We start from the raw sequence: 57671 nt of genomic DNA, 5'->3' as shown, positions 1-57671 counted from the left end.
CTGCCGGGCTTGTCCATGCCTGCAGGTTTTGTCGATGGCCTGCCGGTCGGCGTGCAATTGCTCGCCCCGTATTTCCAGGAAGGCCGCCTGTTGAACGTTGCCCATCAGTATCAGCAGAACACTGACTGGCACACCCGCACCCCAACCGGCTTCTGAGGAGAAACACATGCAATGGGAAGTCGTGATCGGGCTGGAGATTCATACCCAGCTCACCACCCGGTCGAAAATCTTTTCCGGTAGTTCCACCACCTTCGGTTCCGAGCCGAACACCCAGGCCAGCCTGGTAGACCTCGGCATGCCCGGCGTACTGCCGGTGCTGAACCAGGAAGCGGTGCGCATGGCGGTGATGTTCGGCCTGGCCATCGATGCCGAGATCGGTCAGCACAACGTGTTCGCCCGTAAAAACTATTTCTACCCGGACTTGCCCAAGGGCTACCAGATCAGCCAGATGGAATTGCCGATCGTCGGCAAGGGCCATCTGGACATCGCTCTGGAAGACGGCACAGTCAAACGCGTCGGCATTACCCGCGCGCACCTGGAAGAAGACGCCGGTAAAAGCCTGCACGAAGAGTTCAACGGTGCCACCGGCATCGACCTGAACCGCGCCGGCACGCCGTTGCTGGAAATCGTTTCCGAGCCGGACATGCGCAGCGCCAAGGAAGCCGTGGCTTACGTCAAGGCTGTCCACGCGCTGGTGCGTTACCTGGGCATCTGCGACGGCAACATGGCCGAAGGCTCGCTGCGTTGCGACTGCAACGTGTCGATCCGTCCGAAAGGCCAGGCTGAATTCGGCACCCGCTGCGAGATCAAGAACGTCAACTCGTTCCGCTTCATCGAGAAGGCGATCAATACCGAAGTCCAACGTCAGATCGAGTTGATCGAAGACGGCGGCAAGGTGATCCAGCAGACCCGTCTGTACGATCCGAACAAAGACGAAACCCGTCCGATGCGCAGCAAAGAGGAAGCCAACGACTACCGTTACTTCCCCGACCCGGACCTGCTGCCGGTGGTCATCGAAGACTCGTTCCTCAACGACGTGCGCGCCACCCTGCCGGAACTGCCACCGCAGAAACGCGAGCGCTTCCAGGAACAGTTTGGTCTGTCGGTCTACGACGCCAGCGTCCTGGCCACCAGCCGCGAGCAAGCCGATTACTTCGAGAAAGTTGCGAGCATCGGCGGCGACGCCAAACTGGCGGCCAACTGGGTGATGGTTGAACTGGGCAGCCTGTTGAACAAGCAAGGCCTGGACATCGACCAGTCGCCGGTCTCGGCCGAGCAACTGGGCGGCATGCTGCTGCGCATCAAGGACAACACCATCTCCGGCAAGATTGCCAAAGTGGTGTTTGAAGCGATGGCCAACGGCGAAGGCAGCGCAGACGAGATCATCGACAAGCGCGGCCTCAAGCAAGTGACCGACACCGGCGCAATCTCGGCGGTGCTGGACGAAATGCTCGCGGCCAACGCCGAGCAGGTCGAACAATACCGCGCGGCAGACGAAGCCAAACGCGGCAAGATGTTCGGCTTCTTCGTCGGCCAGGCCATGAAAGCCTCCAAAGGCAAGGCCAACCCGCAACAGGTCAACGAACTGCTTAAAAGCAAGCTCGAAGGCTGACCGGAATGGAGCCAGATCTTAAGCCTGGCTCCATTCCCTTGTGGGAGCGGGCTTGCTCGCGAACGCGGTCCGGCACTCAACACAAGGTTGACTGTCAGAATGCATTCGCGAGCAAGCCCGCTCCCACATTTGTTTCCGGGATACCTTTTATGAAGCGTCTGCTCAGTGCCTGCGCCCTGCTCTCTCTGCTGGCCGGTTGCGCCAGCACGGATATTGTTGAGCCACACGGCTACGACAAGACCGGCGTAGCTTCGTATTACGGCGCCAAACACCATGGCAAACGCACCGCCAGTGGCGAGCGTTTCAACCAGCACGGCCTGACCGCCGCCCATCGCCAGTTGCCGTTCGGCACCCGAGTGAAGATTACCAACCTGAATAATGACAGGTCCTGCGTGGTGCGCGTCAACGACCGCGGGCCATACTCTCGTGGGCGCCTGATCGACGTGTCACGCGAAGCGGCCGAACAGTTGGGCATGCTGCGCAGTGGCACCGCGAAAGTTCGCGTGCAAGCCCTCGACGACTGATAGACGGAGCGCTGACTATTTTCGGACTTGCCGATTTACCCCTGATCAGCGTGATTGAATTGTTCAGCGGTCTGTTTTTACTGATCGCCGGTGCCGAACTGATGGTGCGCGCCGCTGTGCGCCTGGCCGCGCGACTGCATGTGCGGCCGCTGATCATCGGCCTGACCATCGTGGCCCTCGGCAGCAGCGCACCGCAGATGGCGGTCAGCCTGCAAGCCACCCTGGCGCAAAACGCCGACATCGCCGTCGGCAGCGTGATCGGCAGCAGCATCTTCAACATCCTCGTCACCCTCGGGCTCTCGGCGCTGATTATTCCGCTGCGGGTTTCGCGGCAATTGGTGCGCCTGGATATTCCGCTGATGATCGGCGCCAGCCTGCTGGTGTTCGTACTGGCTTGGAATGAAGAACTGAACCGCACAGACGGCATTATTCTGTTAGGCGCGCTGGTGCTGTATCTGGGCTTGCTGCTGCGCCAGTCGCGGCACTCGGCCCGTCCGTCATCGAGCGCTCATGACGCACCGCAGGCACCATGGTTCAGCAGTTTGCTGATGATCGTCGCCGGGCTGGCGATGCTGGTGTTCGCCGGGCACTTGCTGCTCGGCGCCGCAGTGGCGGTCGCGACCGACCTGGGGTTATCAGAGCGGATCATCGGCCTGACCATCGTCGCCGTCAGCACCTCCCTGCCGGAGCTGGCCACTTCGTTGATCGCCGCGTTGCGCGGTCAGCGGGACATCGCGGTGGGCAACGTGATCGGCAGCAACCTGCTCAACCTTTTGGGCGTGCTCGGGCTCACGGCATTGATCGCGCCGTCGCCGCTGTCGGTCTCGCCCAACGCCCTGGATTTCGACCTGCCGGTGATGCTCGGTGTCGCGGTGCTGTGCCTGCCGGTGTTCTATTCCGGCTACCGGGTGACGCGCGCCGAAGGCCTGCTGTTCTTGGGTTTGTACCTGGCCTATGGGCTGCACGTGGTGTCGTTCACCACTGGAATGCCACTGGCCGGCAAGCTTGAACACCTGATGCTGTTTTTCGTCCTGCCGGCGCTGGGGGCGTTTTTGCTGTTCACGTCGCTGCGCGCCTGGCGTCGCCAACACCACAAGAGGGAATTGCCGTGAGCACTGATAAAAAGCCTGGGGTTGAAGTCCGCCGCCAAGTGATGGGCGACGTCTTCGTCGACCGCGCCTTGGGCAACGCCACCGAGTTCACTCAGCCGCTGCAGGACTTCGTCAATGAACACGCTTGGGGCGGTGTGTGGAACCGTGAAGGTCTGCCACTGAAAACCCGCAGCCTGATCACCCTCGCCGCGCTGACCGCATTGAAGTGCCCGCAAGAATTGAAAGGTCACGTGCGCGGCGCGCTGAACAACGGCTGCACCGTGGAAGAAATTCGCGAGGCGCTGCTGCATTGCGCGGTGTATGCCGGCGTGCCGGCGGCGATCGATGCGTTTCGGGCGGCGCAGGAAGTGATTGATAGCTACCAGAAGCCTGAGTAAGTCGCTGACATTTCTGGTGGCTGTTCAGTCGTCTTCGCGAGCAAGCCCGCTCCCACATTTGGAATGCATTCCCCTGTGGGAGTGGGCTTGCTCGCGAATGGATCTAAAAAACACCACAAATCCTGAAGCTAAATCCACCCACCCCACTGCAACAAAAAGATCCCGACGTTGGTGGTGACCGCCGCCATCAGCGTGGTAATCACGATGATCGCCGCCGCCAGTTCATGATTGCCATTGGCCTGCCGAGCCATGACGAAACTGGCCGCAGCGGTCGGGCTGCCGAAGTAAAGAAACAGAATCCCCAACTCCGCCCCGCGAAAACCCCAGAGCCAGGCACCAAGCGTCGCCAGCACCGGCAGACCGATCATCTTCACCAGGCTTGAACTCAGCGCCATCGTGCCGCTTTTGCGCATCGCCGCCAGCGACAACGTGCCACCGATGCAGATCAACGCCAACGGCAAAGTGGTTTGTGCCAGGTACTGGCCGGACTTTTCCAGCCACCCCGGCAAACCGATTTCGAAATAGGCAAATGGCGCCGCCGCAAACACGCTGATGATCAACGGGTTGACCATCACGCTTTTGCAGATACTCCACGGGTCAGACTTGATCACCGGGCTGTAGACCGCCAGCACGATGGTCGAAAGCGTGTTGTAGAAAAGGATCACCAGCGCCGCGAGAATCGCCCCGAGGGAAATCCCGTAGTCGCCGTACATGCTCGCCGCCAGTGCCAGGCCGATAACGCCGTTGTTACCGCGAAACGCGCCTTGGGTGTAAATGCCCCGGTCTTCCCGCGGGCATTTCCAGATCGCCCAGCCCCAGGCAATCGCAAAACACAGCAGCGTCGCGACCGAGAAATAGATCAGCAACGCCGGTTGCAACGCCGCGTGCAGGTCGGCATGCAAGATGCCCAGAAACAGCAACGCCGGCATGGTGACGTTGAACACCAGGGCCGACGCGGTATGAATGAAATTGTCGTTGATCCAGTCGATGCGCTTGAGCAGCGCCCCCAGAAACAGCATGGCAAACACCGGCGCGGTGATGTTCAGGGTTTCGAGGAAAATAGCCAGCATGCCGGGAGAACCTTGGGTGGGCGTCGTTAGGGGGCTAATGATAAGCCACTGGGGACGTTGGCGTCTGGTAGAACGCCTTCGCGAGCAAGCCCGCTCCCACATTTGATCAATGTCGAACACAAAATTTGTGCACGGCGAAAATCCACTGTGGGAGCGGGCTTGCTCGCGAAGCAGGCGACTCGGTCTCAGGTAATAGGCGCAGGGTTGAACAAGGTAATGTCGTTATGCAGCTTATGCTGCTCCGCCCACGTCTGTTTCTTGCCGCTGGCCACGTCCAGGTAGTAGTGGAACAACTCCCAGCCAAGCTCCTCAATCGACGCCCGCCCGGTGGCAATCCGCCCGGCATCGATGTCAATCAGGTCCGGCCAGCGCTGCGCCAGTTCTGTGCGGGTCGACACCTTCACCACCGGTGCCATCGCCAACCCATAAGGCGTACCCCGCCCGGTGGTGAACACATGCAGGTTCATCCCCGCCGCCAACTGCAACGTTCCGCAGACAAAATCACTGGCCGGGGTCGCGCAGAAAATCAGACCTTTGCGCTTGAAGCGCTCGCCAGGGCCAAGCACCCCGTTGATCGCGCTGCTGCCGGATTTGACGATTGAGCCCAGGGACTTCTCGACAATGTTCGACAACCCGCCCTTCTTGTTCCCCGGCGTGGTGTTGGCACTGCGATCCGCTTCGCCCTTGGCCAGGTAACGGTCGTACCAGTCCATTTCCCGCACCAGTTCCTGAGCGACATCCTCGGTTTCGGCGCGGGACGTCAGCAGGTAAATCGCGTCGCGCACTTCAGTGACTTCGGAAAACATCACCGTCGCACCGGCCCGCAGCAACAGGTCCGAGGCATAACCGAGCGCCGGGTTGGCGGTGATGCCAGAGAACGCATCGCTGCCGCCGCACTGCATACCAAGGATCAGCTCGGACGCCGGCACGGTTTCCCGACGACGCAGGTCGAGCTTCTTCAAACGAGTCTCGGCCAGCGCCATGATCTGCTCGATCATCTCGGTAAAACCGTGACTGGAATCTTGCAAACGGTATAACCACGGCTCGCTGAGATCGACCGAACTGTCGTTCTCGTGCATCACCTGCCCGGCCTGCAATTTCTCGCAGCCCAGGCTGATCACCAGCGCTTCACCACCCAGGTTCGGATTGCGCGCCAAGTTGCGCACAGTGCGAATCGGGATGTACGCGTCGGTGGCGGTGATCGCCACGCCGCAGCCGTAACTGTGGGTCAGCGCCACCACGTCGTCGACGTTAGGGTACTTGGGCAGCAACTCGTCCTTGATGCGCTTCACCGCATGATCCAGCACGCCGGTAACGCACTGCACGGTGGTGGTGATGCCGAGAATGTTGCGCGTGCCGACGGTGCCGTCGGCGTTGCGATAACCCTCGAAGGTGAAGCCTTCCAGCGGTGCCTGCGCGGCCGGCACCTCGGTGGACAGCGGCAAGCTGTCCAGCGGTGGCGCGGTCGGCATGCGCAGTTGATCTTCCTTGACCCAGCTGCCGCGAGAAATCGGCTGCAACGCGTAGCCGATCGTCTGGCCGTAACGAATCACCTGGCCGCCCTCGGGAATGTCCTCGAGCGTGACCTTGTGGCTCTGCGGCACAAAATCCACGGTGACCAGGCCATCGGGGAATTCAGTGCCGGCCGGCACGCCCTGATCGTTGACCACGATCACCACATTGTCCCGCTCGTGCAGGCGGATGTAGCGCGGCGAGTCGGAATGTTCAATCAACTGCATGACGCCGCTCCTCAGGAATGCGCTTCAGATAACTTATTGTTGGTTTCAGGACCGCTGACTGGCGGCTCTTTGAGCACCACACGTTTGATCGGGCCAACGATCACCAGATAGCTGAACACCGCCACCAGCGCGTTGCAACCAACGAACACCAACGCCCATTTGAACGAGCCGGTGGAGCTGATGATGTAACCAATAACGATCGGCGTGGTGATCGACGCGATGTTGCCGAAGGTGTTGAACAGGCCACCGCTGAGACCGGCGATCTGTTTCGGCGAAGTGTCAGACACCACCGCCCAGCCCAACGCACCGACGCCTTTGCCGAAGAATGCCAAGGCCATGAAGCCAACGACCATCCATTCAACGTCTACATAGTTGCAGGCCACGATGCTACTGGAAACCAGCAGGCCGGCGATGATCGGCGCCTTGCGGGCGAAGGTCAGCGAGTGGCCTTTACGCAGCAGGTAATCGGAAATCACCCCGCCGAGCACACCACCGATAAACCCGCAGATCGCTGGCAACGAAGCAATGAAACCGGCCTTGAGGATGGTCATGCCGCGTTCCTGCACCAGGTACACCGGGAACCAGGTCAGGAAGAAGTAGGTGATGCCGTTGATGCAGTACTGGCCCAGATACACGCCGAGCATCATGCGGTTGGTCAGCAGCTGGCGGATGTAGTCCCACTTCGGACCGTCGCCCTTTTTGCCTTTGCCTTTGTCCTGGTCCATGTCGACCATGCCGCCGTTGTCGGCGATGTGCTTGAACTCGGCGTCGTTGATCATCGGGTGTTGGCGCGGGCTGTAGATCACCTTCAGCCAGATCCCCGAGAAGACAATGCCGATCACGCCCATGACGATGAACACATGCTGCCAGCCGAAGGAATAAACGATCCAGCCCATCAGCGGCGCGAACAACACGGTGGCAAAGTATTGCGCCGAGTTGAAGATCGCCGAGGCGGTACCGCGTTCTGCTGTCGGAAACCAGGCCGCCACGATGCGTGCGTTGCCGGGGAAGGATGGCGCTTCGGCCAGGCCCACCAAAAAGCGCAGCATGAACAGCGCAACCACCGCCGTGGACATGCCGAACTCACCGACATAGCCCTGCAGCACGGTGAACAGCGACCAGGTGAAAATGCTCAGCGCGTAGATTTTTTTCGAACCGAAACGGTCCAGCAGCCAGCCACCGGGAATTTGCCCGGCCACGTAGGCCCAACCGAATGCGGAGAAGATATAACCGAGGGTGACCGCGTCGATGCCGAGGTCTTTTTGCAGGCTGGAGCCGGCGATTGCGATGGTGGCCCGGTCGGCATAGTTGATCGTGGTCACCAGAAACAGCATGAGCAGGATCAAATAGCGGACGTGAGTCGGCTTGGTCGATTGCATTGTAGATGTACTCCCACTGATTATTTTTATGCGCGGGTGAATCTGTTGTGTTGCGGTATCGATACCGATACCGCGGTGTTTCCTGTCAGGAGCCGATGTAGCTGGTTTTTACGACCGTATAAAACTCTTGCGCATAGCGACCTTGCTCACGTGATCCATAGGATGAACCTTTACGCCCACCAAACGGAACGTGGTAATCCACGCCGGCGGTCGGCAGGTTGACCATCACCATCCCGGCCTGGGAGTGGCGTTTGAAGTGGTTGGCGTACTTCAGCGACGTGGTAGCGATGCCCGCCGACAGACCGAACTCGGTGTCGTTGGCCATGGCCAGCGCCGCCTCGTAATCGGCGACGCGAACGATATTGGCTACCGGGCCGAAGATCTCTTCGCGGCTGATACGCATCGCCGCTGTGCTGTCGGCAAACAGCGTCGGGGCGAGGAAGTAGCCTTCGGTGTCGCAGGTCACCAAGCCACCGCCGCTGACCAGACGCGCACCTTCGGACTGGCCGATGTCGATGTACTTCATGTCTTGTTCAAGCTGAGCCTGCGAGACGACCGGACCGATATCAGTGCCGGTTTTCAGCGCGTGGCCAACCTTGATCGACTTCATGCGCTCGGCCATGGTTTCAACGAATTTGTCGTGAATCCCGGCGGTGACGATGAAGCGGCTCGACGCGGTGCAACGCTGGCCGGTGGAATAGAATGCGCTCTGTACCGACAGCTCGACCGCTTGTTTGAGGTCGGCGTCATCCAGAATGATCTGCGGGTTCTTGCCGCCCATTTCCAGCTGAACCTTGGCCTGACGCGAGACGCAGCTGACGGCGATCTGACGACCCACGCCCACGGAACCGGTGAAGCTGATGCCGTCGACTTTCGGGCTCTGCACCAGCGCATCGCCAACCACGCGACCGCTGCCCATCACCAGGTTGAACACGCCGGCCGGGAAGCCTGCGCGGGAGATGATTTCCGCCAGCGCCCAGGCACAGCCCGGAACCAGATCAGCAGGTTTCAGCACGACGCAGTTGCCGTAAGCCAGGGCCGGAGCGATTTTCCACGCCGGGATCGCAATCGGGAAATTCCACGGGGTGATCAGGCCGACCACACCCAACGCTTCACGGGTCACTTCAACGTTGACGCCCGGACGCACCGACGGCAAATAGTCGCCGGACAGGCGCAGGCATTCACCGGCGAAGAACTTGAAGATGTTGCCGGCGCGAGTCACTTCGCCGATGGCTTCGGGCAGAGTCTTGCCCTCTTCCCGGGCCAGCAAAGTGCCGAGCTCTTCGCGGCGGGCGAGGATCTCGCTGCCGACTTTATCCAGTGAATCGTGGCGAGCCTGAATACCCGAAGTGGACCAGGCCGGGAACGCGGCGCGAGCAGCGTCGATAGCGGCGTGGACCTGAGCCAGATCGGCCTTGGCATAGTCGCCGATGGTATCGGTCAGCTCGGACGGGTTGATGTTGGCGCAGTAATCACTGCCCGCCACCCATTCGCCGTTGATGTAGTTATCGAAACGCATTGAATCAGCCACTGAAATCTCTCCTCACGCAAAAAGCCGCTGATCGCTCAGCGGCCTTGGTTTTATCGAGTGTTATTGCGCACCCTGCTTGTCGATCAGCGCGGCGAGCATTTCGTACTCTTCGCCCGTCAGATCGGTCAGCGGCGCACGCACAGGACCTGCGTCGAAGCCTGCGATTTTTGCCCCGGCCTTGACGATGCTCACCGCGTAACCGGCCTTGCGGTTACGGATGTCCAGGTACGGCAGGAAGAAGTCGTCGATGATCTTGCCGACGGTGGCGTGATCTTCGCGAGCAATGGCGTGGTAGAAATCCATCGCGGTTTTCGGGATGAAGTTGAACACCGCCGAGGAGTAAACCGGCACGCCCAGCGCCTTGTAGGCCGCGGCGTAGACTTCAGCGGTCGGCAAACCGCCCAGGTAGCTGAAACGATCACCGAGGCGGCGACGGATCGACACCATCAACTCGATATCGCCCAGGCCATCCTTGTAACCGATCAGGTTCGGGCAGCGCTCGGCCAGACGTTCCAGCAAAGGAGCGGTCAGGCGGCAGACGTTGCGGTTGTAAACCACCACGCCGATTTTTACTGATTTGCAGACCGCTTCAACGTGGTCGGCAACACCGTCCTGGCTGGCTTCGGTCAGGTAGTGCGGCAGCAGCAACAGGCCTTTGGCGCCCAGACGCTCGGCTTCCTGAGCGTATTCGATGGCTTGACGAGTCGAACCGCCGACACCGGCCAGGATCGGTACGCTGGTCGCGCAGGTGTCGACGGCTGTCTTGATGATTTCCGAATATTCGCTGGCCGCCAGAGAGAAGAACTCACCGGTGCCGCCCGCGGCGAACAATGCCGAGGCGCCGTATGGGGCCAGCCATTCGAGACGTTTGATATAGCCCGCGCGATGGAAATCGCCCTGAGCATTGAAGTCGGTGACCGGGAACGACAGCAGGCCGGAAGAAAGGATGGACTTCAGTTCTTGTGGATTCATTATTCGAACACCCTGGGTAGCAACGTTGTGTGAGAAAACCGTTCAGCCTTCGCCGAAGTTGTAGGTCATCGTACAACTTAAAATACAACCGTCAACTGCATTTCATCGCGAGCCGCAAAATTCGCGTCGGAAAAAGTAATTCCTTGACGTAGGAAAGTTCTCATCTATGATCCAGATAGCTGTATATACATACAGCTAAATTTGATTCTACCTACGACATATCAAGGAGCTAGAAATGTCAGGTCTACACGCACAACCGAAGGAAAATACCCGACAGGTCATTGCCGATCTGGATGATCTTTTTACCGAGCACGGCATCGCCCTTTCTGGCAATGGCGACACCCTTAAACTCACCGCCGGCAGCCATCACGGCCTCAAACATCAGCGCCAGGGCCTGCTGTCGACGCCACCAAAAAATGCGCTGAAAGGCGCGCCCCAGTTGAGGTTTGAGGGTGCAGAACATACCGCGATCGGCGACAGCACCCTGCTGCGCTTCGTCAAGGATGCACCTGCCATACCGGCCTCGCAGGTGGAGTTGCACCTGCCCAATGGCCTGGCATTGACCTATGGACAAGTGATTGCGCTGGGGGGTGATTTTTATGGAATTCCCGATCAACCGATCTGCGAAGGCACAACAGCCGCAGACCGAATCCAGCGCTTTACCAACGCCTTCAACTCCCTGGCGGTACTGCCGGCCTCAAACGCCGAGGCGAAGCTGATCCTCAGTGTCATGCAGAAGGAAATCGCCGCCATCAATCAAGCGATCAGGGACGGCAAACAGCCTCACGAGGCTTATGACGCCCTCGGTGATACGTTGTCGGAAGAGTGGAACAAGATCACCGGCGGCGGCAGCTTCGTCTCCGCGCTGTTCCCTTTGGGGCGTTATCTGAAGCTGGCCGCCAACAATGCCGACCACTTTGCCGAATGGGCGTTGCTGGCCTACATCGCCGGGCACACGTCAGCGCTGCAACAAGCAGTGCTGGCCCACAACAGCGGCGATGAAAAGCAGTTGGAGCTGGCCTATGCGATGAACGCTTTTGCCGATCACTACCTGACCGACCTGTATTCCGCCGGCCACCTGCGAGTACCGCGCAAACAGTTGGCGGCGGTGGTCACGCCCAGTGATCTCGGCTCGCTGATTACCCGCTTCATGCACGATGAAGACAGCAAGTTCGGCCTCAACGTGAGCAATGGCAACGGCGATCGCTGGCACGCCTACGGCGACAAGCGCTACTTCGATGCCATCGACAGCGCCAATCGCGCCCAGGTGAATCAAGCGGTTCAGGTGTCTGCGGATGAAGTGTTCGCGGCGTACCTCAGTGGCACTGCCCTGTCGGCCGGCAGCTTTGCAGCGTTGAAAAGGCTGCCCGACCTGCAAGCGGTACGGAACCCGGCAGGCAATTTCTCGCCACTGTTCAAAGTCGAGGGCAACAAGGTGTTGCGGCGCAAGGACGTCAACAACCTCAACGATACCGCCACCGTTGACGACTGGTGGGGCTGGAGTACCTATCTGCTGCTCAAGGACTACCAACCAACCGGCGTGCTGAACTCAGCGGCCAATGCCTGATAAGGAGATCACTGATGACTATCAAACTGAAACTGGAACTGGTTTCTGGCCAATCGCTGAAAGGTGCGCCGCTGGAGTTGCTGTCCAAAGGCGTGCCGATTGCCCGGACGGTCGTGGATGAGCGCGGGCATGCGGTCTTCGATGCCAAACCTGGGGCTGCTGAGTTGGCGGTGAGGGTGGATCGTTCGATTTTGAGGACTGGCTGAAGTTACTGCGAGATGGCCGCCGGCCCTTTCGCGAGCAAGCCCGCTCCCACATTGGATCTTCGGTGAACGCATTTTTTGTGAACAACCGAGATCAAGTGTGGGAGCGGGCTTGCTCGCGAAAGCGATCTGTCAGGCAGCAAATCACCCAACCTGCAAACCTATCCCCGCTGTGCCTGCGCCTCTTCATGCGCCTGGCGCAACCGCTCGCGGCTATTCGTCAGGTGCAAACGCATGGCCGCCCGCGCCGCATCGGAATCCTGGCGGGCAATTGCGTCATAAATCTCTTCATGCTCGCGACTCAGGCGACTCATGTAGTGCTGCTGATCGTCGTGGGCCAGGCGCGCAGAGTTGAGGCGCGTGCGCGGAATGATGCTGGTGCCCAAGTGGGTCATGATATCGGTGAAGTAGCGATTGCCGGTGGCCAAGGCAATTTGCAGATGGAACTGGAAGTCCGAAGCCACCGCATCGCTGGCGTGGGAGGCGCTTTCATTCAGCGCGTCCAGCGCCGCTCGCATCAACGCCAACTGCTCAGCGCTGCGACGTTGCGCGGCAAGGCCGGCGGATTCCACTTCCAGGCTGATACGCAGCTCCAGAATTGCCAGCACATCCCGCAGCGTTACCACAGTGGCCGGGTCGATACGAAAACCGCTCGGGCTTGGAGTGTCGAGCACGAAGGTGCCGATGCCGTGACGGGTTTCAACTTGCCCTGCTGCCTGCAAACGGGAAATCGCTTCGCGCACCACGGTGCGGCTGACGCCATGGGCATCCATGATCGCCGACTCGGTGGGCAATTTGTCGCCACGTTTGAGGTGACCGTCGCGGATCTGCTCGGACAGCACCGTCACCAGTTCCTGAGCGAGGCTGCGGCGCTTGCGAGGGAGGCGAGGTGCGTCGATCGGGTTTTCCATGGTGAACGTCTGTCTCGAAAAAAGCGGCTGAAACCGCATCATAGCTCAACACGGTTGTACGATCACCACCACTCCCTGTGGGAGCGTGGCTTGCCCGCGATGAACGATAACGCGGTTCTGCAGGTGAACCGCGTCGAGGCCATCGCGGGCAAGCCCGCTCCCACAGGTCAAGTGGTGTTTATGCGGTCACCGTCTGATCCACCAAATGGCCATTCTCGATACGCACATGCCGTGGATGGAAACGCTTCAGGCTGCTGCGATGCCCGACGCTGACGATGCTCAGCCCCGGTAATTCATCGATCAACGCCTGATACAGCGACGCTTCATCCTCTTCATCCATCGCCGAAGTCGCTTCGTCCATGTACAGCCATTGCGGCGCATAAAGCAGCGCACGAGCGAAGGCCAGTCGTTGCTGCTCGCCCGGCGAAAGCATGCGCTGCCAGTGGTTGGCTTCATCCAGACGCGAAACCAGGTGTGGCAAGCGGCAGGTTTCCAGCACGTGGACGTAGCGCTCGTGCGGGTAGGTGTCGCCGGGCTGTGGATAACTCAGCGCCTCGCGCAAAGTGCCAATCGGCAGATACGGTTTTTGCGGCAGGAACAGATAACGCCCCGTCGGCAGGCGGATGCTGCCGTGGCCGGCCGGCCAAAGGTGCCCCATCGCCCGCAGCAACGTCGATTTGCCGCTGCCGGAACGACCGCTGAGCATGACGCGCTCGCCCTCCTCCACCGTCATGTCGGCGTTGGTCAGCAGGTGACGACCGTCAGCGAGGTCGAGACCAAGGTTATGCACCTTCAACGCCGAGCCATGATTCTGCACGTCGATGGCCGGTGCGCGTTCTTCGTTGTCGGTCATGGCCTGACGGAAACTCAGCAGACGATCACACGTGGCGCGCCACGCAGCGAGATTCTGATACGCACTGATAAACCAGCTGAAACTCTCCTGCACGTTACCGAACGCCGAACTGATTTGCATCAGATCGCCGAGTTCGATCTTGCCAGCGAAGTAACGCGGTGCAGCGACCATGAACGGAAAGATGATGGCGGCCTGGCTATAACCGGAGGTGAAGAACGTCAGACGCTTGGACACCTTCATGATGTCCCAGAAATTGCGCCAGACCATGCCGAAACGGCTGCTCAAACGACGGTTTTCATTGGGCTCACCGTTGTACAACGCAATGCTTTCGGCATTTTCGCGAACCCGGACCATGGAAAAACGCAGGTCGGCTTCGAAACGTTGTTGCTGGTTGTTCAGGCCGATCAAACGGCGGCCGATCAAATGCGTCAGCCAGCTGCCGATCACGGCATAGACCAGCACACACCAGAACATGTAGCCGGGAATGGTGAAACCGAACACTTCGATACTGCCCGACACGCCCCACAGAATGATCGAGAACGACACCAGGCTGACAATGTTGCGAAGCAAACCAATGCCCAGTTCCAGGGTGTTCGAGGTGAAGTTGTTGAGGTCTTCGGAAATCCGCTGGTCCGGGTTATCGGTGTAACCGCCCTGTTCCAGCTGGTAGTAATTCTTGTTGCCGAGCCAGCGGGCAAAATGCTTTTCGGTGAGCCAGGCTCGCCAGCGGATGGTCAGCATCTGGGTCAGATAGAGCCGGTAGACGGCAGCGATGATTGCCACCGCGGCGATCCCGCAGAAATACAGGATCAGCCGCCAGAAGGCCGCCTCGTCCTTTTGTTGCAGGGCGTTGTAAAAATCCTTGTACCAGGTGTTGAACCACACCGAGAGCCCCACGCTGACCAGCGACAATGCGATCACCGCGATCAGCAACGTCCAGGCCTTGCCCTTCTCTTCGCTGCGCCAGTAAGGCGTGGTCATCGCCCAGACTTTGCGAAAAAACTGCCCGCGCACAGCATCGTTGACCGCGGAATATTCAGCGTTCTGATTCATGGATAAGGCTCGATAAAGAAAAGAACACACACGAGCCGATCATAAATGATCGACCCGGCTTGTAACGAGGTGTGACAACAATTGTTCAGCGCCGGTTCAGCGACGGACCGGACGCTTCTGCAGTTTGCGTTGCAGCGTGCGGCGGTGCATGCCCAAGGCGCGGGCAGTAGCGGAGATGTTGCCTTCGTGCTCGGTCAGTACGCGCTGGATGTGCTCCCACTGCAGGCGGTCCACGGACATCGGGTTTTCCGGCACCAGCGTGTCGAGGTCGGCGTGCTCGGAGAGCAACGCGGCCAGCACGTCATCGGCGTCCGCCGGTTTGCACAGGTAATTGCAGGCGCCGCGCTTGATCGCCTCGACGGCGGTGGCAATGCTCGAGTAACCGGTGAGGATCACTACGCGCATTTCCGGGTCCAGTTCGAGCAGTTTCGGCAGCAACACCAGGCCCGAATCGCCGTCCATTTTCAGATCAAGGGCGGCGTAATCCGGGATGTCGGCCTGGGCGATGGTCAGGCCTTCTTCGGCGGAACCTGCTGTGCTGACGCGAAAACCGCGGCGGGCCATGGCGCGGGCCATCACGCGGGTAAAGGTTGCGTCGTCGTCTACCAGCAGCAAATGCGGCAGTTCTTCGCCTTCGACTTGGATCTCGTCACTCATGTTCGTCTCCTCGGGCGACACGGGGCAGGCGCAGCTCGGTAAGCGTGCCACCTTCCTCATGACTGTAGAGTTTCACTGAGCCGCCGGCGCGTGTCACGCTGGCCTTGCTCAAAAACAGGCCCAGGCCGAAACCTTTGCCCTTGGTGGTAAAAAACGGTTTGCCAATCTGCTCGGCAATGGCCAGTGGCACACCGGCGCCATGGTCGCGAATGCTGATGGTCAAATCCTCGGCATTCCAGTCCAGGGTCACTTGCAAGCCTTCGGGGCACGCATCGGCGGCGTTGTTCAGCAAATTTAGCAGGGCTTGGGTCAGATCCGGCGGCGGCGCCATGCGCGGCACGGTCCCCTGGCCCAGGCGCTGGAAGCGGTAACTGGCTTCCGGGCGCATCAGGTGCCAGCGGTTCAGGGCTTCGTCGAGCCAGTCGGTGACGTCCTGCATCTCCACCGCCAAGCGACGATTGGCTTCCGCCGCCCGAACTAACTGCTGCAAGGTCTCTTTGCAGAGTTTGACCTGATCCTGCAGCACGCTCAAATCGTCCTGCAATAGCGGGTCTGGATGGTCCTGACGCATTTCCTTGAGCAACACGCTCATGGTCGCCAGCGGCGTGCCCAGTTCATGGGCGGCGCCGGCAGCCTGGGTCGCGACGGCCAGCAATTGCTGATCGCGCAGGCCTTCTTCACGACGAATGGCGCGCAATTCTTCCTGACGACGCAGCTCCTCGGCCATGCGAGCGGCGAAGAACGTGATCACCGCTGCCGCCAGAGCAAAGCTCAGCCACATGCCGTAAATCTGCAAGTTCTCGCGGGCGATAGGGAATGTTTCCAGCGGGTAGAACCGCGCCAGCAGCAACGTATAAAGCGCCAGGGCGATTCCCGACAGAATCACCGAATAGCGCCACGGCAGCGTCACGGCGGCGATGGTCAGCGGCACCAGGTAATAAGAGACGAACGGATTGGTCGAACCGCCTGAGAAGTACAGCAAGGCACTGTGGATAAACAGGTCGCAGGCCAGTTGCACGGCGTATTCGAGCTCGGTCACCGGCCACGACGTGCGCAGGCGAATCGCGGTCAGCGCGCAGAGCACCATGGAAAAACCGAGGGTGATCGCCAATTGCAGCCAAGGCAACGGCAGCAGGTCAAACCAGTAGGCCAGGCCTACGGAACCGGCCTGAGCGGCCAGCACCAACGTGCGGATGAACGTGAGCCGCCAGAGGTTCTGGCGAGTGGCGGAAGTGATTTGAACGGGGGCGAGCATGAGCTCTCCTGATGAGCGCTCCAGGCGGATCGCACGGAGTATAACCAAGCCGCGGGCCTGAGAGGCGAAAGTGCGGCAAACGACCACAGCCACCAAGCAATGTATCTGTGACGAAATAACCCTGTGGCGAGGGGGCTTGCCCCCGTTCGGCTGCGAAGCAGACGCAGATCGGCTGACGCGGATTGACTGATAGAACACGGTGGCAGGATTTGGGACTGCTTCGCAGTCCAACGGGGGCAAGCCCCCTCGCCACAGGGTCACCTGCCTTCCATCTGTATAGAAGTTGTAACTGTGCGAACCGGGCCATTGAAGCTAGAGTCTGATGGTTTCACGCAGGTTCGGACCTCAACCCCTGCGCACCGTCCAAGGAGCTTTTCATGCACACATTGCGCCGCAGCGCCGCCCTTCTTGCCTTAAGCGTTGGCACCGTCGTCAGCCTCCCGGCCTTGGCCGTCGACGAACTGCATTACAACCAGATCTCCCTGCGCGCCGAAGTCAGCCAGGAAGTGGCCCGCGACCTGATGATCGTGACCCTCTACACCGAAGAGCAAAACACCGACCCGGCCAAACTCGCCGCCGACGTCAGTACCACCATGAACAAAGCACTGGCCCAGGCTAAAGAAGTCAAAGACATCACCCTGCGTCAGGGTAGCCGCAACAGCTACCCGATCTACGACACCAAAGGCCAGAAAATCACCGGCTGGCGTGAACGCGCCGAACTGCGCCTGGAAAGCTCGGACTTCGCTGCCCTCTCCAAACTCACCGGCGAACTGCTCACCGACCTGAAAATGGGCGGCATGGACTTCGCCATCGCCACCCCAACCCGCAAAGCCAGCGAAGACGCCCTGCTCAAAGAAGCCGTGACCGCCTTCAAGTCCCGCGCCCAACTGGCCACCGATGCCCTGGGCGGCAAAAGCTACAAAATCGTCAACCTGAACCTCAACAGCAACGGTTATCCACAACCGTACATGCGCGGGCCGATGATGATGAAAGCTGCCGGCATGGACTCTGCGCCGGTGACCCCGGAAGTTGAAGCTGGGACCAGCCAGGTCAGCATGACGGCGGATGGGGCGATTGAAGTGTTGATGCAGTGATTGGATAAGGGTTAAACGAAAACCGGCGATCAATAAGTGATCGCCGGTTTTTTTGTGCCCTGAAGAAATGGAGTTTGTCCGTCAGGCCTTGTGTTGATTGACCTGCCGTCAATCGCGGGCAAGTCGAATCGTCGCACCGCCGCTCCCACAAGGTCATGCGCCAATTTCAAATCAGCACAAATCCTGTGGGAGCGGGCTTGCTCGCGAAAGCGGTGTGTCAGTCACTGCGATGTTGGATGTGCCGCCGTCTTCGCGAGCAAGCCCGCTCCCACATTGTTTGCGGTATGTCTACGCCGGATCGACGTTATCCAACGCCCGGTTCACCGCCAATTCCGCCACCATGATGACCTGTTGAATCGCCAATGCCGTGTGGCGCTGCGGGCCAATCAGATTGTTGGCGAAATCACTGGCCAGGACACTCGCTGAGGCCAACGATTCGTAGGCGTGGGCCAGCAGGCTTTCGGTGCCGACATCCGGGGCGACCATGAACATGGTGCTGGGGCGACGGGGTTTTTCTGTGTATTGCGCGGGGGGATCAAGGTAGTAGTCGAGGGCGCGTTTTATGGCTTCGCGGTCTTTGAGTAATTCTTCGGTGCGCGATGCTTCTGCGTTGGGTGTGGTGGTATTGAAGGGTGGGTCGGGGATTAATTTGTCCATTGAAAAATTTCTCCAGCGTTGGAGCCTCCACTTGCCGCTTCTCACACGGCGAAGAGGTGGCAGCTATGTGCGAGGTGAGAAGACCGGTTATGGACACCCGGCCGGACCGAAGTCCGCCCGCACACAGCCGCCATAACGCATTTGCAGGCAGCAATAAGCTGGCAGCGATTATGCGTGTACAGACACTGGATGACCATAAGTTGCCGGGCTCTCACACCCGATCGCTGAGTTGTCAGCGACAGCCAAAGGTTATTGAGCCCGCGTCCGACCGACAACCTGAAAAATGCGTGGGAAAGGTCTGAGTTCTGACACACCCGTTAAACATTCAAAAGCGGAACGCAGAGCGTCCCTGGCGGCATTCCCACGCGGGAGCGTTGGAACGATCAATCTCACGTCTGACGCCGAATGCTCATCTGACACAGCTCCTACGTGGGATTGTGTACACCCGCCATAGACTGGTCGACTAAAAGGCCGCCAAGCCAACAACCAGCTTGAATATGCCGAGATAGAGGGGTCTCCCTTACAAACGGATATTTCCGTCAATCTCACCAACAACGCTACCCTCAGGAAAACACCGCCGCCAAGCCCTCGGGGACTCCATGGAAAGAACCACCGTCAAACCACTTCTACTCGCCCTTACCCTCGCCACAATCGCCTCCACCGCCCCACTCGCCCAAGCCGCCACCACCCTGGTCTACTGCTCCGAAGCCAGCCCCGCCGGCTTCGACCCCAGCCAATACACCAGCGGCACCGACTTCGACGCCTCCGCCGAAACCGTCTTCAACCGCCTCACCCAATTCAAACGCGGCGGCACCGAAGTCGAACCCGGTCTGGCCACTAGCTGGGAAGTGTCCAAGGACGGCCTCAGCTACACCTTTCACCTGCGCGACGGCGTGAAATTCCACACCACCGACTACTTCACCCCGACCCGCGACTTCAACGCCGACGACGTGTTGTTCACCTTCCAGCGCCTGCTCGACCCGCAGAATGCGTTCCGTAAAGCCTACCCCGCCGAGTCGCCGTACTTCACCGACATGGGCCTGAACACCACGATCAAAAGCATCGACAAGACCGACGACCACACCGTGCGCTTCAGCCTGAACAACATCGACGCCGCGTTCGTACAAAACCTCGCCATGAGCTTCGCCTCGGTGCAGTCCGCCGAATACGCCGCGCAATTGTTGAAAGAAGGCAAAGCTGCCGACCTCAACCAGAAACCGGTCGGCACCGGCCCCTTCGTGTTCAAGCGCTATCAAAAGGACTCGCAGATCCGCTACGCCGCCAACAAGGCCTACTGGAAACCCGAGGACGTGAAACTCGATAACCTGATTTTCTCGATCACACCCGACGCCGCCGTGCGCTTGCAGAAACTCAAGGCCGGCGAGTGCCAGGTCAGCGGCTACCCGCGCCCGGCAGACATTGAAGTGATGGAGAAAGATCCAAACTTGCGGGTACTCAAACAAGCCGGTTTCAACCTCGGCTTCCTCGCCTACAACGTGACCCATCCGCCACTGGACCAGCTCAAGGTCCGTCAAGCCCTGGACATGGCTATCGACAAACCGGCGATCATCAAAGCGGTCTACCAGAGTGCCGGGCAACTGGCGCAGAACGCTTTGCCGCCGGCGCAATGGTCCTATGACCCGAGTATCAAAGACGCACCGCACGACCCGACCAAAGCCCGCGCGCTACTAAAAGAAGCAGGGGTTGCGCCCGGTACTACTATCGATTTGTGGGCCATGACCGTGCAGCGTGCCTCCAACCCCAACGCGCGGATGTCGGCACAGATGATCCAGCAGGATTGGGAGAAAGTCGGTATCAAGGCCAACATCGTCAGTTACGAATGGGGCGAGTACATCAAGCGCGCCAAGAACGGCGAACACGACGCCATGATTTACGGCTGGACAGGCGACAACGGTGACCCGGACAACTGGCTCGGCGTGCTCTATAGCTGCGCCGCGGTGAAAGGCAGCAACTACGCCAAGTGGTGCGACCCGGCCTACGACAAGCTGGTGCAGCAAGCCAAGGTGTCCACGGACAAACAGCAGCGGGTCAACCTGTACCAACAGGCACAGCAAATCCTTAAGCAACAGGTGCCGATTACACCGATTGCGAATTCGACGGTGTTCCAGCCACTGCGCAAGGAAGTCACCGACTTCAAGATCAGCCCTTTCGGCCTTACCCCCTTCTATGGAGTGGGTATAAATAAGTAACACCAGGCTCCAACCGGGTGCGCCAAACGCCCCGGTTGCCCCTTGTCGGTGCGCGATTTGCACCGTAAAAAACCTGCGCAAACGGTCAAATGCGTCAGTAATTATACATATGCGACATTAAGGTACGTTCGTGCCACTGTTTAAGGTTTGTAACCATTCCGGATCTTGCATTGGGTATGGCCCCTGCGTAAGTATCCGCAGGTCGACTCACGAGGTCGTCCTCTAATTCCAAAAATGACAACAAATCATGAGGCCACCATGCTTAAACACGCGGTCATTCCGTTTTTAGTCGGCGCAAGCTTATTAGCCAGCGCACCTTTCGCCGTCGCTGCGACTAACCTGGTGTTTTGCTCCGAAGGGAGCCCGGCCGGTTTTGATCCTGGTCAGTACACCACCGGAACCGACTTCGACGCCTCTGCAGAAACCATGTTCAACCGTCTGACCCAGTTCGAGCGCGGCGGCACCGCCGTTGTTCCTGGTCTGGCGACCAAGTGGGACATCTCTGATGACGGCCTGACTTACACCTTCCACCTGCGTGAAGGCGTCAAGTTCCACACCACCCCGTACTTCAAGCCGACTCGTGAGTTCAACGCCGACGACGTGCTGTTCACCTTCAATCGCATGATTAACAAGGATGACCCGTTCCGTAAGGCGTACCCGACCGAATTCCCGTACTTTACCGACATGGGGATGGATACCAACATCACCAAGATCGATAAAGTCGACGACCACACCGTCAAGTTCACCCTCAAAGAAGTTGATGCCGCGTTCATTCAGAACATGGCCATGAGTTTCGCCTCGGTCCAGTCCGCCGAGTACGCTGCCCAGCTGCTCAAGGAAGGCAAAGCCGCCGACATCAACCAGAAGCCGGTCGGTACTGGCCCGTTTGTGTTCAAGAGCTACCAGAAAGACTCCAACATCCGCTACACCGGGAACAAGGACTACTGGAAGCCTGACGACGTGAAGATCGACAACTTGATCTTCGCCATCACCACCGACCCGTCGGTGCGTATTCAGAAGCTGAAGAAGAACGAGTGCCAGATCACTCTGTTCCCACGTCCAGCCGACTTGAAGGCGCTGAAGGAAGACAAGACCCTGAAGGTGCCTGATCAGGCCGGTTTCAACCTGGGTTACATCGCCTATAACGTGATGGACAAGATCAAGGGCAGTGATCAGCCAAACCCGATGGCCCAGTTGAAAGTGCGTCAGGCACTGGACATGGCCGTCAACAAGCAACAGATCATCGACTCGGTTTACCAGGGCGCCGGCCAACTGGCTGTCAACGCCATGCCACCGACCCAATGGTCTTATGACACCACCATCAAGGATGCGCCGTACAACCCTGAGAAAGCTAAAGCGCTGCTCAAGGAAGCCGGCATCAAGGAAGGCACCGAGATCAACCTGTGGGCGATGCCGGTGCAGCGTCCTTACAACCCGAACGCCAAGCTGATGGCGGAAATGCTACAGTCCGACTGGGCCAAGGTCGGTATCAAGGCCAAGATCGTCACCTACGAATGGGGCGAATACATCAAGCGTTCCAAGGGCGGCGAGAACCAGGCGATGATCATCGGCTGGAGCGGCGACAATGGTGACCCGGACAACTGGCTGAACGTACTGTTCGGCTGCGACTCTCTGCAGGGCAACAACTTCTCCAAGTGGTGCGACAAGAAATTCGACGGCATCGTTAAAGAAGCCAAGCGCACTACCGATCAGGCCAAGCGCACCGAACTGTACAAACAGGCGCAACACGTCCTCAAAGACGCCGTTCCAATGACACCTATCGCTCACTCGACGGTGTTCCAACCCATGCGCGACAACGTGCAGGACTTCAAGATCAGCCCGTTTGGCTTGAACTCCTTCTACGGCGTCAGCGTCAGCAAATAAGGTTTGGCAACGGCGACGTTATTCACGTTGCCGTTGCTTTATCTGCCGAGAAAGTAGGAATCAACTGACAGCCAAATCCGCTGCGCACCACAGCAGAGGTTTAGGACGCGTCGCCTTTTCCTACGAGTCTTTCAGGCATTTACGCATTTACTGCCAGACCCACGGCTCATACCGTCGGGATCTGACCAGTTCATGCGTGGGCTCTCGGTTTGCTGCGTGCAATGGTTTGAGATCAATGAAGCCCCACGTTTCCGGACGGGACCACGGCTCATTGCACAACACTAAAAAGAGGGAGCGTCATGCGCCATACCTTGGTTTTATCCGCATTGCTGAGCACCGGCCTGCTGGCCGTCACTTCCATCAGCCAGGCCGCCAATAACAGCCTGGTGTTCTGCTCCGAAGGCAGCCCCGCAGGCTTCGACACTGCGCAATACACCACGGCGACCGATAACGACGCCGCCGAGCCGCTGTACAACCGATTGGCAGAATTTGAAAAAGGCGCCACTAACGTCGTACCGGGCCTGGCAACGAGCTGGGATATTTCCGAGGACGGTCTCAAGTACACGTTTCACCTGCGCGAAGGGGTGAAATTTCACACGACCAAATACTTCACACCGACCCGCGATTTCAACGCCGATGACGTGCTGTTCACCTTCAATCGTATGCTCGATCCACAGCAACCCTTCCGTAAGGCTTATCCGACCGAGTTCCCGTATTTCAACGGGATGAGCCTGAACAAGAACATCGCCAAGGTCGAGAAGACCGGGCCGCTGACCGTGGTGATGACGCTCAACAGCGTCGACGCCGCATTCATCCAGAACATCGCCATGAGCTTCGCCGCGATCCTGTCTGCCGAATACGCCGACCAGTTACTGGCCTCCGGCAAGCCGAGCGAGATCAACCAGAAGCCGATCGGCACTGGCCCGTTCGTGTTCAAGAGCTACCAGAAAGATTCCAACATCCGTTACAGCGGCAACAAGCAGTACTGGGACCCGAGCCGGGTCAAGCTCGACAACCTGATTTTCGCCATCAACACCGACGCCTCGGTGCGCGTGCAGAAGCTCAAGGCCAACGAATGCCAGATCACCCTGCACCCGCGCCCGGCCGACGTGACCGCGCTGAAAAACGATCCGAAACTGCAACTGATCGAAAAGCCTGGCTTCAACCTTGGTTACATCGCCTATAACGTGCGGCACAAACCGTTCGACCAGCTTGAAGTGCGCCAGGCGCTGGACATGGCGGTGAACAAGCAAGGCATTCTCAACGCGGTGTATCAAGGCGCCGGGCAACTGGCGCAAAACGCCATGCCACCGACCCAATGGTCCTACGACGATACCGTCAAGGACGCCGCCTATAACCCGGAAAAAGCCAAGGAATTGCTCAAGGCTGCCGGCGTCAAGGAAGGCACCGAAATCACCCTCTGGGCCATGCCGGTTCAGCGTCCGTACAACCCCAACGCCAAGCTGATGGCCGAAATGCTCCAGGCGGATTGGGCGAAGATCGGCCTCAAGGTCAAGATCGTCAGCTACGAATGGGGCGAGTACATCAAGCGCACCAAGAACGGCGAGCACGACATCAGCCTGATCGGCTGGACCGGTGACAATGGTGACCCGGACAACTGGCTCGGCACGCTTTACAGCTGCGATGCCATTGGCGGCAACAACTACTCCATGTGGTGTGATCCGGCCTACGACAAGCTGATCAAGCAGGCCAAGGTCGTCACCGACCGCGACCAGCGCACCGTGCTCTACAAACAGGCTCAGCAATTGCTCAAGCAGCAAGTGCCGATCACGCCTGTCGCCCACTCGACGGTCAACCAGCCGTTGAGCGCCAAAGTCGAAGGATTCAAGGTGAGTCCTTTCGGTCGGAACGTGTTCTCGGGCGTCAGTATCGACCAATAACCGATTAACCAAAACGCTGGGGGCGGATTCCGCCCTCATGCAAGCGTATTGCCGTAATTCGCCAATCTGGCCTATAGCAAACGTTTGCGATGCCTGCATGAGTTCTAAACCAAATAGCCGGATCACCAAAAAAGACCGGCATTTAAAAAAAGAAAGTAAGGAGCTTCACCCATGAAACTGAGCAGCACCGCGTTATTGGCCTTGGCCATCAGCAGCGTGACCGCCACGGCTTACGCAGAACCTGCAAGTCAGGAGTTTGTCCCTACCACATTGGCCGGCAGTAGCGCCCAAAGCGAGGCCAAAGGCTTTATCGATGGACAAAGCCTGGGCGGCACAACGCGTAACTGGTATGCCAACGAACTGAAACGTCGTGACGACACCTTCAGCTACAAGAAAAACAGCGTGAAGAACGATCCGAGCGCCCCTAGCACCCCGACACCACGTCGTATCAACTGGGTTCAGGGCACTATCGTCAACTACACCTCGGGCTTCACCCAGGGCACCGTTGGCGTCAGCACCGAAGTCGCCGCCTACAACGCCATCGTTCTGGACCGTGACCGCAAGGATATTGCCGGCGGCTCCAACCGCACCCTGGCAGACTCCAACGGCGATGCCGTCGACCAGTGGAGCAAACTGGGTCTGGCCAACGCCAAGTTCCGTGTATCGAACACCACCTTGACCGCCGGTCGTCAGAACTTCAGCACTCCAATCGTTGATGTCATCGGCAACCGCGCACTGCCTTCGAGCTTTGAAGGTATCAGCCTGCACAGCGAAGAATTCAATAACCTGTCGTTCGACCTGGCCGGTTTCGACCGCGTTTCGCCACGTACCGAACAGAGCCTGTCGAAGTTCCGCAGCGAGTACTCCGCCACCGGCGTTGAAACCGACAAGGTCTACACCGCAGGCGTGAACTACCAGCCGTTCAAGAGCCTGAAAACCAGCCTGTACGGCGCCAACGTCGAAGACTTCTGGAACCAGTACTACTTCGGCGCCACCCACGAGCTGGGTGACAGCCAGGTGCTGAGTCTGACCACCGGCCTGAACTACTACAAAACCGTCGACGAAGGCAAAAAGTTGATGGGTGAGATCGACAACGACACCTACTCGCTGTCACTCGGCCTGACTCACCAGGCTCACAGCCTGACCTTCTCGTACCAGGAAGTGAACGGCGACACGTATTTCGACTACCTGCACGAAACCAACGGCATCTACCTGGCCAACTCCTTGCTGTCGGACTTCAACGGCCCGAACGAGAAATCCTTCCAGATTGCCTACGGCCTGAACATGGCCGAATACGGCGTGCCAGGCCTGAAGTTCAACATCTACCAGGCGCGCGGCTGGGGCATTGACGGTACTCACTACCGCGGCACGGCTTACACCGATCCGGGCGCCAAGCGCGGCGACCTGAGCCTGATGGACGGCGAAACCCACTACGAATACGGCATCGGCGCGTCCTACGCCGTGCAGAGCGGCCCACTCAAGGCTACCGCCATCCGCGCGACGTACACCACTCACCGTGCCAGCGAAAATCAGGCTGACGGCAACATCAACGAGTTCCGTCTCGTGACCACCATCCCGTTCAACATTTTGTAAAACGTATGCCTGCGGCTGACTCATGATGAGTCGGCCGTCTGGCTTTTCTGTTCAACCGATTGCAGAGGGCTCTAGATGAAAATGCTTCCCCTACGAGCGGCCATCGCTGCCGCGTTGCTGAGTGTCGCCGTCGGCGTCTCGGCCAAACCCTTGGTGGTCTGTACCGAAGCCAGTCCGGAAGGCTTCGATATGGTCCAGTACACGACTGCAGTCACAGCCGATGCGGTGGCCGAAACCATCTTCAATCGTCTGGCGGACTTCAAGCCCGGCACCACTGACGTGATCCCGGCACTGGCCGAGTCGTGGGACATCAGCGACGACGGTCTGACCTACACGTTCCACCTGCGCAAAGGCGTCAAGTTTCACACCACCGATTACTTCAAGCCGACCCGCGACATGAATGCCGACGATGTGGTCTGGAGCTTCCAGCGTCAACTGGACCCGAAACACCCATGGCATAAGCTGTCGAGCGTGGGCTTCCCGTACTTTGAAAGCATGGGCTTCAAAGAATTGCTCAAAAGCGTCGAGAAAGTCGACGACAACACGGTCAAATTCACCCTGACCCGCCGTGAAGCGCCGTTCCTGGCCGACATCGCCATGGCCTTCTCCTCGATCTACTCCGCCGAGTACGCAGACCAGTTGCTCAAGGCCGACAAAACGGGCGACCTGAACAACAAACCGGTCGGCACCGGCCCGTTCGTCTTCCAGCGTTACGCCAAGGACGCTCAGGTTCGCTTCAAGGCCAACCCGGACTACTTCCGCGGCAAACCACCGGCTGATTCGCTGATTCTGGCGATTGCCACCGACAACAACGTGCGCCTGCAAAAGCTCAAGGCCAACGAGTGCCAGATCGCGCTGTATCCGAAACCGGATGACATCCCGAGCATCAAGAAAGACACCAACCTGAAAGTTGATGAGCTCAATGCGATGACCGTTTCGTACATCGCGATGAACACCTCGCACAAGTACATGAGTGATGTGCGCGTGCGTAAAGCCATCGACATCGCGTTCGATAAGGAAGCCTACGTCAACGCGCTATTCGGCAAAGGCAATGCGACGGTAGCGGTCAACCCGTACCCGGACACCCTGCTGGGCTACAACCACAAACTGACCAACCCGCCGCGTGACCTGGACAAGGCTCGCGCCCTGCTCAAGGAAGCCGGCGTGCCGGATGGCACCGTGTTCACCCTGTTCACCCGCAACGGCGGCGGCCCGACCAACCCGAACCCGATGCTCGGCGCGCAGATGATGCAGGCCGACCTGGCCAAGGTCGGGATCAAGGTCGATATTCGTGTCATGGAATGGGGCGAAATGCTCAAGCGCGCGAAAAACGGCGAGCACGATATGGTGTCCGCCGGTTGGGCTGGCGATAACGGCGACCCGGATAATTTCCTGACGCCTATGCTCAGTTGCGAAGCCGCCAAGAACGGCGAAAACTACGCTCGCTGGTGCAATGAAAAGTTCCAGACGTTGATCGACGAAGCCCGGGCTAAAGTGAACCCGGACGAACGCACGGCGCTCTACGAACAGGCCCAGGCCGTTTTCAATCAGGACCAGCCGTGGATCAGCATGGCGCACACCCGTATGTTCACCGCAATGCGCACCAACGTAGAGGGCTATCAAATTAGCCCCCTCACCACTAATAACTTCGCCACCACCCAGGTGAAGTAGATAAGAAACGCCCGGCCTCGCTGACCCCAGCGCTGCCGGGCACGCCTAACCGGCTGATGAGGTACCACACAAGATGTTTAGTTTTATTGCCCGCCGATTGGGGTTACTGATCCCCACGTTCTTCGGCATCACCTTGCTGACTTTCGCGTTGATTCGCATGATTCCAGGCGACCCCGTGGAAGTAATGATGGGCGAACGCAGAGTCGACCCCGAAATGCATGCTCAGGCAATGGAACGCCTAGGTCTGAACAAACCCCTGTATGCCCAATACCTGGATTACATCGGCAAGTTGGCCCACGGCGATCTCGGCGAATCCCTGCGTACCCGTGAAAGCGTCTGGACCGAGTTCAGCTCTCTATTCCCCGCGACCCTGGAATTGTCCATGGCCGCCCTGTTGTTCGCCGGCATCCTGGGCCTTCTGGCCGGGGTGATTGCGGCACTCAAGCGAGGATCCCTGTTCGACCATGGGGTGATGGGCATCTCCCTGGCGGGATACTCGATGCCGATCTTCTGGTGGGGCCTGATCCTGATCATGTTCTTCTCGGTGAGCCTGGGCTGGACGCCGGTGTCCGGGCGGATCGACCTGCTCTACGACATCGAGCCGCGCACCGGTTTCATGCTGATCGATACGCTGCTGGCCGATGACGTCGGGGCGTTCTTCGATGCCCTGCATCACCTGATCCTGCCGGCCATCGTGCTCGGCACCATCCCGCTGGCGGTGATCGCGCGGATGACCCGTTCGTCGATGCTCGAAGTGCTGCGTGAAGACTACATCCGTACCGCCCGCGCCAAAGGCCTGTCGCCGTCGCGCGTGGTGTTCGTTCACGGCCTGCGTAACGCACTGATTCCGGTACTGACCGTGGTCGGCCTGCAAGTCGGCACGTTGCTGGCCGGTGCGGTCCTGACCGAAACCATTTTCTCCTGGCCCGGCATCGGCAAATGGCTGATCGAAGCCATTGGCGCACGGGATTATCCCGTGGTGCAGAACGGCATCCTGTTAATCGCCTGCCTGGTGATTCTGGTCAACTTCGTAGTGGACATCCTCTACGGCTTTGCCAACCCACGCATCCGTCATCAGCGCTGAGATCAAGACCATGACCACTCTCACTACATCGGTAGCAGTCGATCAAAGCCTGCTGTATCCGTCCCCGTATAAAGAATTCTGGCACGCGTTCTCCAGGAACAAAGGCGCCGTCGCCGGCCTGATGTTCATGCTGCTAGTGATCTTCTGCGCGATCTTCGCGCCGTGGGTTGCGCCGCATAACCCGAGCGAGCAATACCGCGACTTCCTGCTGACCCCGCCGTCCTGGCTGGAAGGTGGGCAAATCCAGTTCCTGCTCGGCACCGATGAACTGGGTCGCGATCTGCTGTCGCGGCTGATCAACGGTTCGCGCCTGTCCCTGCTGATCGGCTTGTCGTCGGTGGTGATGTCGCTGATTCCGGGCATTCTTTTGGGTCTGTTCGCCGGGTTCTTTCCGCGCGTACTCGGCCCGACCATCATGCGTCTGATGGACATCATGCTGGCCCTGCCGTCCCTGCTGCTGGCGGTGGCGATTGTCGCCATCCTCGGCCCTGGCCTGATCAACACCATTATTGCCATCGCCGTGGTTTCGTTGCCGTCCTATGTTCGTCTGACCCGCGCCGCGGTGATGGGCGAATTGAACCGCGACTACGTGACCGCCGCGCGCCTGGCCGGTGCCGGTCTGCCACGCCTGATGTTCGTCACGGTGCTGCCCAACTGCATGGCGCCGCTGATCGTTCAGGCCACCTTGAGTTTCTCCTCGGCGATTCTCGATGCCGCGGCACTGGGCTTCCTCGGCCTTGGCGTACAACCGCCAACGCCTGAGTGGGGCACCATGCTGGCTTCGGCTCGCGACTACATCGAACGCGCCTGGTGGGTGGTGAGCTTGCCTGGTTTGACCATTTTGCTCAGCGTGCTGGCAATCAACTTGATGGGCGACGGTCTGCGCGATGCGCTGGACCCGAAACTCAAGAACGCCGCCTGAGGAGATTCAAATGTCACTGTTAGAAATCAAGAATCTCAACGTTCGCTTCGGCGACGCCAACGCCGTTCCGGTGGTCGACGGTCTCGACATTACCGTGGACAAAGGCGAAGTGCTGGCCATCGTGGGCGAATCGGGTTCCGGTAAATCCGTGACCATGATGGCGCTGATGGGCCTGATCGAGCATCCGGGGATCGTCACTGCCGACGCCCTGAATTTCGACGGCAAGAACATGCTCAAGCTCAGCAACCGTCAACGTCGGCAAATCGTCGGCAAAGACCTGGCCATGGTGTTTCAGGACCCGATGACCGCGCTGAACCCGAGCTACACCGTCGGTTTCCAGATTGAAGAAGTGCTGCGCCTGCACCTGAAAATGTCCAGAAAGGACGCCCGCAAGCGTGCCATCGAACTGCTGGAAAAAGTGGAAATCCCGGGCGCCGCCAGCCGTATGGACGCCTACCCGCATCAACTCTCCGGCGGTATGAGCCAGCGTGTGGCAATTGCCATGGCGATTGCCGGCGAACCGAAACTGCTGATCGCCGACGAACCAACCACCGCTCTGGACGTAACGATTCAGGCGCAGATCATGGATCTGTTGCTGGCCCTGCAGAAAGAGCAGGACATGGGCCTGGTGCTGATTACCCACGACCTCGCGGTTGTAGCCGAAACCGCCCAGCGCGTGTGCGTGATGTACGCCGGCCAAGCGGTTGAAGTCGGTCAGGTGCCACAACTGTTCGACATTCCGGCGCACCCGTACAGCGAAGCGCTGCTCAAGGCCATTCCGGAACACAGCCTGGGTGCCGCGCGCCTGTCGACGTTGCCGGGCATCGTTCCCGGTCGCTACGACCGTCCGCAAGGCTGCCTGTTGTCGCCGCGCTGCCCCTACGTGCAGGACAACTGCCGCACCCAGCGTCCGGCCCTTGACCCGAAAAGCAACAGCCTCGCCCGCTGCTTCTACCCGCTGAATCAGGAGGTGGCGTAATGGCCGTCGTACTTACCGCCCGCAACCTGACCCGTCACTACGAAGTGTCCCGTGGCCTGTTCAAGGGTCATGCGACCGTGCGCGCCCTCAACGGTGTGTCGTTCGAACTGGAAGCCGGCAAAACCCTCGCCGTTGTGGGCGAATCGGGTTGCGGCAAATCCACCCTGGCCCGTGCCCTGACGCTGATCGAAGAGCCCTCCTCCGGCTCCTTGAAAATCGCCGGGCAGGAAGTCGCCGGCGCTGACAAGGCTCAACGCAAGCAGCTGCGCAAAGACGTGCAGATGGTGTTCCAGAGCCCGTACGCGTCACTGAACCCACGGCAGAAAGTCGGTGATCAACTCGCCGAACCGCTGCTGATCAACACCAACCTGAGCGCCTCGGAACGTCGCGACAAAGTCCAGGCGATGATGAAACAGGTGGGCTTGCGTCCCGAGCACTACCAGCGCTATCCGCACATGTTCTCCGGCGGTCAGCGCCAGCGGATTGCCCTGGCCCGCGCGATGATGCTGCAACCGAAAGTGCTGGTGGCAGACGAACCGACCTCGGCGCTGGACGTATCGATCCAGGCGCAGGTACTCAACCTGTTCATGGATTTGCAGCAAGAGTTCAACACCGCCTACGTGTTCATCTCCCACAACCTGGCCGTGGTGCGTCACGTCGCCGATCATGTGATGGTGATGTACCTCGGCCGCCCTGTGGAGATGGGTCCGAAGAATGACATCTACGAGCGTCCTCTGCACCCGTACACCCAGGCGTTGCTGTCGGCCACTCCAACCATTCACCCGGACCCGAACAAGCCGAAAATCAAGATCGTCGGCGAACTGCCGAACCCGCTGAACCCGCCGTCCGGCTGCGCCTTCCACAAGCGCTGCCCGTATGCGACCGAGCGCTGCAGCGTCGAAGAGCCGGCCTTGCGCCTGCTCGACACCCGCCAGGTGGCTTGTCACTACGCCGAGCAATTCCTCGGCGGCGCGGCGTAACAATGTGGGAGCGAGCCTGCTCGCGATAGCGGTGTATCAGTCGGCATTAATGTCGACGGGTATGACGCCATCGCGAGCAGGCTCGCTCCCACAGGTATTGAGCGGCACGAAATATCTAAAGCGTTGATCAACCCCTTCTGCTTCGATTGCACATCAGTCCGGCAGGAGGGGTTTTCTTTTTGTCCGTCATTTACGTTTGCGTGTCTTCCTCATCCTCCTCATCGGCGTCTGGGTCGTCTTCGTCTGATTCAGTCGCAGCGATCATCAGCTCGCTGTGCACTCCTTGCCCGTTCAAGGCCTGTTTTTCATGGTTCTCACATTCTGCCCACGCCACCGCCGACGTGCCGAGGGACAGCATCACCAAAACCTTAAGCAACAACACAATGCGTTGAAAAATGCTCATAGCCGATTCCATCCTTTGTGGGTTGACGCATGGGATGCCTGAAAGGTACTGAATGAAATTTAGTTCCGATTGACCGGGTTCTCCAGACAGGACGCTACCGGGTAGCAGAAAATGTCGTTGGCGAAGAGACTGGTTTCGAATAATGGTATATCCAAACCCTCTAACAACAATGATCCAATGTGGGAGCGGGCTTGCTCGCGAAGGCGTCGGGTCAGTCGACATCAATGTTGAATGAAAGGCCGCTTTCGCGAGCAAGCCCGCTCCCACAGTTGACCGAGGCGGCACAAAAAAACCCCGAGGCTTACGCATCGGGGCTTTGGGGGTTACGGCTCAGCGCTTAGTGATGCTCACGCGTCGCACGGAATTTCACATCCGGCCAGCGCTCTTCCATCAACGCCAGATTGACTCGCGTCGGGGCCAGGTAGGTCAGGTGACCACCGCCATCGACCGCAAGGTTTTCCACGGCCTTGACCCGGAATTCCTCAAGCTTCTTCTTATCGTCGCAATCAATCCAGCGCGCGGAATAAACAGTGATCGGCTCATACGAGCACTCGACCTTGTATTCCTCTTTCAAACGGCTGGCGACCACGTCGAACTGCAGCACACCGACGGCGCCGAGGATGATGTCGTTGCTGCGCTCGGGGAAGAACACCTGAGTGGCGCCTTCTTCGGCTAATTGCTGCAGGCCCTGACGCAGTTGCTTGGATTTCAGCGGATCACGCAGACGCACGCGACGGAACAGTTCCGGGGCGAAGTGCGGGATGCCGGTGAAGCCCAGGACTTCGCCTTCGGTGAAGGTGTCGCCGATCTGGATGGTGCCGTGGTTGTGCAGGCCGATGATGTCGCCGGCAAACGCTTCTTCCAGTTGCTCACGCTCGGAGGAGAAGAACGTCAGCGCATCGCCGATCCGCACGTCTTTGCCAGTGCGCACGTGGCGCATTTTCATGCCTTTTTCGTACTTGCCGGAGCAGATCCGCATGAAGGCGATGCGGTCGCGGTGTTTCGGGTCCATGTTCGCCTGGATCTTGAACACGAAGCCGGTGAATTTCTCTTCAACCGGTTCCACGGTGCGTTCGTTGGCGACACGGGCCAGCGGTTTCGGCGCCCAATTGACCACGGCGTCGAGCACGTGATCGACACCGAAGTTGCCCAGTGCGGTACCGAAGAATACCGGTGTCAGCTGGCCATCGAGGAATTCCTGCTGATTGAATTCGTGGCAGGCGCCCTGCACCAGTTCCAGCTGATCAACGAAGCGATCGTACTCATCGCCCAAATGCGCACGGGCTTCATCGGAGTCGAGCTTCTCGATGATTTTCACGTCGGTGCGCTCGTGGCCGTGACCAGCGGTGTAGACGATGATGTAGTCGTCGGCGAGGTGATAAACACCCTTGAAATCGCGGTAGCAACCGATCGGCCAGGTGATCGGCGCCGCCTTGATCTTCAGGACCGCTTCGATTTCGTCGAGCAGTTCGATCGGGTCACGAATGTCACGGTCGAGTTTGTTGATGAAGCTGACGATCGGCGTGTCACGCAGACGGCAGACGTCCATCAGCGCAATGGTCCGTGGCTCTACACCCTTACCGCCGTCGAGGACCATCAATGCCGAGTCCACTGCCGTCAGAGTGCGGTAGGTGTCTTCGGAGAAGTCTTCGTGGCCCGGGGTGTCGAGCAGGTTGATCATGTGATCGCGATACGGAAACTGCATAACCGACGTGGTAATGGAAATACCCCGTTGTTTTTCCATTTCCATCCAGTCGGAGGTGGCATGGCGGTCGGATTTTCGAGATTTCACCGTGCCCGCAATCGCAATCGCCTTGCCCATCAGCAAGAGCTTCTCGGTGATGGTGGTCTTACCGGCATCGGGGTGGGAAATAATGGCGAAAGTGCGGCGTTTCGCGACTTCGGCGGCCTGTTTGGTCATGGGAAATCGCCTGGCAGGTGATTCAAAAAAGGGCCGCGATTATAGCCCAACTTCATCGAAGAACCGAACCGTTGAGCACATTAGGGGTGGCCAAATGCTGCTTCAGATGGGAACCTTTCGGAGCGTGGAGGCGTCCACTCCCCTGTTACGGCTATTCGTCAGGGTTGAAAAATCAGCAAGTTAGCCTGACGAGGCTGCGCTTATGGCTCGATTTCATGCGGTTTCACGAGCATGAAGAGCTGCTTCTCGCGAACGTTGATTTCCCGGCAGCCAGGAATGGCATGCCACACGGGACTGCGTCCGCCGACTGAAAAAAGGAGTCCGCCTGTGGCTATTCGCTATGGCAAAGGGCTGATAGGAGGTGCGGTTGTCGTCGCCCTTCTGGCCCTGCTGGTCCATTGGATTGGCATCAACACGATCGAACAGTACCGCGACGATTTGTTGTTTTACCTGCAAGCTCATCTGATTCTCGTCCTCGTTTCCATGCTGGCCGCCCTTGTAGTGGGCATACCCGCCGGCATCTTCCTCAGCCGCCCGACCATGGTTGGACGCGCCGAACGCTTCATGCAGATCTTCAACATCGGCAACACCGTGCCGCCTCTCGCCGTACTGGCCATCGCCCTGGGGATCCTCGGCATTGGTAGCGGTCCTGCGATTTTCGCTTTGTTCCTCGCCTCACTGTTGCCGATTGTGCGCAACACCTATGAAGGACTGAAAAACGTCCAGGGTTCACTCAAGGAAGCGGCCGTTGGCATCGGCATGACACCGACGCAGGTGCTGTGGCGGGTCGAACTGCCGAACGCCGTGCCGATCATCATCGGTGGTGTGCGCGTGGCGCTGGCGATCAACGTCGGTACCGCACCGCTAGCGTTCCTGATCGGCGCCAACAGTCTGGGCAGCCTGATTTTCCCCGGCATCGCCCTGAACAATCAGCCGCAACTGCTGCTCGGCGCGGCATGCACCGCCCTGCTGGCCTTGCTGCTCGACGGCCTGGTGACACTCGCCAGCCGCCTCTGGCTCGAACGCGGCTTGCGCCCGTCTTAAGCCTCGGCAAAGGAATATTTATGAAGAAATTAAGCTTTTTAATAGGCTGCGTTCTGCTGTTCGCAGGATTTGCCCAAGCCGCTGAAACACCCGTGATCCGCATTGGTGCCCGGGTGTTCACCGAACAAACCCTGCTGGCGGAAATAACTTCCCAGTACCTGCGCACCAAGGGTTACGACACCCAAGTGACCGGCGGTCTGGGCAGCAATCTGGCTCGTAGCGCCCACGAAAGTGGCCAGCTGGATTTGATGTGGGAATACACCGGCGTGTCGCTGGTGGCTTACAACCACGTCACCGACAAGCTCGACAGCGCTCAGTCCTACGCCCGAGTGAAAGAACTCGACGCGAAAAAAGGCCTGGTCTGGCTCACCCCGTCGAAGTTCAGCAACACCTACGCCCTGGCCCTGCCGGAAAACACCGCGAAGGCTTACCCACAGATCAACACCATGAGCGAGCTGAACACGGTGCTGCAGGCTGAGGCGAAGACCCATCACCTCGTCGCCCTGGACACCGAGTTTGCCAACCGTTCCGACGGTCTCGATGGCATGGTGGATCTCTACGGCATGAACCTGACCCGCAACAACATTCGCCAGATGGATGCCGGGCTGGTCTACACCGCGCTGCGCAATGGCCAGGTGTTCGCCGGTCTGGTTTACACCACCGACGGTCGTTTGAACGCCTTCAAGCTCAAGTTGCTGGAAGACGACAAGCATTACTTCCCGGACTACACCGCCGCGCCGGTGGTGCGTCAGGTTTACCTCGATGCCCACCCGAAACTCGCCGAAGAGCTCAAGCCGCTGGCCCAACTGTTCGACGACGCCACCATGCGTGCCCTGAATGCGCGGGTCGATGTCGATCACGAAAGTCCTTCATCCGTTGCTGCAGATTTCCTGCGCCAGCACCCCATCAACTGAGGAGGAAAAGCCATGGAATTTCTGAACGCCTTTTCCCATCTCGATTGGCCGCAGGTTTTGCACCTGACCTGGCAGCACATCACCTTGGTCGGCATCGCGGTGACGTTAGCGATTGTGGTCGGCGTGCCGCTGGGCATCCTGATGACCCGCTTCCCGACACTGGCCGGCCCGTTGCAAGCCAGCGCCACAGTGTTACTGACCGTGCCGTCGATTGCGCTGTTCGGCCTGCTGCTGCCGTTCTACTCGAAATTCGGCCAGGGCCTCGGCCCGATGCCGGCGATCACCGCAGTGTTTCTGTACTCGTTGCTGCCGATCATGCGTAACACCTATTTGGCGCTGACCGGCGTCGAACCGGGCATTCGCGAAGCAGCGCGTGGCATCGGCATGACCTTCGGCCAGCGCTTGCGCATGGTCGAACTGCCCATCGCGGTGCCGGTGATCCTCGCCGGCGTGCGCACCGCCGTGGTCATGAACATCGGCGTGATGACCATCGCCGCGACCATCGGCGCCGGTGGCCTCGGTGTACTCATTCTCGCTTCCATCAGCCGCAGCGACATGTCGATGCTGATCGTCGGCGCCGTGCTGGTCAGTCTCCTGGCCATCTTCGCCGACCTGCTTCTGCAATGGCTGCAACGCACGCTGACTCCAAAAGGACTGCTCAAATGATCGAACTTCAAAACCTCAGCAAGACCTTCCAAAGCAACGGCAAAGATGTGAAAGCCGTGGACTCGGTAAGCCTGACCGTCAATGAAGGCGAAATCTGTGTGTTCCTGGGGCCATCGGGCTGCGGTAAAAGCACCACGCTGAAGATGATCAACCGCCTGATCAAGCCTACCTCGGGCAAGATCCTGATCAACGGCGAAGACACCACCGACCTCGACGCCGTGACCCTGCGTCGCAACATCGGCTATGTGATCCAGCAGATCGGTTTGTTCCCGAACATGACCATCGAAGAAAACATCACCATCGTTCCGCGCCTGCTCGGCTGGGACAAACAGAAATGCCACGACCGTGCCCGCGAGTTGATGAGCATGATCAAGCTCGAACCCAAGCAGTATCTGACTCGCTATCCACGTGAATTGTCCGGTGGCCAGCAGCAGCGGATCGGCGTGATTCGCGCACTGGCGGCGGATGCGCCGCTGTTGTTGATGGACGAACCGTTCGGCGCGGTCGACCCGATCAACCGCGAGATGATTCAGAACGAGTTCTTCGAGATGCAACGGGCGCTGAACAAGACCGTGATCATGGTCAGCCACGACATCGACGAAGCAATCAAGCTCGGCGACAAGATCGCGATTTTCCGCGCGGGCAAACTGCTGCAGATCGACCATCCGGACACGCTTCTTGCGCACCCGGCGGATGACTTTGTCAGCAATTTCGTCGGCCAGGACAGCACCCTCAAACGTCTGTTGCTGGTGAAAGCCGAAGACGCGGCGGACAACGCACCCTCGGTGAGCCCGGGAACTCCGGTGGCCGAAGCGCTGGAATTGATGGACGAACTGGACCGTCGCTACGTGGTGGTTACCTGCGCCGAGAACAAGGCCTTGGGCTACGTGCGCCGTCGCGACCTGCACCGCCAGACCGGCACCTGCGCGCAATACCTGCGCGAGTTCAACGCCACTGCGGTGTACGACGAGCATTTGCGCATCCTGCTGTCGCGCATGTACGAGTTCAACCGCTCGTGGCTGCCGGTGATGGATGCCGAGCGGGTGTTCCTGGGTGAGGTGACTCAGGAATCGATTGCCGAATATTTGAGCTCTGGTAAGTCTCGTGGGGGCAAGACCAGCATTGTTTCGCCGGCCGAGACTGCTGTCGCCTGATCTGACGTCTTCGTGGGCAAGCCTCGCTCCTACAGGTTTTACACAGTACCTGTGGGAGCACGGCCCGGTTTATTCAATCAGGAGGAGATCGCCTGATCGTCGGGAATGAACTGGAAGATCACATTAGCAGTGGTCGTTTGCGGAAGCGTGATACGGATCATCGGGATCCAGATGCCGGTTTGCGTCTTGAAATCTCGCTGGTCGTATTGCGCCCCCGCCTTGCCGACATCATTGATGTAGAAAACTGCCTCGACCGGGAGGGTTTTACCCATATTCTGGGCCCATTTGGCCAGCCTGAATTCGTTCTGCGTATTAAAGGCAAAGGTTCCGCCCATTCCCTGCGCTTTGATTGCTTCATTGAAGGCAGTGGTTGCACCCTGATTCAAACTGTCGCGCACATTGAACCCGCACAAGAGGGAATACTTACTCGGAATACTATTGTAATGCGCGATATATTGGGCGGCGGTGTTAATACCCTGAGACTGACACTCCCTACTTGAAGGATAACCGGGTCTTTCACCACAGCCTTGTTCGCCCCGATTATCAGTCCCACCGTCCACCGGAAAGAAACACAATATTTCCGGATCCACTTTATCAACTGGCGCGTAAAACACCGGATAAAAGATAAAGCCATTATTATAGCCAAACACCAGTTTACTGAACTTGGCATCCGCCCGCAGATAGGAAAACGATACCCCGGTAGCTGCAGGATTCGGGTTCCAGAAGTGGAACTGGGTAGAGTGTTGGGTCGCGCGCAGCAGCACGCCCGAACACAGGAACGCCGGCGCGGAAGGGTTGTTTCGGCACATGTTCGCCTTATTGAGGTAGCGCTCCGTGAGGTATTGTGCGGTCACCGGGCCAGAAGCGGCCCCCACTGTATTGACTGCGCGGGACTCAACGGCCTGCCCGTCGAAACCAGATACATTGACCGGTGCATCTTCGTGACTCGCACAGCCGGCAACAACCAATGCAATCAGCAAGACAACTATTCTGTTCATACTCACGCACTCCGATGGATTAATATTCAAAAAACAATAAACACGCACACAGTTCCGCCAGACGCAGGGACAGACTGACATCACTGCGACATCATCCAAAAATCTAACTTAATCGCGCAAACAGAAGAATGCATGCCAATTAAAACAACAAGTAGAACTACCTTAATGAAACTCTTGCCATCCGACACCTGTTAAAACTAACAGTAATGATGTTATTGCCATACTTTATCGAGATTAAAAATGTCAGTGTTATCACCGACCGAGGTTCTGCGCCCATCGAAAATCGACTGCACGGGGAACATCAACCTGTCATCTGGGTCGGTTACATCAGTGACAGAGCAGCACCGCACGACGGAAGCGTGCAAAAACGCGACATTTTTTGTTGATCTCGAGCTCCTCACGCCCTAAAGTTCGCGCCGAACGTCCATGCTGGAAACGATCCATCCGGCTCAAGTACTGACGACGAGACAGCAAGGCCAAGGGAAAGCACCGCCTCCCGTGGCCTTTTTGCTTTCGGCGACATGCCTTGGGAAGTAGGCGAACCAAAGTGGGGATACGGAGGGCGTTCATTTGCACCCATTGATAATTTCAGTTTGCCAGTAGGAGTTCCCAGCATGTCGATCAACGTCGAAGACTATTTCGCACGCGATACCTTCCAGAAAATGAAGGCCTTCGCCGACAAACAAGAAACCCCGTTCGTGGTGATCGACACCGCGATGATCAGCCAGGCCTACGACGACCTGCGCGCCGGTTTCGAATTCGCCAAGGTCTACTACGCAGTCAAGGCCAACCCGGCCGTTGAAATCATCGACCTGCTCAAAGAGAAAGGCTCGAACTTCGACATCGCCTCGATCTACGAGCTCGACAAAGTGATGAACCAGGGCGTCGGCCCGGATCGCATCAGCTACGGCAACACCATCAAGAAATCCAAAGACATTCGCTACTTCTACGAGAAGGGCGTGCGTCTATATGCCACCGACTCTGAAGCCGACCTGCGCAACATCGCCAAGGCTGCTCCAGGCTCGAAAGTCTATGTGCGCATCCTGACTGAAGGCTCGACCACCGCCGACTGGCCACTGTCGCGTAAATTCGGCTGCCAGACCGACATGGCCATGGACCTGCTGATCCTTGCTCGCGACCTGGGCCTGGTGCCTTACGGCATCTCGTTCCACGTCGGTTCGCAGCAGCGCGACATCAGCGTCTGGGACGCGGCGATCGCCAAGGTCAAAGTGATCTTCGAACGCCTGAAAGAAGAAGACGGCATCCACCTGAAGCTGATCAACATGGGCGGTGGCTTCCCGGCCAACTACATCACCCGCACCAACAGCCTGGAAACCTACGCCGAAGAAATCATCCGCTTCCTCAAGGAAGACTTCGGCGACGAGCTGCCGGAAATCATCCTGGAACCAGGCCGTTCGCTGATCGCCAACGCCGGCATTCTGGTCAGTGAAGTGGTGCTGGTGGCGCGTAAATCCCGTACCGCCGTCGAGCGATGGGTGTACACGGATGTGGGCAAATTCTCCGGCCTGATCGAAACCATGGACGAAGCCATCAAGTTCCCGATCTGGACCGAGAAAAAAGGCGAGATGGAAGAAGTGGTTATCGCCGGCCCGACCTGCGACAGCGCTGACATCATGTACGAAAACTACAAGTACGGCCTGCCGCTGAACCTGGCGATCGGTGACCGCTTGTACTGGTTGTCGACCGGTGCGTACACCACCAGCTACAGCGCTGTTGAGTTCAATGGCTTCCCGCCGCTGAAGTCGTTCTACGTGTAAGAACCACGCGCAGAAATAAAAAAGCCCATGACGTGTCATGGGCTTTTTTGTGTCTGAACTTTCTACCGCGAAAAGCAGTTGATCGTTTCCACACTCTGCATTGGAACGATCATATGCCACTGACGACTTATCCTATTCGACTCTATTGGAGGGGCAACGGTAATGGATGATCAGTGCTCAAACTGTCTGCCCACGCCTGAACAATTTCATGGTCAAACACCCTTCCAGCATCAACGTCCGCCAAAGCCTCATGAGTAAGTCGACATTGCTCTGCGCCCAGTTGCATTGTCTTTTGACGGTACTCAATCGCCAAGGCGCGAATTCGCAGATCGGTTGCGCTCACCAGCGCCTTGCTCGCCACCCGCAAAAAATTCAGATTCCCGCCGTCCAGTGCCTTGTGCAGCCAACACAGCGCCTCGTCGATCTTGCCTTCATCCGCCAACACCGCTGCATAACTGAACTGCCCACGAAAATCCCCGCCGACCGCCGAGCGTCGATACCAGTCACGGGCTGCTTGCGGATCTACCGGGCAAACCCGGCCTTCTTCCAGATAACGCCCCAGCAGGTTCATCGACTTCGCGTGGCCCAATTCAGCTGCTTGCCGATACAGACTCAGCGCTTGCACCTGATCCTCGATCACCCCACGACCAGTAGCCAGCAGATTGGCGTAGTTGTACATCGCCCAATCCAGTCCGGCTTCAGCGGCAACACGATAATGCCCCTCGGCTATCGAAGCATCGGCGGTGCAACCCCAGCCATGTTCATGGCAACGGCCGAGCATGTTGCGCGCCATCAGATGACCTTGTCCGGCAGCGATCCCGAACCAACGCACGGCTAGCGCTTGATCCTGAGCGATACCCCGGCCGTCCAGCAGGATCTGCCCGAGCAACGCCTGAGCATCGAGCACGCCTTCACGGGCGGCGATCAGGATCGCCTGAGCCGCTCGCGCCGGGCTTTCTTCGAGCATCGATTTGAGGCGGTCGCCGTCGAGGATTTCCTCGCGGTGCAACCGAAAGTCCGTCACTTACACCTCGACCCAGCGACGCAACAGGTTGTGATAGGTGCCAGTCAGGCGGATCAATGAAGGATGGTCGGGCATGTCCTGGGTCAACTGTTGAATCGCCCCGTCCATCTCGAACAGCAAGGCGCGTTGGCTGTCTTCACGCACCAGGCTTTGCGTCCAGAAAAACGAGGCGTAACGGGTGCCGCGAGTGACGGCGTTGACCTTGTGCAGGCTGGTCCCGGGATACAGGACCATGTCACCAGCGGGCAATTTCACGCGCTGGGTGCCGAAGGTGTCCTGGATTTCCAGTTCGCCGCCGTCGTAGTCCTCCGGTTCACTGAAGAACAGCGTCGCCGACAGGTCGGTGCGCACTCGCTCGATGCTGCCCTTGGGCTGACGCACGGCGTTGTCGATGTGGAAGTCGAAACTGCCACCCGCCGTGTAGCAGTTCAGTAACGGAGGGAAGACCTTGTGCGGTAATGCCGCCGACATGAACTGCGGATTTTTCCACAATCGCTCGAGCATCGCCGCGCCGATTTCCTTGGCCAACGGATGCCCTTCCGGCAGTTGCAGATTGTGCTTGGCCTTGGCCGACTGGTAACCGGCGGTGATTTTGCCATCGGCCCAATCCGCTTGCATCAGGGCCTCGCGAATGCGCTGCACTTCTTCTTTCGCGAACACGCCGGGAATGTGCAGCAACATGGAAAGACACCTGAAGGCAAAGGGGCGCCAATGGTATTGATTCTTATTGTCTGTGTAAAACACGTGCGACGAATGAAACGGCAAAAACCGTAAAGGTAAATTGTAAAGAATGTAAATTAGTCGCGAATAGCAACGTTTCGCAATTGATACAGATACGTGTTTACCCTATATTCCGCGGCCTCAAATCCTTGGGGAGGGGAATTCACATGTCACGCCAACAACTACAATTAACGGTCAATTCACCGCGTTTGCTCGCGTCTGCAATTGGCGTGGCGATCACTGCCGGCTCTGCGGGCCACATGGTTTTCGCGGCCGAGAAGACCGGCGAAAAAGCACCTAACAATGCGATTTCCCTGGACGCGACCAGCGTTGTGGGCGAGCAGGATGACACCTCCTACAAGACCGATACTTCGGCCTCCAAGAAGTACACCGCGCCACTGCGCGAGACGCCGAAAAGCGTCACCGTGATCCCGCAACAAGTGATTCGCGACACCGGCGCTACCAGCCTGGTCGACGCCCTGCGCACTACTCCAGGCATCACCTTCGGTGCCGGCGAGGGCGGTAACCCGGCAGGCGATCGTCCGATCATTCGCGGCTTCAACGCCGAAAGCGACACATTCGTCGACGGCATGCGCGACCCGGCGTCCCAGAGCCGCGAGATCTTCAACGTTGAATCGATCGAAGTCAGCAAGGGCCCGGGTTCAGCCTTCACCGGTGCCGGTTCCACCGGTGGCAGCCTGAACCTGGTGAGCAAGACTCCCAAGCTGGGCAATTCCTACAACGGCGGCTTCACTTGGGGCTCGGACCAGACCAAGCGCACCACCCTTGATCTGAACCAGCAGATGACCGACACCTCGGCCTTGCGCTTGAACCTGATGAAGCACGAAGCCAATGTCGCCGGCCGCGATACCGTGGATGTCAGTCGCTGGGGTGTGGCGCCGTCCTTCGCCTTCGGCCTGGGCACCGATACCCGTTTGACCGTCGGCTACTACCACGTCGAGACCGACGACATGCCCGACTACGGCATCCCGTTGACCTTGAGCCCCAACCGCAGCAAGTACAACGTCGATAAACCTGCACATGTCGATCGCGACAACTTCTACGGCCTCACCGATCGCGACTATCGCCAGACCACCAATGACAGCGGCACCCTCAAGATCGAACACGATCTGAATGAAGACCTGACCGTATCGAACAGCTTCCGCATGTCCCGTTCGACCCTGGACTACATCCTCACCAACCCGGACGACAGCAAGGGCAACGTAGTCAATGGCAACGTATACCGGGGTGCGAAGAGCCGTAACTCGACGTCCAGCGGCTGGATCAACCAGACCGACCTGAGCGCCAAATTCAACACCGGCTCCATCGAGCACAGCCTGGTGACCGGTCTGGAGTTTTCCTATCAGGACACCCACAACCGTCCGTACGTCCTGACCTCCACCGCCAGTGGCACCCGCTGCAACCGCGCCCTGTTCAACTCCGGCGATTGCACCAGTCTGTACAACCCGACACCTGGGGATAACTGGAACGGCAGGATCACCGACAGCGCCGCATTCACTGACACCAACACCAAAACCGCCGCGGCCTATGTGTTCGATACCCTGAAGTTCAACGAGCAATGGTCCCTGAACCTGGGCCTGCGTTACGACAACTATCAGGTCGAATCCAGCGGCCACGCCAACGCCAGCAGCACAGCGCCAGCGAACGATTTCTCCCGTGCGAACACCAGCGACCTGGTGAACTACCAGATCGGCGTGGTCTACAACCCGTTGCCTAACGGCAGCATCTACGCGGCCTACTCGACCTCCAGCAACCCGGCCGGCGAAACCAGCGGCAACGGTGGCCTGGAACTGGCGGCGAACAACAGCCGTCTGGACCCGGAAAAGAACCGCAACTACGAAATCGGCACCAAGTGGGACTTCTTCGGTGACGATCTGTCGCTGACCGCCGCGCTGTTCCGCACCGAGAAAACCAACGCGCGGATCAACGATCCGGACGGCGGCACCACGCAAGTGCTGGACGGCGAACAGCAGGTCAATGGCCTGGAACTGAGCTACGCCGGCAAGTTGACCCGTAACTGGAGAGTCTTCGGTGGCTACACCTACATGGACAGCGAAGTGGTCAAAACCACCCTCGCCGCCGATGAAGGCAACCACATGCCAAACACCCCACAGAACAACTTCACATTCTGGTCGACCTACGACCTGGTGCCGGACAAGTTGACCGTCGGTGCCGGTGCGACCTATGTTGATTCCCAGTTTGGCAACGTCGCCAACTCGGTGGAGATCCCGTCCTACTGGCGCTACGACGCAATGGCCAGCTACCGCCTGACCAAGAACGTCGACCTGCAACTCAACGTGCAGAACCTGACCGACAAGCGTTATTTCGACCAGATACTCCAGAACCACTACGCCCACGTGGCGGCGGGCCGTACCGCCCTGCTGAGTGCCAACTTCCACTTCTGATAACAGAAGCGTGAAGGCTAAAGCTCTTAGGCAAAAGCCCCGTTCATCGAAGTGAACGGGGCTTTTGCCTGTAAAAAAGAATGCTTCTCGACAACTCACGGCATAATGCGCGACGTGATGATGACTTTTGAACGAACAAGGCGAGCGACGTGTTGAAGAAATCCCTGTTCCAGTTGCACTGGTTTTTCGGCATCAGCGCCGGACTGGTCCTGGCCCTGATGGGCATCACCGGGGCGGCGGTATCGTTCCAGGATGAAATCCTGCGAGCGCTGAACCCCTCTGTGCTGCACGTCGAGAAGCAGATTGCCGGCGTACTGCCGCCTGCCGAGCTGGTAGAAAAAATCGAAGGCGCTTCGGGCAAGACAGTCTCGATGCTCTGGGTCGAGACCGACAGCGGCAACGCCGCGCGGGTGATCTTCACCGCGCCACCCGGTGAACGTCGCGGGCCGATGCGCTACTTCGACCCGTACACCGGCGAGTTCATGGGCGATGTCACGGGCCAGGATTTCTTTGGCCTGATGCTGCAACTGCACCGGATTCTGGCCATGGGCGATATCGGCCGACAGATCACCGGCGCCTGTACGCTGATTCTGGTGTTCTTCTGTCTGTCCGGCCTGTACCTGCGCTGGCCGCGTCAGTGGAAAAACTGGCGCGCGTGGCTGACCCTGGACTGGAATAAAAAGGGTCGCAGCTTCAACTGGGATTTGCACTCGGTAGCCGGTACCTGGTGCCTGATGTTCTATCTTTTGGCAGCGCTGACCGGGCTGACCTGGTCGTACGAGTGGTACAACAAGGGCCTGACGCGGCTACTTTCCGATTCGCCGCAAAACGAACGAGTGCGCAGTCGCGGCCCTGCGCCGAGCGGCCCGGCCCCCACTGCCGATTACGCCGCGATATGGAGCAGCATCTACAGCGCCGCCGGCCCTGGGCTTTCGTCCTACAACGTTCGTATGCCGCCTGTGGCCGGGCAACCGGCAACCGTGTTCTACCTGCTGAAGAACTCACCCCACGACCAGGCACGGAACCAGCTCACCCTCGATCCGGCGACCGGCATCGTCAGCCGTCATGACCGCTACAGCGACAAGAGCTTCAAGGCGCAGCTGCTGACCAGTGTCTACGCGCTGCACGTCGGTAGTTATTTCGGGATTATCGGGCGGATTATGGTGACGATCGCCGCACTGGCCATGCCACTGTTTTTCATCACTGGCTGGTTGCTGTACCTGGACCGTCGACGCAAGAAACGTCAGATCAAGGACGCCCGCAAAGGCCTCGCGCAACCGGGCAGTGATGCGCCGGCATGGCTGATCGGCTTCGCCAGTCAGAGCGGATTCGCCGAGCAACTCGCCTGGCAGACCGCCGGACAATTACAGGCCGCCGGGTTACCGGTGAAGGTTCAACCGTTGGCAAATGTCAGCGAACAGGACCTGCAGGATTCCAGCAACGCGCTGTTTGTGGTGAGCACCTTCGGCGACGGAGAAGCGCCGGACAGCGCTCGAGGATTCGAACGCAAAGTGCTGGGTCGTGCGCAGAGCTTCGACAGCCTTAACTATGCCGTGCTCGGCCTCGGTGACCGTCAGTATCAACACTTCTGCGGCTTCGCCCGCCGATTGCACACTTGGCTGGGCGAGCACGGCGGCAAGACCCTGTTCGCCCCGGTGGAGGTCGACAGCGGCGACCCTTACGCCCTGCGCCACTGGCAACAGCAACTCGGTCTGCTGACGGGTCAGGCGCCGGTAGATACCTGGCAAGCGCCAAGCTACGACAACTGGACCCTGACCCGCCGCGAATTGATGAACCCGGACAGCAGCGCTTCGCCCGTGTATTTGCTCGGCCTCAGCGCCCCCACCACCAGCAGCTGGCTGGCCGGGGATCTGGTGGAAGTACTGCCGCGCAATTGTCCGTGGGCCATCGAGCATTTCCTCGACGGCCTGGGGATTGACGGTCGGGCCACGGTTGAGTTCGATGGCCTGTCGCAAACGCTGGAACAAGCTCTCGCCAGCCGCCAACTGCCCGAGAACCGCACTCATCTGGTCGGCCTGCACGCGCAAGCGCTGACGGACGCCCTGGTGCCGTTGGCCATGCGCGAATACTCCATCGCCTCGATCGCCGCTGACGGCGCGCTGGAATTGATCGTGCGTCAGGAATTGCACGCCGATGGCAGCCTGGGCGTCGGTTCCGGCTGGTTGACCGAACATGCTCCCGTGGGTAGCAGCATCAGCCTGCGAGTACGACGCAACAGTGGCTTCCATCTACCGAACGAACCGGTGCCGATGATCCTGCTGGGCAACGGCACAGGATTGGCCGGGCTGCGCAGTTTGCTCAAGGCACGGATTGCCGACGGGCAGCAGCGTCACTGGCTGCTGTTCGGCGAGCGTAATCGCGAGCATGACTACCTGTGCCGCGCAGAGCTTGAGGAATGGTTGATCAACGGTGATCTGGCACGGCTGGATCTGGCGTTCTCCCGAGATCAGGCCGAGAAGATCTATGTGCAGGATCGCCTGCGCGAGTCTGCTGACGAGTTGAAAAAATGGCTGGCCGACGGCGCCGTTATTTACATCTGCGGCAGTTTGCAGGGGATGGCTTCAGGGGTGGATCACGCGCTCAACGAATTGCTGGGCATTGAAGAGGTCGACCGCCTGATCGAACAAGGCCGCTACCGCCGCGACGTTTACTGACACCAAACCATTAAATGTGGGAGCGGGCTTGCTCGCGAAAGCTATTTAACATTCAACAAAGATGTTGGCTGTCAGACCGCCTTCGCGAGCAAGCCCGCTCCCACATTGATCGAGTGTCGGCTTACTTCTTCTCACACCGGCGCCAACTTGCGCTCAAACACCCCCACCCCATCCAGATCCCGCAACACCACACTCATCTCCCCCGTCTGCCCGTCGATATTCACCTCGCCAAAAAACTGAAACCCGGCAAACGGCGAGGTGTTCTGCGCCGGTGGTGCTTTCTCGAACACCACTTCGGGGCCGAAGGTTTTATCCAGCGCATTCGGCCCGAAGCTCCCCGCATTCAGCGGCCCGGCGACAAACTCCCAGAACGGTTCGAAGTCCTGGAACGCCGCGCGGTCCGGATGGTAATGGTGCGCCGCGCAGTAATGCACATCCGCCGTGAGGAATACGAAATTGCGCACCTGCTGCGCCCGCAGAAAACCGAGCAATTCAGCGATTTCCACTTCACGACCCTGAGCCGGGCCAGGGTCACCATTGGCCACCGCTTCCCACCGCGCCACACCAGGGCGGACTTCACCGTCGGGGACGCCGAGGCCGATGGGCATGTCGGCGGCAATGACTTTCCATTGGGCCTGGGAGCCTTTCAATTCACGCTTGAGCCAGTCCAATTGTTCGCGACCAAGGAACGGTTTGGCGGCACCCAGGTTGTCGTCATTGGCTTCGCGATAACTGCGCATGTCGAGCACGAACACATCCAGCATCGGCCCATAACTCAGCTTGCGATAAATCCGCTCGCCATCATCGGCACTCTGCAAGCGCATCGGCGCATATTCCAGCCAGGCCTGGCGCGCACGACCCACCAGGCTGTGGATATCTTTGCTCTTGTAGCGCTCATCCAGCTGCTTGCCCGGCGACCAGTTGTTCACCACTTCGTGGTCGTCCCACTGCCAGATCTGTGGGACCTCGGCGTTGAAGCGGCGGATGTTCTCGTCCATCAGGTTGTAGCGGTAATTGCCGCGATAGTCGTCGAGGGTTTCGGCGACTTTGCTCTTGGCTTCGCTGGTGAGGTTGCGCCACACCCGGCCGCTCTCTGTTGTGAGCTGCGCAGGTACGGGACCGTCGGCGTAGATGGTGTCGCCGCTGTGGATAAAAAAGTCCGGCAGGCGCAGACGCATGGCTTCGTAGATGCGCATGCCGCCGATGTCCGGGTTGATGCCGAAGCCTTGGCCGACCGTGTCGCCACTCCAGACGAACCGAATATCTCGCCGGGCGGTAGGCACACTGCGCAGATGGCCGAACCAGGGCTCACTAGCGACACCGCTCTGGGCGTCTTCGAAAGTCACGCGATAGAAAATTGCCTGATCGGCGGGCAGGCCAGTGAGTTCGACCCGGGCAGTGAAGTCGGTGCGGGCATCGGCCAAGGGCGAGACGAATCGACGAGGGTTACTGAACAGGCTGCGGGTGTCCCATTCCACCACCATCCGCGCCGCACGGTCGCTACGACTCCAGATCATCGCCCGGTCGCCCAGCAAATCGCCGGACTGCACGCCATCGGTGAGTTGCGGCCGATCCTTGACCGAAGCAATCACCGCCGGCGCCAGGCCAGGCATCAACAGCCCAGCGCCAACGGCCTGCATGACACGACGACGGCTGAGGTCGAATTCGCTCATGGTGTTCTCCCTGAAAAAGGAAAACTTAAGCATGGCTGTATGACTGCGGCATGACACAAAAGTCTGCCGATCCCTGTGGGAGCGGGCTTGCTCGCGAAGACGGTTTAACATTCAACATTAATGCTGGCTGTCAGACCGCTTTCGCGAGCAAGCCCGCTCCCACAAGGGATTGGGGTCAGGCGCTGACTGGCTCTACTGCCAACTCCACCGTCTCAGGCCGTTTGAGCACCGAATACGTCACCGCCGTCAGCAGACTCCCGGCCACGATCGCCAGCAGATACAACAGCGCATGGTTGATCGCATTCGGAATCAGCATCACGAACAACCCACCGTGCGGTGCCATGAGTTTGCAGCCGAAGTACATCGACAACGCGCCGGTCAGCGCACCGCCGGCGATGCTCGCCGGAATCACCCGCAAAGGGTCTTTCGCCGCAAACGGAATCGCCCCCTCGGAGATAAAGCACAACCCCAACACCAGCGCCGCTTTACCGGCCTCGCGCTCACTCTGGGCGAACTTGCGCCGGGCAATGAACGTGGCGATGCCAAGGCCTATCGGCGGCACCATGCCGGCGGCCATGGTCGCGGCCATCGGTGCATAACTCTGCGACGCCAGCAGCCCCACCGAGAACGCGTAAGCCGCTTTGTTGATCGGCCCGCCGAGGTCGACGCACATCATGCCGCCCAGCAGCACACCGAGCAGGATGGCGTTGGTGGTGCCCATGCTGTCGAGGAAGTGCGTGAGCCCCGCGAGCATTCCGGCCACCGGTTTGCCGACCACGTAGATCATCACCAGACCGGTGAACAGACTCGCCAGCAACGGGATGATCAGGATCGGTTTCAGCGCCTCAAGGCTCTGCGGCAAACGCGCATAGCGATTGATCGCCTGGGCCGCATAGCCGGCGATGAAGCCGGCTATGATCCCGCCGATGAAACCGGCGCCCAGGGTGCTCGCCAGCAAACCACCGATCATCCCTGGCGCCAGGCCCGGGCGGTCGGCGATCGAGTAAGCGATGTAGCCCGCCAGCAGCGGCACCATCAGTTTGAACGCGGTGTCGCCGCCGATTTGCATCAGCGCAGCCGCCAGCGTGCCTTCCTCCTTGAACGCGGTGATACCGAACACGAAGGACAAGGCGATCATCAGTCCGCCCGCCACCACCATCGGCAACATGTACGACACACCGGTCAGCAGGTGTTTGTAGATGCCGGTCTTTTCTTGCTTGGCCGGGCCTTTGGCGCCGGTCGAAGCGCTTTCCTGTTTGCCTTCGGCCAGGGCTTTGTTCAGCGTCGCTTCGGCTTGTTTCAGCGCAATGCCGGTGCCACAGCGATAGATTTTCTTGCCGGCGAACCGCTCGGTGGCAACGTCGATGTCTGCCGCCAACAGCACCACGTCGGCATCGGCAATCGCCTCTGCGCTGAGTGGATTACGCGCGCCGACCGAGCCTTGGGTTTCCACTTGCAAGTCGTAGCCCAGACGTTTGGCCGCTTGCTGCAAGGCTTCGGCGGCCATGAAGGTGTGGGCGACGCCGGTCGGGCACGCGGTGACAGCCACCAGGCGTGGCGCATTTTTAACCACGGCAGCCGGCTCGGCGGCGGCTTCGGGCGCGACGTAAACCTCGGCCTCCTCCACCCCGCGACGCAGCACCGCTTCAACATCTTGCAGGGCCTGGGCCGGGGTGCTCTGGAATACGCGTTTGCCGACGAACCGTGACATATCCACCGGCGCGCTGGTGACCAGCAACACCCACTCAGCGGCCTCGATGGTCGCAGCCGACAGTTGACGTTCCGGATGGGCCGCATCAACGACTTCGACACTGGTGCTCCAGCCCTGACGCTGGGCCGCTGCATCGAGCAGACGAGCGCACAGCACACTGGTGACCATGCCGTTCGGGCAGGCCGTAACAATGGCTAACTTCATTGCAAACCCTCTTATTGTTCTGTCAGGGCGCGCAGGCGCACGCCCTGTTCGAGGTGCGCCAGTTGCGCGGTGTCGCCGATACCAAAACCGATCTGGGTAACGGCCATGGCGGCAATTGCGGTGGCGGTGCGCAAGGTTTGCTCGGGCGTATCGGCACTGAGCAAACCGTGCAGCATGCCCGCCAGCAACGAATCCCCCGCGCCGACAGTGCTGACCACGCTGACCTTGGGTGGCGTGGCGTGCATGGCCGAGCCGACACTGAACCAGTTCACCCCGTCGGCACCGTCGGAAATCACCACGTGTTCGATGCCATGCGCATGCAAGCGGCTCGCCGCCTCGGCTTGGGCGCCCACGGAAACCACCTCGCAACCCAGCGCTTCAGCCAATTCTTCGGTGTTGGGTTTGATCAGCCATGGACCGGCCGCCAGACCTGCGCGCAAGGCTTCACCGCTGGTGTCGAGCGCCACTTTCAAACCGCGTTTTTTCAAGCGCTGGATCAACTCCCGCAACCACTGAGGATTCACGCCACGGGGCAAACTACCGGCCACGACGACCGCGTCATGCCCAGGAGCAATCTGATCGAGTCGATCGAGCAAGGCCTGCTGCGCCGCTTCACTGACCCTCGGCCCCGGGCCGTTGATGTCGGTGATGCGCCCATCGCTTTCTGCCAGTTTGATGTTGCTGCGGGTCTCGCCGGGGACACGGACAAACGCGTCGGTAAAACCGCGTTTGGCAAACAGGGTTTCGAACGCCTGAAGATTGTCTTCCCCGAGAAAACCGCTGACGGTCAGCTGATGCCCGAGGTCGGCCAGCACCTGCGCCACGTTCACGCCTTTGCCGGCGGCGTGGGTGTGCATTTCGTCGCTGCGATTGACCTGACCGGGGGTAAGTAGCGGCAATTGGACGGTGAGGTCCAGCGCCGGGTTAAGGGTCAGGGTTAAGATCTTGGCCATTACAGGGCCTCCACTAATGCACGAACTTCGTTCGCGCTGCCCACGGCCAAGGCCTGTTGGGCAAGGGTTTGAGTCTGGGTCAGGCTGAGTTCACGAATGCGTGCCTTGACCTCGGCAATGCTGCGGCCCGACACGCTCAACTCATCCACCCCCAGGCCCACCAGCACCGGCACCGCCAGCGGATCGGCCGCCAGCTCACCGCACACGCCGACCCACTTGCCATGAGCATGAGCCGCACGCACGGTGATGTCGATCAGTTGCAGCACTGCCGGATGCAAGCCGTCAGCCTGGGCCGATAAGGTCGGATGACCACGGTCGATGGCCAAGGTGTATTGCGTCAGGTCGTTGGTGCCGACGCTGAAGAAATCCACTTCCTTGGCCAGCACCGGCGCCAGCAAAGCGGCCGACGGCACTTCGATCATGATCCCCAGTTGCAGGTCCGCAACCGGGATTTCCAGACGCAGGCGTTCGGTCATGTCCCGCGCCTGGCGCCACTCATCGACGCTGCCGACCATCGGGAACATGATTCGCAATGGACGGCTGTCAGCCGCACGCAGCAAGGCGCGCAACTGCGCTTCCATGACCTGCGGACGTTGCAGGGTCAGGCGAATGCCACGCACGCCGAGGAACGGGTTTTCTTCTTTCGCGATCGGCCAGTACGGCAGCGGTTTGTCACCACCGACGTCCAGGGTGCGCACGACCAGCGGTCGACCGGCCAGGCCATCGAGCACGCGCCGGTATTCGACTTCCTGAGTCGCCTCGTCTGGCGCTTGCGAGTGGGCCATGAAAATCAGTTCGGTGCGCAGCAGGCCAATGCCTTCGGCGCCCTGCTCCACCGCACTGGTGACGCCGGCGCTTTCACCGATATTGGCGAACACTTCCACCGCGTGGCCGTCCGTGGTCAGCGCCGGTTGATGGCGTTGTTCAGCGGCGGCTTTCAAGCGCAGTTCGCGGGTGTCGCGTTCTTCGGTGGCGCGCTGCAAGGTCGCGGCATCGGCGTCCACGTGCAGGCGACCACGTTGACCATCGATCAATAGCGGCGTGCCCGGTTTCAACAGCAACACCGCGGCACCGGCGCCCACCAGCGCCGGAATACCGAGGGCACGCGCGACGATGGCGCTGTGGGCCGTGGCGCCACCACGAGCGGTGAGGATGCCCGCCACGCGTGCCGGATCAAGACGTGCCACGTCGGACGGGCCGACTTCGTCCATCACCAGAATGTACGGCTGCTCTGGTTCGGCCGGGGTTTCGACGCCACTCAATTGCGCCAGCACCCGTCGGCCAATGTCGCGCAAGTCGGCGGCACGTTCGGCGAGCAAGGCGTCCTGAAGCGATTCCTGTTGTTTGGCGGCGGCTTCAATTACCGCCATCCACGCTGCTTCGGCGCTTTCGCCTTGCTTGAGACGGGTGTCGACTTCGTCAGTCAGTTCAGGGTCGTCGAGCATTTCCTGGTGGGTGATGAAAATCTCGCGAATCGCCTTGGACTTGCTGCGCTCGATCAGGCCTTCGATGTCGCGACGCACATCCGTCAGCGCTTGCTTGAGACGTTCGCGCTCGATGGCGGCGGACTCACCGCGCAGCGGGTACTCGATGACTTGCAGCACTTGAATATGCGCCGGGCCGATAGCGATCCCCGGGGCAGCAGCAATCGCCTGAATCAGACTGCCGGAGGCCGGTGCAAGCAGCACTTCGGCGACATCGGCGATCACTTCGCGATGTTGGCTCACTGCCGGCAGCGGCTCGACTTCTTCACCGAGGCCTTCTTCGATGGCCGCCAGCAAGGCCGGCAAGGCATCGGCGGCGATGGTCGGTTCGGCGATGAATTCCAGCACCTGACCGCGACGGGCGCCAAGGCTGAGCAGTTTGCTCAAACTCTTCACCGACACCGCGCTGTCGTGACCATCGACGATGCGCACGCGGATTTCGCCTTCAAAACTTTTCGCCAGTTGCGCGAGAATCTTCGCCGGGCGCGCATGCAAACCGTGGGCGTTGGCCAGGGCAATGCGTGCGCTCGGCCAATCCGCCGGCACCTCACCGCCGAGGACTTCCAGAACCGCGCGGCTGCTGGTGGCACGGCCCAGCTCATGACCACGGCCTTCGATCAGCAGCGCGCAAAGACGTTCGAGCAATGCCTGATGGGCTTCACCGAGGCTGGCCAGGCAGAACAGCCCGCTCAACGGCTGGCCGAGGTAGCGCATGGGTTTGTCCGGGGTAACGAACGCCAGGCCCGGACGCTTCACCGTTTGTTCGCTGTGCAGCCACCACAGGCCATCGCCCAGCGGCAGCGCGTCGACCTGCTGCAAGACGCCGGCAAAACCGTTGCTCACGCAATCGGCCTGACGCAGCAAGCGGGCACCGCGCCAGACCAGTTCTTCGAAGTCATCGGCGGAAACACCAAGGCCGATCATCTGTGCGTCCAGCGCCAATTCTTGCGGTGCGCCTTGCAGCAGTTTCAACAAGGCTTCGGCGGAACTGGCGCGGCGCAGGGCCTGGCCCAGATCGGTTTCACCGAGGGCGCGGGTCAGCAGTTGCAGCAGGCGCAGGTGTTCATCGGATTTGGCAGCGATACCAATCGCCAGATAAACGATCTGGCCGTCGCCCCAGTCCACGCCGTCAGGAAACTGCATCAGCCGCACACCGGTGGCGAACACCTGATCACGGGTTTCCGGGGTGCCGTGTGGGATGGCAATACCTTGGCCGAGAAAGGTCGAGCCCTGGACTTCCCGGGCCTGCAAACCCGCAAGGTAACCATCCGCCACCAGGCCATCGGTCACAAGTCGGTCAGCGAGTAATTGCAGGGCGGTGGCTTTATCCACAGCCGACTGGCCCATGGATATCTGCTCTATGGTGAGCTCGAGCATGCTTTCTCCTTTTTGGCGCCGTGTGACGCCAGGTATTGTTTTGATTGATTCAGCTTAGGCCCTTGGGAGCGCCTTTTCAGGGGCAGTTTTGGCGGTTTCGCGGCAGAACCGACCAAAGCGACCTTTAACGTAGAAAATACGCCTGCTGAAACGTTTAATCTAGAATGTTAGGCACGTTACTCGATAATGTCTCATCCTTGAAGTCCAATTGTCGGATCTGCTGCGACAATGGTCGCCTGCCCGAATCGGGTAGGATTGGCGAAAATGTCGGGCAAGCTCGAACAAATAAGGAAAACCCGGGTTGAAACTCAGTGATATTGCACAGTTGGCCGGCGTCTCCGTGACTACCGCCAGTTATGTCATCAACGGCAAGGCTGAACAGCAACGCATCAGCAGCGCCACCGTCGAACGCGTGCGGGCGGTGGTCGAACAACATGGCTTCACACCCAACCCTCAGGCCGCCGGGTTGCGCAGTCGGCACACCCGCACTCTGGGCTTCATTCTGCCGGACCTGGAAAACCCCAGTTACGCGCGAATCGCCAAACTGCTGGAACAAGGCGCCCGGGCTCGCGGCTATCAACTGCTGATCGCCAGCTCCGACGATGCGCCGGACAGCGAACGGCAATTGCTGCAACTGTTCCGCGCCCGCCGCTGCGATGCGCTGATCGTCGCCAGTTGCCTGCCGGCCGGCGACGACAGTTATCGGCAATTGCAGGCCAAAGGCATTCCGATCATCGCCATCGACCGGGTGATGGAGCCTGAGCACTTTTGCTCGGTGATCAGTGACGACCGCGAAGCCAGTCTGCAGCTTACCCGCAGCCTGCTGAACCCATTGCCCAAGCAGATCGCGCTGATCGGTGCCCGTCCCGAATTGAGTATCAGCCAGGAACGGGCGGCAGGGTTCAAGGAAGCGCTGAACGGTTTCAAAGGCGAGGCGCTGATCGAACACGGCGAGTCGTTCAGTCGTGAGTGCGGTAAACAATTGATGGAAGAATTGCTTCAGCGCCTGGGTCATTTGCCGGATGCGCTGGTGACCACCTCCTACGTGTTGCTTCAGGGCGTGTTCGATGCCTTGCACGACTTCCCTCTGAAGTCCCGCCCGCTACGTCTGGGCACTTTCGGTGATACGCAGTTGCTGGACTTCCTGCCACTGCCGGTCAACGCCATGTCCCAGCAGCATCAGCTGATCGCCGACAAGGCGCTGCAACTAGCGTTGGCAGCCATTGAACAGGCCGATTACCAACCCGGCGTGCAGGCCATCGCGCGGACCTTCAAGCAGCGAATTCATCAGGACTGAGCCGTGGAACTGATCGACACCCACACTCATCTGGATTTCCCGGATTTCGACGTGGATCGTCAGGCGCTGCTGGCCGAGAGCCGCGCCCTCGGCGTGCGGCGGATGGTGGTGCTGGGGGTTTATCAGGCCAATTGGCAGCGGGTCTGGGACTTGGTGCAAAGCGATCCCGATCTGCATGCCGCGTTCGGTTTGCACCCGGTGTATCTGGATGACCATCGCCCTGAGGATGTGACCGAACTCGGTGACTGGCTGACGCGCCTGGCGGGCCATCGACAGCTATGCGCGGTGGGCGAGATCGGTCTGGATTACTTCATCGAGACCCTGGATCGTGAACGCCAGCAAGCGTTGTTCGACGCCCAACTGCAACTGGCGGCGGACTTCAATCTGCCGGCGCTGATTCATGTGCGACGCAGCCATGCGGCGGTGATTGCCACGCTCAAACGGTTTCGCTTGAAACGGGCGGGGATCATTCATGCTTTCGCCGGCAGCCAGGAAGAGGCGCGCGAATACATCAAGCTGGGTTTCAAACTCGGCTTCGGCGGCGCCGCGACCTGGCCGCAGGCCCTGCGCATGCACCGAGTGCTCGCCGGTTTGCCCGTTGAATCGGTGGTACTGGAAACCGACTCACCGGACATGGCCCCCGCCATGTTCCCCGGTCAACGCAACAGCCCGGCCCATTTACCGGCGATCTGCGAGGCACTGGCCACCCTCATGGCGATCAGCCCCGAACAATTGGCTACCGCCAGCACCGCCAATGCGTGTGAGGTGTTTAACTGGTAATCCACTGATTCACGCAATACCTGTGGGAGCGGGCTTGCTCGCGAAAGCGGTTTATCAGTCACCTCAATGTTGAATGTGACGACCTCTTCGCGAGCAAGCCCGCTCCCACATTTGTTCCGGGGTGCTTCTTAAACCCGAAACGCGCTTATCAATTGTTTGAGTTCCACTACCTGCGCCGACAACGCTCGGCTGGCATTTTCAGTCTGGTGCGCGCCGTCGGCGGTACGCTCACCAGCGCGGTTGATCTCGACAATATTCTGGTCGATGTCGTGAGCCACGGCGGTCTGCTGCTCTACGGCGGCAGCGATCTGCTGGTTCTGGTCGACGATCATGCCGACGGCGCCGAGGATGTTTTCCAGCGCCTGCTGGACCTTTTCCGACTGCCCGACCGTGCCATTGGCCATCTGATGGCTGGTGCCCATCGCCTTGACCGCCGCCCCGACACCGCTGTGCAGCTTGGCAATCATCTGCTCGATTTCTTCGGTCGATTGCTGGGTGCGTTTGGCCAGGGTCCGGACCTCGTCCGCCACCACCGCAAAACCACGGCCCTGCTCGCCCGCGCGCGCGGCTTCGATGGCGGCGTTGAGCGCCAGCAAGTTGGTCTGTTCGGCGATGCTTTTGATCACTTCCAGCACACGACTGATGGACTGGCTGTCGCTGGCCAGTTGATTGATCACCC

At 59.5% G+C, this 57671-nt stretch carries 46 protein-coding genes (2 of these 46 cut by a window edge); 26 read left to right on the top strand and 20 right to left on the bottom strand.

The window, feature by feature from the left end; all coding sequences use genetic code 11:
- From gatA to KVG95_RS19865, 5 genes are all read left to right on the top strand, one after another.
- Window positions 1-156: the 3' portion of an Asp-tRNA(Asn)/Glu-tRNA(Gln) amidotransferase subunit GatA gene (gatA, locus tag KVG95_RS19885; protein WP_007901427.1), read on the top strand. 1296 nt of this gene lie to the left of the window's left edge; 156 of the gene's 1452 nt are visible here — the last part of the coding sequence; the start codon falls outside the window, past its left edge; the stop codon is at window positions 154-156.
- 10 nt (window positions 157-166) lie between these two features.
- The gene (gene gatB, locus KVG95_RS19880) at window positions 167-1612 is read left to right on the top strand and encodes an Asp-tRNA(Asn)/Glu-tRNA(Gln) amidotransferase subunit GatB (protein ID WP_217857637.1); all 1446 of its coding nucleotides are present in this window, start codon (window positions 167-169) and stop codon (window positions 1610-1612) included.
- A gap of 149 nt (window positions 1613-1761) precedes the next feature.
- A complete protein-coding gene (locus tag KVG95_RS19875; protein WP_217857636.1) occupies window positions 1762-2136 on the top strand; it encodes a septal ring lytic transglycosylase RlpA family protein in 375 nt (124 codons plus the stop codon).
- 50 nt (window positions 2137-2186) lie between these two features.
- Window positions 2187-3248, top strand: a complete 1062-nt coding sequence (locus tag KVG95_RS19870) for a calcium/sodium antiporter (RefSeq protein WP_052965592.1) — start codon at window positions 2187-2189, stop codon at window positions 3246-3248.
- A gap of 41 nt (window positions 3249-3289) precedes the next feature.
- Complete coding sequence (locus KVG95_RS19865; protein WP_225923234.1) at window positions 3290-3625, top strand: carboxymuconolactone decarboxylase family protein; 336 nt, start codon at window positions 3290-3292, stop codon at window positions 3623-3625.
- Window positions 3626-3753: 128 nt separating this feature from the next.
- On the opposite strand, the gene KVG95_RS19860 is transcribed toward KVG95_RS19865, so the two are convergent.
- The 5 genes from KVG95_RS19860 to kdgD form a co-directional block, all read right to left on the bottom strand.
- Window positions 3754-4695 carry an AEC family transporter gene (locus KVG95_RS19860; RefSeq protein WP_217857634.1) on the bottom strand — a complete coding sequence of 314 codons (942 nt, stop codon included), beginning with the start codon at window positions 4693-4695 and terminating at the stop codon, window positions 3754-3756.
- A 185-nt stretch (window positions 4696-4880) separates the two neighbouring features.
- The gene (gene garD, locus KVG95_RS19855; protein WP_217857633.1) at window positions 4881-6434 is read right to left on the bottom strand and encodes a galactarate dehydratase; all 1554 of its coding nucleotides are present in this window, start codon (window positions 6432-6434) and stop codon (window positions 4881-4883) included.
- An 11-nt stretch (window positions 6435-6445) separates the two neighbouring features.
- Entirely contained in the window at window positions 6446-7813 is a 1368-nt protein-coding gene (locus tag KVG95_RS19850; RefSeq protein ID WP_050682833.1) for an MFS transporter, read from the bottom strand.
- 85 nt (window positions 7814-7898) lie between these two features.
- Window positions 7899-9344 carry an aldehyde dehydrogenase family protein gene (locus tag KVG95_RS19845; protein WP_217857632.1) on the bottom strand — a complete coding sequence of 482 codons (1446 nt, stop codon included), beginning with the start codon at window positions 9342-9344 and terminating at the stop codon, window positions 7899-7901.
- Window positions 9345-9404: 60 nt separating this feature from the next.
- On the bottom strand, window positions 9405-10316 hold the full coding sequence (gene kdgD, locus KVG95_RS19840) for a 5-dehydro-4-deoxyglucarate dehydratase (protein ID WP_052965597.1): 912 nt from the start codon (window positions 10314-10316) through the stop codon (window positions 9405-9407).
- Window positions 10317-10551: 235 nt separating this feature from the next.
- Between kdgD and KVG95_RS19835 the strand changes: the two genes are divergently transcribed.
- Window positions 10552-11883 (top strand): phospholipase, encoded by a 1332-nt coding sequence (locus KVG95_RS19835; RefSeq protein WP_217857631.1) that lies wholly within the window; start codon window positions 10552-10554, stop codon window positions 11881-11883.
- A gap of 14 nt (window positions 11884-11897) precedes the next feature.
- The gene (locus KVG95_RS19830) at window positions 11898-12089 is read left to right on the top strand and encodes a hypothetical protein (RefSeq protein WP_217857630.1); all 192 of its coding nucleotides are present in this window, start codon (window positions 11898-11900) and stop codon (window positions 12087-12089) included.
- A gap of 158 nt (window positions 12090-12247) precedes the next feature.
- Here KVG95_RS19830 and KVG95_RS19825 read toward each other — a convergent pair whose 3' ends face one another.
- The 4 genes from KVG95_RS19825 to KVG95_RS19810 all read right to left on the bottom strand — a co-directional run bounded on the left by KVG95_RS19825 (window position 12248) and on the right by KVG95_RS19810 (window position 16815).
- The gene (locus KVG95_RS19825) at window positions 12248-12997 is read right to left on the bottom strand and encodes a FadR/GntR family transcriptional regulator (RefSeq protein ID WP_038978943.1); all 750 of its coding nucleotides are present in this window, start codon (window positions 12995-12997) and stop codon (window positions 12248-12250) included.
- 178 nt (window positions 12998-13175) lie between these two features.
- Window positions 13176-14903 carry an ABC transporter ATP-binding protein/permease gene (locus KVG95_RS19820; protein WP_217857629.1) on the bottom strand — a complete coding sequence of 576 codons (1728 nt, stop codon included), beginning with the start codon at window positions 14901-14903 and terminating at the stop codon, window positions 13176-13178.
- 96 nt (window positions 14904-14999) lie between these two features.
- Window positions 15000-15560 (bottom strand): response regulator transcription factor, encoded by a 561-nt coding sequence (locus tag KVG95_RS19815; RefSeq protein WP_007901386.1) that lies wholly within the window; start codon window positions 15558-15560, stop codon window positions 15000-15002.
- Window positions 15553-16815 (bottom strand): ATP-binding protein, encoded by a 1263-nt coding sequence (locus tag KVG95_RS19810; RefSeq protein WP_007901384.1) that lies wholly within the window; start codon window positions 16813-16815, stop codon window positions 15553-15555. The genes KVG95_RS19815 and KVG95_RS19810 overlap by 8 nt, the downstream gene beginning before the upstream one ends.
- A gap of 377 nt (window positions 16816-17192) precedes the next feature.
- Between KVG95_RS19810 and KVG95_RS19805 the strand changes: the two genes are divergently transcribed.
- Window positions 17193-17909: an SIMPL domain-containing protein gene (locus tag KVG95_RS19805; protein ID WP_038978941.1), complete on the top strand. Its 717-nt coding sequence runs from the start codon at window positions 17193-17195 to the stop codon at window positions 17907-17909.
- A gap of 288 nt (window positions 17910-18197) precedes the next feature.
- Here KVG95_RS19805 and KVG95_RS19800 read toward each other — a convergent pair whose 3' ends face one another.
- On the bottom strand, window positions 18198-18566 hold the full coding sequence (locus KVG95_RS19800; RefSeq protein ID WP_217857628.1) for a DUF6124 family protein: 369 nt from the start codon (window positions 18564-18566) through the stop codon (window positions 18198-18200).
- 599 nt (window positions 18567-19165) lie between these two features.
- On the opposite strand from KVG95_RS19800, the gene KVG95_RS19795 reads away from it, so the two are divergent.
- The 9 genes from KVG95_RS19795 to KVG95_RS19755 all read left to right on the top strand — a co-directional run bounded on the left by KVG95_RS19795 (window position 19166) and on the right by KVG95_RS19755 (window position 31790).
- Complete coding sequence (locus KVG95_RS19795; RefSeq protein WP_217857627.1) at window positions 19166-20776, top strand: ABC transporter substrate-binding protein; 1611 nt, start codon at window positions 19166-19168, stop codon at window positions 20774-20776.
- A 258-nt stretch (window positions 20777-21034) separates the two neighbouring features.
- Complete coding sequence (locus KVG95_RS19790) at window positions 21035-22660, top strand: ABC transporter substrate-binding protein (protein WP_217857626.1); 1626 nt, start codon at window positions 21035-21037, stop codon at window positions 22658-22660.
- Between the two features lie 299 nt (window positions 22661-22959).
- Window positions 22960-24561: an ABC transporter substrate-binding protein gene (locus KVG95_RS19785; RefSeq protein ID WP_217857625.1), complete on the top strand. Its 1602-nt coding sequence runs from the start codon at window positions 22960-22962 to the stop codon at window positions 24559-24561.
- A gap of 171 nt (window positions 24562-24732) precedes the next feature.
- Window positions 24733-26154, top strand: a complete 1422-nt coding sequence (locus tag KVG95_RS19780; protein WP_217857624.1) for an OprD family porin — start codon at window positions 24733-24735, stop codon at window positions 26152-26154.
- Window positions 26155-26229: 75 nt separating this feature from the next.
- Window positions 26230-27825, top strand: coding sequence for an ABC transporter substrate-binding protein (locus KVG95_RS19775; RefSeq protein WP_217857623.1), 1596 nt, complete (start codon window positions 26230-26232; stop codon window positions 27823-27825).
- Window positions 27826-27898: 73 nt separating this feature from the next.
- On the top strand, window positions 27899-28909 hold the full coding sequence (locus tag KVG95_RS19770) for an ABC transporter permease subunit (RefSeq protein WP_007900379.1): 1011 nt from the start codon (window positions 27899-27901) through the stop codon (window positions 28907-28909).
- Window positions 28910-28919: 10 nt separating this feature from the next.
- A complete protein-coding gene (locus tag KVG95_RS19765; RefSeq protein WP_217857622.1) occupies window positions 28920-29831 on the top strand; it encodes an ABC transporter permease subunit in 912 nt (303 codons plus the stop codon).
- A gap of 10 nt (window positions 29832-29841) precedes the next feature.
- Window positions 29842-30810, top strand: a complete 969-nt coding sequence (locus KVG95_RS19760) for an ABC transporter ATP-binding protein (RefSeq protein ID WP_052965616.1) — start codon at window positions 29842-29844, stop codon at window positions 30808-30810.
- A complete protein-coding gene (locus KVG95_RS19755; protein ID WP_217857621.1) occupies window positions 30810-31790 on the top strand; it encodes a peptide ABC transporter ATP-binding protein in 981 nt (326 codons plus the stop codon). The genes KVG95_RS19760 and KVG95_RS19755 overlap by 1 nt, the downstream gene beginning before the upstream one ends.
- Before the next feature lie 190 nt (window positions 31791-31980).
- On the opposite strand, the gene KVG95_RS19750 is transcribed toward KVG95_RS19755, so the two are convergent.
- The gene (locus tag KVG95_RS19750) at window positions 31981-32193 is read right to left on the bottom strand and encodes a hypothetical protein (protein WP_217857620.1); all 213 of its coding nucleotides are present in this window, start codon (window positions 32191-32193) and stop codon (window positions 31981-31983) included.
- Window positions 32194-32530: 337 nt separating this feature from the next.
- Complete coding sequence (locus KVG95_RS19745; RefSeq protein ID WP_123721292.1) at window positions 32531-34114, bottom strand: peptide chain release factor 3; 1584 nt, start codon at window positions 34112-34114, stop codon at window positions 32531-32533.
- 327 nt (window positions 34115-34441) lie between these two features.
- Here KVG95_RS19745 and KVG95_RS19740 point away from each other — a divergent pair, with 327 nt between their 5' ends.
- The 4 genes from KVG95_RS19740 to KVG95_RS19725 are packed head-to-tail and all read left to right on the top strand — an operon-like array spanning window position 34442 to window position 37892.
- On the top strand, window positions 34442-35158 hold the full coding sequence (locus KVG95_RS19740; RefSeq protein WP_007900385.1) for an ABC transporter permease: 717 nt from the start codon (window positions 34442-34444) through the stop codon (window positions 35156-35158).
- A 20-nt stretch (window positions 35159-35178) separates the two neighbouring features.
- Window positions 35179-36072 carry a glycine betaine ABC transporter substrate-binding protein gene (locus KVG95_RS19735; protein WP_217857619.1) on the top strand — a complete coding sequence of 298 codons (894 nt, stop codon included), beginning with the start codon at window positions 35179-35181 and terminating at the stop codon, window positions 36070-36072.
- 12 nt (window positions 36073-36084) lie between these two features.
- Window positions 36085-36738, top strand: coding sequence for an ABC transporter permease (locus KVG95_RS19730; protein WP_063341568.1), 654 nt, complete (start codon window positions 36085-36087; stop codon window positions 36736-36738).
- A complete protein-coding gene (locus KVG95_RS19725) occupies window positions 36735-37892 on the top strand; it encodes an osmoprotectant ABC transporter ATP-binding protein OsmV (protein ID WP_052965622.1) in 1158 nt (385 codons plus the stop codon). Before KVG95_RS19730 ends, KVG95_RS19725 begins: the two co-directional genes overlap by 4 nt.
- 77 nt (window positions 37893-37969) lie before the next feature.
- Here KVG95_RS19725 and KVG95_RS19720 read toward each other — a convergent pair whose 3' ends face one another.
- Entirely contained in the window at window positions 37970-38890 is a 921-nt protein-coding gene (locus tag KVG95_RS19720; RefSeq protein ID WP_217857618.1) for a hypothetical protein, read from the bottom strand.
- A 614-nt stretch (window positions 38891-39504) separates the two neighbouring features.
- Here KVG95_RS19720 and KVG95_RS19715 point away from each other — a divergent pair.
- Window positions 39505-40668, top strand: coding sequence for a type III PLP-dependent enzyme (locus tag KVG95_RS19715; RefSeq protein ID WP_052965627.1), 1164 nt, complete (start codon window positions 39505-39507; stop codon window positions 40666-40668).
- 142 nt (window positions 40669-40810) lie between these two features.
- Here the strand turns inward: KVG95_RS19715 and KVG95_RS19710 are convergent, their stop codons facing one another.
- Window positions 40811-41635: a tetratricopeptide repeat protein gene (locus KVG95_RS19710; protein ID WP_217857718.1), complete on the bottom strand. Its 825-nt coding sequence runs from the start codon at window positions 41633-41635 to the stop codon at window positions 40811-40813.
- A 57-nt stretch (window positions 41636-41692) separates the two neighbouring features.
- Window positions 41693-42373 carry a Fe2+-dependent dioxygenase gene (locus KVG95_RS19705; RefSeq protein ID WP_052965629.1) on the bottom strand — a complete coding sequence of 227 codons (681 nt, stop codon included), beginning with the start codon at window positions 42371-42373 and terminating at the stop codon, window positions 41693-41695.
- 206 nt (window positions 42374-42579) lie between these two features.
- Here KVG95_RS19705 and KVG95_RS19700 point away from each other — a divergent pair, with 206 nt between their 5' ends.
- Window positions 42580-44838 carry a TonB-dependent receptor gene (locus KVG95_RS19700; protein WP_217857617.1) on the top strand — a complete coding sequence of 753 codons (2259 nt, stop codon included), beginning with the start codon at window positions 42580-42582 and terminating at the stop codon, window positions 44836-44838.
- Between the two features lie 149 nt (window positions 44839-44987).
- Window positions 44988-47513, top strand: coding sequence for a PepSY domain-containing protein (locus tag KVG95_RS19695; protein ID WP_217857616.1), 2526 nt, complete (start codon window positions 44988-44990; stop codon window positions 47511-47513).
- A gap of 131 nt (window positions 47514-47644) precedes the next feature.
- Here KVG95_RS19695 and KVG95_RS19690 read toward each other — a convergent pair whose 3' ends face one another.
- From KVG95_RS19690 to ptsP, 4 genes are all read right to left on the bottom strand, one after another.
- A complete protein-coding gene (locus KVG95_RS19690; protein ID WP_217857615.1) occupies window positions 47645-49186 on the bottom strand; it encodes an alkaline phosphatase D family protein in 1542 nt (513 codons plus the stop codon).
- 175 nt (window positions 49187-49361) lie between these two features.
- Complete coding sequence (locus KVG95_RS19685) at window positions 49362-51101, bottom strand: PTS fructose-like transporter subunit IIB (RefSeq protein WP_217857614.1); 1740 nt, start codon at window positions 51099-51101, stop codon at window positions 49362-49364.
- Window positions 51102-51112: 11 nt separating this feature from the next.
- The gene (gene pfkB / locus KVG95_RS19680; RefSeq protein WP_217857613.1) at window positions 51113-52054 is read right to left on the bottom strand and encodes a 1-phosphofructokinase; all 942 of its coding nucleotides are present in this window, start codon (window positions 52052-52054) and stop codon (window positions 51113-51115) included.
- Window positions 52054-54915 (bottom strand): phosphoenolpyruvate--protein phosphotransferase, encoded by a 2862-nt coding sequence (ptsP, locus tag KVG95_RS19675; protein ID WP_217857612.1) that lies wholly within the window; start codon window positions 54913-54915, stop codon window positions 52054-52056. The genes pfkB and ptsP overlap by 1 nt, the downstream gene beginning before the upstream one ends.
- A gap of 301 nt (window positions 54916-55216) precedes the next feature.
- On the opposite strand from ptsP, the gene cra reads away from it, so the two are divergent.
- Window positions 55217-56212, top strand: coding sequence for a catabolite repressor/activator (gene cra / locus KVG95_RS19670; RefSeq protein WP_217857611.1), 996 nt, complete (start codon window positions 55217-55219; stop codon window positions 56210-56212).
- A 3-nt stretch (window positions 56213-56215) separates the two neighbouring features.
- Window positions 56216-56992 carry a TatD family hydrolase gene (locus KVG95_RS19665; protein ID WP_217857610.1) on the top strand — a complete coding sequence of 259 codons (777 nt, stop codon included), beginning with the start codon at window positions 56216-56218 and terminating at the stop codon, window positions 56990-56992.
- A gap of 128 nt (window positions 56993-57120) precedes the next feature.
- Here the strand turns inward: KVG95_RS19665 and KVG95_RS30440 are convergent, their stop codons facing one another.
- Window positions 57121-57671 carry the 3' portion of a methyl-accepting chemotaxis protein gene (locus tag KVG95_RS30440; protein ID WP_401175982.1) on the bottom strand. The gene runs 154 nt beyond the window's last position, so the window shows 551 of its 705 coding nt (coding positions 155-705); its start codon lies off the right edge, out of view; it ends in the stop codon at window positions 57121-57123.

Origin of the sequence: Pseudomonas farris (assembly GCF_019145235.1) — a bacterium.
In the GTDB taxonomy this organism is placed as follows: domain Bacteria; phylum Pseudomonadota; class Gammaproteobacteria; order Pseudomonadales; family Pseudomonadaceae; genus Aquipseudomonas; species Aquipseudomonas farris.
Note: the sequence above shows the minus strand (reverse complement) of the source record. Positions and strands in the feature narration are given on the sequence as shown.

Excerpts from the sequence above, each read along its gene's own strand:
- gatB (WP_217857637.1), top strand. The coding sequence starts at position 167 with ATGCAATGGGAAGTCGTGATCGGGCTGGAGATTCATACCCAGCTCACC.
- KVG95_RS19875 (WP_217857636.1), top strand. The coding sequence starts at position 1,762 with ATGAAGCGTCTGCTCAGTGCCTGCGCCCTGCTCTCTCTGCTGGCCGGT.
- KVG95_RS19865 (WP_225923234.1), top strand. The coding sequence starts at position 3,290 with ATGGGCGACGTCTTCGTCGACCGCGCCTTGGGCAACGCCACCGAGTTC.
- KVG95_RS19860 (WP_217857634.1), bottom strand. The coding sequence starts at position 4,695 with ATGCTGGCTATTTTCCTCGAAACCCTGAACATCACCGCGCCGGTGTTT.
- garD (WP_217857633.1), bottom strand. The coding sequence starts at position 6,434 with ATGCAGTTGATTGAACATTCCGACTCGCCGCGCTACATCCGCCTGCAC.
- KVG95_RS19850 (WP_050682833.1), bottom strand. The coding sequence starts at position 7,813 with ATGCAATCGACCAAGCCGACTCACGTCCGCTATTTGATCCTGCTCATG.
- kdgD (WP_052965597.1), bottom strand. The coding sequence starts at position 10,316 with ATGAATCCACAAGAACTGAAGTCCATCCTTTCTTCCGGCCTGCTGTCG.
- KVG95_RS19835 (WP_217857631.1), top strand. The coding sequence starts at position 10,552 with ATGTCAGGTCTACACGCACAACCGAAGGAAAATACCCGACAGGTCATT.
- KVG95_RS19830 (WP_217857630.1), top strand. The coding sequence starts at position 11,898 with ATGACTATCAAACTGAAACTGGAACTGGTTTCTGGCCAATCGCTGAAA.
- KVG95_RS19825 (WP_038978943.1), bottom strand. The coding sequence starts at position 12,997 with ATGGAAAACCCGATCGACGCACCTCGCCTCCCTCGCAAGCGCCGCAGC.
- KVG95_RS19820 (WP_217857629.1), bottom strand. The coding sequence starts at position 14,903 with ATGAATCAGAACGCTGAATATTCCGCGGTCAACGATGCTGTGCGCGGG.
- KVG95_RS19815 (WP_007901386.1), bottom strand. The coding sequence starts at position 15,560 with ATGAGTGACGAGATCCAAGTCGAAGGCGAAGAACTGCCGCATTTGCTG.
- KVG95_RS19810 (WP_007901384.1), bottom strand. The coding sequence starts at position 16,815 with ATGCTCGCCCCCGTTCAAATCACTTCCGCCACTCGCCAGAACCTCTGG.
- KVG95_RS19805 (WP_038978941.1), top strand. The coding sequence starts at position 17,193 with ATGCACACATTGCGCCGCAGCGCCGCCCTTCTTGCCTTAAGCGTTGGC.
- KVG95_RS19800 (WP_217857628.1), bottom strand. The coding sequence starts at position 18,566 with ATGGACAAATTAATCCCCGACCCACCCTTCAATACCACCACACCCAAC.
- KVG95_RS19795 (WP_217857627.1), top strand. The coding sequence starts at position 19,166 with ATGGAAAGAACCACCGTCAAACCACTTCTACTCGCCCTTACCCTCGCC.
- KVG95_RS19790 (WP_217857626.1), top strand. The coding sequence starts at position 21,035 with ATGCTTAAACACGCGGTCATTCCGTTTTTAGTCGGCGCAAGCTTATTA.
- KVG95_RS19785 (WP_217857625.1), top strand. The coding sequence starts at position 22,960 with ATGCGCCATACCTTGGTTTTATCCGCATTGCTGAGCACCGGCCTGCTG.
- KVG95_RS19780 (WP_217857624.1), top strand. The coding sequence starts at position 24,733 with ATGAAACTGAGCAGCACCGCGTTATTGGCCTTGGCCATCAGCAGCGTG.
- KVG95_RS19775 (WP_217857623.1), top strand. The coding sequence starts at position 26,230 with ATGAAAATGCTTCCCCTACGAGCGGCCATCGCTGCCGCGTTGCTGAGT.
- KVG95_RS19770 (WP_007900379.1), top strand. The coding sequence starts at position 27,899 with ATGTTTAGTTTTATTGCCCGCCGATTGGGGTTACTGATCCCCACGTTC.
- KVG95_RS19765 (WP_217857622.1), top strand. The coding sequence starts at position 28,920 with ATGACCACTCTCACTACATCGGTAGCAGTCGATCAAAGCCTGCTGTAT.
- KVG95_RS19760 (WP_052965616.1), top strand. The coding sequence starts at position 29,842 with ATGTCACTGTTAGAAATCAAGAATCTCAACGTTCGCTTCGGCGACGCC.
- KVG95_RS19755 (WP_217857621.1), top strand. The coding sequence starts at position 30,810 with ATGGCCGTCGTACTTACCGCCCGCAACCTGACCCGTCACTACGAAGTG.
- KVG95_RS19750 (WP_217857620.1), bottom strand. The coding sequence starts at position 32,193 with ATGAGCATTTTTCAACGCATTGTGTTGTTGCTTAAGGTTTTGGTGATG.
- KVG95_RS19745 (WP_123721292.1), bottom strand. The coding sequence starts at position 34,114 with ATGACCAAACAGGCCGCCGAAGTCGCGAAACGCCGCACTTTCGCCATT.
- KVG95_RS19735 (WP_217857619.1), top strand. The coding sequence starts at position 35,179 with ATGAAGAAATTAAGCTTTTTAATAGGCTGCGTTCTGCTGTTCGCAGGA.
- KVG95_RS19730 (WP_063341568.1), top strand. The coding sequence starts at position 36,085 with ATGGAATTTCTGAACGCCTTTTCCCATCTCGATTGGCCGCAGGTTTTG.
- KVG95_RS19725 (WP_052965622.1), top strand. The coding sequence starts at position 36,735 with ATGATCGAACTTCAAAACCTCAGCAAGACCTTCCAAAGCAACGGCAAA.
- KVG95_RS19720 (WP_217857618.1), bottom strand. The coding sequence starts at position 38,890 with ATGAACAGAATAGTTGTCTTGCTGATTGCATTGGTTGTTGCCGGCTGT.
- KVG95_RS19715 (WP_052965627.1), top strand. The coding sequence starts at position 39,505 with ATGTCGATCAACGTCGAAGACTATTTCGCACGCGATACCTTCCAGAAA.
- KVG95_RS19710 (WP_217857718.1), bottom strand. The coding sequence starts at position 41,635 with ATGCTCGAAGAAAGCCCGGCGCGAGCGGCTCAGGCGATCCTGATCGCC.
- KVG95_RS19705 (WP_052965629.1), bottom strand. The coding sequence starts at position 42,373 with ATGTTGCTGCACATTCCCGGCGTGTTCGCGAAAGAAGAAGTGCAGCGC.
- KVG95_RS19700 (WP_217857617.1), top strand. The coding sequence starts at position 42,580 with ATGTCACGCCAACAACTACAATTAACGGTCAATTCACCGCGTTTGCTC.
- KVG95_RS19690 (WP_217857615.1), bottom strand. The coding sequence starts at position 49,186 with ATGAGCGAATTCGACCTCAGCCGTCGTCGTGTCATGCAGGCCGTTGGC.
- KVG95_RS19685 (WP_217857614.1), bottom strand. The coding sequence starts at position 51,101 with ATGAAGTTAGCCATTGTTACGGCCTGCCCGAACGGCATGGTCACCAGT.
- pfkB (WP_217857613.1), bottom strand. The coding sequence starts at position 52,054 with ATGGCCAAGATCTTAACCCTGACCCTTAACCCGGCGCTGGACCTCACC.
- ptsP (WP_217857612.1), bottom strand. The coding sequence starts at position 54,915 with ATGCTCGAGCTCACCATAGAGCAGATATCCATGGGCCAGTCGGCTGTG.